Consider the following 47,795-nt stretch of genomic DNA (forward strand, 5'->3'; position numbering starts at 1 on the left):
CTCGTACTCGCCCGCGTAGTGCGTCACATCGGTCGACGTGCCGCCCATGTCGAAACCGATGATCGACTCGAAGCCCGCGAGCTTCGACACCTGCGCCGCACCCACGATGCCGCCCGCGGGACCGGAAAGGATCGCGTCCTTGCCCTGGAAGCGGTGCGCGTCGGTGAGGCCGCCGTTGCTCTGCATGAACTGCAGCGGCACCGCGCCCAGATCGCTTTCCACTTGCTGAACGTAGTGGCGCAGAATCGGCGACAGATACGCGTCCACGACGGTCGTGTCGCCGCGCGAGACCAGCTTCATCAGCGGACTGACCTCGTGGCTCACGGAGATCTGCGTGTAGCCGATGTCCTGCGCGATTGCCTTGAGCTTGCGTTCGTGTTCGGTGTAGCGGTAGCCGTGCATCAGCACGATTGCGCAGGAACGGATGCCGCTGTCATAGGCCTGCCGCAACGCCGCGCAAGCCTGGTCCGTATCCAGTTCGCGCACCACTTCACCGCGTGCGCCGATCCGCTCGTCGATCTCCACGACGCGCTGATAGAGCAGCGTCGGCAATTCGATGTTGCGCACGAACAGCTTCGGACGGCTCTGATACGCGATTCGCAACGCGTCGGCAAAACCCTTTGTGATCGCGAGCACCGTTGGCGCGCCCTTGCGTTCGAGCAGTGCATTGGTGGCGACCGTCGTGCCCATTCGCACGCTGTCGATCAGATGCGCCGGCACCGGCTCATCTGCCCCGACGCCCAGCAATTCGCGGATGCCCTGCACCGCGGAATCCCGGTATCGTTCCGGGTTTTCCGACAGCACTTTGTGCGTGACGATCTGCCCATCCGGCCGGCGCGCGACGATGTCGGTGAAGGTGCCCCCGCGGTCGATCCAGAATTGCCAGCGGCGATCGCGCGGTAGCTGAGAGTGGGCTTGATGTGTCATCAGAAGGTACCTCCGGTGAATAATGGGGTGCTCACGATTCGAGCTGCGCGCCGCGCGTCTCGGGCAGCGTCAGGGCCGCGAGAATCACGACGCCGTAGGCGGCCGCAGCGAACGTGCCGATCGCGACGCCGAGCGCCATTTTTTGCGCGACGAAGCCGATCAGAAACGGGAAGGTCGCGCCGACCGCGCGGCCGAAGTTGTAGCAAAAGCCTTGTCCCGAGCCGCGAATTCGCGTGGGAAACAGTTCGGTCATGAATGCGCCCATCCCGGCGAAGATGCCCGAGGCGAAAAAGCCGAGCGGGAAGCCGAGCACGAGCAGCAGCGCGTTGCTCATCTGCACGCGGGTATAGACGAGGGCGATCGCCATCGAGGCGATCGAGAACACGATGAAGTTCAGCTTGCGGCCGAAGCGGTCGCTGAGAAAAGCGCCGCACAGGTAGCCCGAATAAGAGCCGGCGATAATCACCGCGAGATAGCCGCCCGTGCCGACCACGCTCAGGTGCTGCTCGGTCTTGAGGTAGGTGGGCAGCCAGGTGGTGATCGCGTAGTAGCCGCCCTGCGTACCGGTGGCTAGGATCGCGGTGCGCACGGTGGTCAGCCAGACGCCAGGGCCGAAGATCTCGAAGAACGAGCTCGTGTGGCCGGCTTGCGCGTCACGCTGCTTCTGTTGCAGGTGGATTTCGGGTTCCTTCACGAAGCGGCGGATGAAGATGACGAACGGCGCGGGCAGGACACCGAGCGCGAACAACGCGCGCCATGCGAGCTCGCCTGGCAACAGCGAAAACACCAGCGTATAGAGTCCCGCCGACGCCGCCCAGCCGATCGCCCAGCCCGCCTGCACCATGCCGACTGCCTTGCCGCGATCGCGCGGCCGGATCACTTCGCCGATCAGCACGGCGCCGGCGGTCCATTCACCGCCGAAGCCGAAACCCATCAACCCGCGCGCGACCAGAAGCTGGCTGTAGTTCTGCGCGAACGCGCACAGCAGCGTGAAAAAGGCGAACCAGACGATGGTGATCTGCAGCGTCTTGACCCGGCCGATGCGGTCGGAAAGAATGCCGGCGACCCAGCCGCCGAGCGCCGAAGTCAGCAGCGTGACCGTGCCGATCAAGCCGGCTTCGCCCTTGCTGAGACTCCACGTCGCGATCAGCGTCGGAATGACGAAGCTGAGAAATTGCGTGTCCATGGCATCGAGCGCATAGCCGATCTTGCAGCTCCAGAACGCCCGTCGATCGCTCGCGTTGGTGTGCCGATACCAGCCGAACATGCCGCGGCTCGCGGTGGTGTCCGCCATTGCGTCCTCGGCGGGCGTGCTTACGTACTGCGCTTCCGTATTCATGCGTTTCTCGTGTGAGGCGGCCAAGCCGTGCGTCAGAACACCGCGAGCGATGCGTTGGGGATGTCGGTGACCAGCATGTGGCCGGGACGATGTGCGATCGCGAACGGCAGCCGTGCGCTTTCAATGGCGCTTTGAGGCGTCACGCCGCAGGCCCAGAAGACCGGCAGCTCGTGTGCATGGATCGCTACCGGATCACCGAAATCAGGGCTCGACAGCGCCTCGATGCCCAGTACCGTCGGATTGCCGATGTGCACCGGCGCGCCATGCACCGACGGAAACCGGCTCGTGATCTGCACCGCGCGAATCGCATGGGCGCCGCTCATCGGCCGCATGGAGACGACGAGCCGGCCACCGAATGGCCCCGCCGCCTGATTCGCGACGTTGGTCCGGTACATCGGCACGTTGACGCCTTCGTCCACGTGACGCAACGGAATGCGCTCACGCGCGAGCATCTGCTCGAACGAGAATGAGCAGCCGATCGCGAATACGACCAGATCGTCGCGCCATACTTCACGGATGTCGGCGGGCTGCTCACACAGAACGCCGTCGCGATAGACGTTGTAGCCGGGGACATCGGTGCGGATGTCGAGATCGCGGCCCAGCGTCGGCAGATCGAATTGCCCCGGTTCACCGACGCCGAGCAGCGGGCAGGCTTTCGGATTGCGCAGACAGAAGCGCATGAAGTCCTCTGCGTAGGCGCTCGGGAGAATGGCGAGATTGGCCTGCGCGAAGTCGCCGCAATAACCGGCCGTGGGCCCTGAAAATTCTCTGCGGCGAACTTGCTGGCGAAAGGTGTGTGGCATGACGGCAATTCCGTTGGTGAGTGCGATGTCATGCAGATTAGGACCAACAAAATAGCTGCGCCAGCGAGTAATTCGTGCCGCTGTTGTTCAGGTTTTCCTAACGATTTCGTGCGGGTTTTTACGTAGCGGGTCGTTGGCTACGCGTCGGGTTAAGCACTTGGGCGAAGCCTCGAAAGCCCCAGTGGCTAGGGCTTTCCAGCGAACAAAGCATGGCTGCGTCAATGCTTTCGGAACACGCGGCGGTGCTTCGAAATACCGACTACAAAAGCGGTCGATTTCGCGTAAAAAGGGTTTTTTGTTAAGGCATACTGCAAGCTGGAGACGACCGGAAACTTCGCCCATCTCAAGAGCTGCCCATGAACACGCGCTTTCTCGAGACCTTCGTGACACTTGCCCAACTCGAAAGCTTTCGAGCCACGGCGCGGGTGCTGCATGCGACCCCAGCGACGATTTCGCTGCGCATCCGCTCATTGGAGGACGAACTCAAGACGGAACTTGTCGACCGTTCGACAACCGGTTTCCGGCTCACGCCTTCGGGCCAGAATCTGCTCGGGCCGGCGAAAAACGTCGTCAATGCCACCCGAGCGTTGCGGGAAGCGGCGGGCCAGGAAGTGGTCGTGGGCGGCAAGCTGCGCCTGGGCGTCATCGAGACGGTCGTGCATAGCTGGCTCGCGCACTATGTCACCGAGTTGAACGCCAGTTTTCCACGGCTGGAAGTGGACCTGACCGTCGATTCGAGTTCGGTCCTGCAACGGCGTCTACTGAGCGGCGATCTCGATCTTGTCATACGGGTCGAGGGCATCGACAGCACGAAGGTCGTCTCCAGCGCGATCGCCAGTTATCCGGTTCGCTGGATCGCGAAACGGGGCTTGTTGTCGAGGCGTGCGGAAGGGCTTGCGCTACGTGTGCTGGAGCGTCCGGTTCTGACGTTCGGGCGCGGCACCGCGCCGCAAGTCGCGCTCGAAAGCATCATTCATGCGCTCGCGCAGCAGCTTGGCATGCCGGCTGGGCAAACGCGCATCACGTGTTCGCCTTCGGTGGCGGCGATCGTTCAGTTGGTGCGCGACGGATACGGCGTGGCCGCCATTCCCGGCCTGTTCGTCGCGGAGGCGCTGCAGAGCGGCGAATTTATCGAGTTGCCGCTCAAACCCGTGCCGCCGCCGATCATCGTGTCGATGTGCAAGCCCGTGAACGCGAGTCCGATGATTCATGCTGCCGCAAATGCCGCGCAGCTGGCGTGCTCGGCGTATTGCCAGACGCGGCGCAAAGATATGGTCGAGGCGCTTTAAGATGTCTTGAACACAGTTACCATTCGTGCGATCAGGATTTGTTGCGGCGACACGTTTTTATTAGTTCACCTTATCGTGTGCTTATGACGCGAAAGAAAGACCGCATTCAAACGGTTCGGCGCGAGCCCTTCGCGCTCGGCTCGCGGTGCGGGTCGATGGTTTCTTCCTTGCGTCGCGGCGCGGGTGTGAGAATCGAGGCGATTGCCTCGGCCGCGCGCTGTAGCGCGGACACATGTTTCATCGCAGACTCGATTGTCATGCGAGCAGACGGCGCATGAGGGACAAGGACGTTACTGGAACGACGATCGGCGTCAATACCGGCACACCGGTACCGGGGGTGAACGGTCTCAGTGCCGCACAGATGGCGACCCGATCGTCTTTCGCCGGTTACGATTTTTGGCCCCGACGGTGTCTGGGTGTTGCCGCCCGGCGCAACGCATCCCGCTTTACGCTGGCAATCTATGCCGTGAACGATCACAGCCGTTCACCATGGCGCCGCCGACCGTCAAGAATTGGAAGCATCCGCTCCCGGTTTTCCGCCGCGCAAACTCCTGCGCGCATCGGCAAGGCTCGCGCCTCAGTGGTGAACGGGCCGCACCGGTGATCCCATTGGCCGAATCACTGCGGCCTCTCGTGCCTGGATTCTTTCCGCGGACGAAGTCGTTTCACGCGGATTGGTTGCGCGGTCGTACCCGTTCATTTGTTCATGGATGACGAAGTCCGCGACTCTCATAGGGTCCATCGAGTTGCCGTCCACGTCGTACCACTCGCGAATCGAGCGATTTATTTGCGTTAGCGCGGCCACAGCAAGTAGTACGGCATCGGTCTCGGTGATCTTCCCTTCAAGATCATCTGCCAGGTAATCCGCGACACGTAGAGCCGCGTCGATTAGATTGCTGTCGTCAATCAAGTCAGTCAATACCGCATGAACCGCTGCGAGGCAGGCATCTTTGCGGGCAAGTGCGATATCCGTCATGAGGTGCTCCAGAGTCGAGGTGACCGGTTAGCGAACTTTGGCGGCCGCGTCGTAGAACAAAGCGAACGGTACTTAGGCCATCACTGCGACGACTACGGCAACGGCGATATCAGGCGCAAACATAATTTACTCCTGGTTCGCGACGCCTGGTGGGGCGCGTGCAACTACCTCTCGGTCGGCATGATCTGTCTGATAGACAATGCTCATCGAACACACTCGGTCGTCACGATTTGTCTTCGGCGGAATGACGGCGTGCGGAATGCAACGATACAAGTCGTGCGAGCACGATAGCCGGATAGAGTTGGCCAATCAGCCCCTCGAGATTTGCAAGCGATCTCGCTTGAGGCGCGACGGGCACAATGTCGCCATACCCTGCCGTGGTCAACGTCGTGAAACTGAAATAGATCCAGGTTGAGACGCTCTCTGAATTCCGGTCCAGCATTGCGGAATTGAACGCCCAGGGAACCAGGATATTGACGAGCTGATAGGCCTCCGCCCAAATAACGCCCACCAGTATGTAAAACGCGATCGCTCCATGGATCCGGTCGAATGTCACTTCTCCTGGAGCCAAAACACTCATAGCGATGGTCAGGCCGATGAGCCCCGCTGCAAGAAGAGTCGTTTCGTCGCGCATCGCCAGTGTGAGGTCGGCCGGAAATACCCAACTTGCCACTCGTACAGCGACAGCAACCAGGGCAACCAGAGCGATCAGCACGGAGGCCTTGGGTCGCTCGGTCGCCGTCACGACGCCGGTCAGAAGGATCAACGAAAGAAGCAGGTCTTGCGCGATCCGGCCCGTCGGGCTGTTCGGCTCGGTGAAAAATGGCGCGCCGAACACGGCGATCACAAGGAGCACCAGAAGCGCGGCCATGCTGACCCTGCGCAGCTGTGCGGCGCGGTCCGCGAGTCGTTGTATGCAGGACATCGCTTCTCCCGGCAAACGGCAGCAGGTTATACCATCCTTCTCGAGAATTTCAGGGAGATCTTCGGTGAACCAGAGGCTCGCCCCCCTGCAGCTTCATGTAGCGAATCCGGCATCTGCGCAGGATCGGCAGCGCACGCGCGGACGCATCAGGGTCGAGATAGCGACGCGGGCCTGCCAGCTTCTTGTCCCGCGAGGACCCGCAGAAGTCGCATGCGGCGTTGCAAAGGTTGGTTACCGATACGTCACAGACCGCAGGCAGAGGATTGCGCGGCTCGCTGCCAACACCGTGTACGTGCCGCAGATTGCGCCTGGCAGGCTGCCCTGGACTTGCCCAGCCTCAAACCTCAGTGGACGTCACCCGAGCCCCAGGTAGCGCCACGCTCGCAGGAATCGCGATTGAAACAGACAGCCCCACCGTGACGCTTTAAAGGCGACCGGACAGTAGACCACCATGCTCAGTCAGTTCTACCCGACATTACTGACGAACACGGCAAGGGCGCCGGTCCGGCGAACTCAGCACAGCGCATCTCACTCATCCGCTTCAGGCCTCGGGGAAGTGGATCAATACCAGTCTACGCACTGCCTGCCAAGGAAGTTATTGGACCTTGGTCCCATACGTCTCGCCCGCCTGGCTGGTCTATCCTTCCTTAGGAACGGCAATGCCGCACACTGCGGAGCGCCACTCTTTCAATCACAATTATCCGACGAATGCAATCCGACCGTCCTATTCCCGAAGCTGGACAGCCTGCCGTCGGGGCGACGCGATGGTTGCGTTGGCTGCCAGGCCTCGCGATGCTCAAGACGTATCGGGCTAGCTGGCTACCCAACGATCTGGCTGCCGGACTGGTGCTCACCACGATGCTGGTACCCGTCGGTATCGCCTATGCCGAGGCGTCAGGCGTTCCAGGCGTCTATGGCCTCTACGCGACCATCGTTCCGTTGCTGGCGTATGCCGTCTTTGGTCCCAGCCGGATTCTGGTGCTCGGTCCGGACTCCGCACTGGCCGCGCCAATTCTTGCCGTCGTCGTCGCTACCGCGGGCAGCGACCCCTCGCGCGCGATAGCGACAGCCAGCATGATGGCGATCGTCTCCGGGCTGTTCTGCATCGTGATGGGACTTCTGCGGCTCGGCTTCATCACGGAACTGCTTTCCAAGCCCATCCGGTACGGCTACATGAACGGCATTGCGCTGACCGTCCTGATCAGCCAGTTGCCGAAACTGTTTGCCATCTCGTTCGAGGATCGGGGACCGCTGCGCGATCTGCTGGCGCTGGGAACGGCCATCGGTGCGGGCAAAGCCAACTGGTACAGCTTCGCCGTGGGCGCGGGAAGCCTTGTGCTGATTTTATTGCTCAAGCGCTTCGAAAAAGTGCCGGGCATCCTGATCGCCGTCGTTCTGGCGACGCTCAGCGTCATCGCATTCGGGTTGGACAGCGTCGGCGTGAAGGTACTCGGCAAGATCCCGCAAGGCCTTCCATCGTTCGCATTACCCTGGGCCGGCGACGCCGATCTCGTCAAGATTCTGCTTGGCGGCTGCGCGGTTGCGCTGATCTCGTTTGCGGATACCAGCGTGTTGTCGCGAACCTTCGCTGCGCGTTTTAATATGCGCGTGGACCCAAACCAGGAGATGGTCGGTTTGGGAGCGGCCAATCTGGCCGCCGGTTTTTTTCAGGGTTTTCCGATCAGCAGCAGTTCTTCGCGCACACCCGTGGCCGAAGCAGCGGGCGCCAGAACGCAGGTGACGGGCGTGGTCGGCGCAGTGGCGGTGGCGCTGCTCCTGATCGCTGCACCGAATCTGATGCGGTATCTGCCCAATAGCGCACTGGCCGCCGTCGTCATTGCCGCCGCCCTCGGGCTGTTCGAATTTACGGATCTCAGGCGCATCTATCGAATTCAGCAATGGGAGTTCTGGCTCTCCGTTGTCTGCTTCGCCGGCGTCGCGGTTTTCGGTGCAATTCCCGGTATCTGCATTGCAATCGCGATCGCGGTGATCGAGTTTCTCTGGGATGGTTGGCGTCCCCATTACGCCATTCTCGGGCGTGTGGAAGATCTGCGCGGCTACCATGACATCAAGCGTCATCCGAATGCCACGCGGATTCCGGGGCTGCTGCTGTTTCGCTGGGACGCGCCATTGTTCTTTGCAAACGCCGAGCTTTTCCAGAAATGCCTGCTCGAAGCCGTCGTCGAGTCGACGACGCCCGTGCGCAGGATCGTAGTGGCCGCTGAGCCCGTAACCAGTATCGACGTGACCTCAGCGGACATGTTACGGGATTTGATTCGAATACTGGGCGAGCGCGATATCGCATTGCACTTCGCCGAAATGAAAGACCCGGTGCGCGACAAGCTCAGACGTTTCGAAATGATGGACATCCTCGGCGATGAGCGATTCCATCCTACCGTGGGCAGTGCAGTCGACGACTACCTCGAGCAGCCCTGAGCGCGATCGCAGGCAGACAGCGACCATGGACGGGAAGCGCCGGTATAGCTTGGCGAGTGCTTATCCGGTGTTCTCCGATTCATCGCCGCTTCGCCGAACTTCGAGGCCTTCAGAGGCTATGAGACCAAAGTCCAATTGAATATCTGAGGATCGGGTTCATAGTAGTGAAACGCCGTGCTTGGTCGATAACAAAAGCAGCCCGACTCTCTACTCGAAGATGCCGGAATATCAGGCAGTCAGTGGGTTCGAGTTTCGCGATGGTTCGTACATCACGGTGTCGCCGCCCAACCGCGACGCGACCTGGCGGGAGAACAACCTATGCTCGTACCGATCACCCAACGGACTGCGTCCAGAGAAATCCTCGATGTACTGATTCGCGCCGGACTCATTGCGGTCCTGGCGGTGTTCTGCTTTCGGATCTTCGCTCCGTTTCTCAACCTCATGGCCTGGTCGCTGATTCTTGCGATCACGCTCTATCCTCTCCAGGTCCGTCTGCGGCCGATGTTCGGCGGCAAGGATGGGCTGACCGCCACGCTGATCATCCTGGTGGCGTTCGCCGTGATTCTCGTGCCCACGTATATGTTGGGTATTGCGGTAGCCGATTCGATTGAAAATGCGATAGCTATTGCCAAAAGCGGCACGTTGCGGATTCCGCCTCCTGCGGAATCGGTGTCGAATTGGCCGCTGGTCGGCCAGCGCGTATTCGACTTCTGGCAACAGGCATCGACGGACCTGACTGGCCTTGCGCAAAGGTTCACTCCGCAGCTGAAGGAGGCGGGCCTCGCTCTGCTCGCAACGGTGACGGGCCTCGGCGCCGGCCTAGTAATATTTTTTGTCGCGCTGATCGTCGCGGGAATCCTGATGGCCCACGGTGAGACGGGCTACCACAGCGCGGTGCAAATCGCTTCGCGCATCTCGGGTCCGGAAAACGGAGCGCAGATCGCCGATCTGTGTACGGCTACCGTGCGCGCGGTGGCGCAGGGGGTGGTGGGCATCGCGTTCATCCAGATGCTGCTGATCGGCAGCGGCTTCGTCGTGATGGGGGTGCCCGGTGCCGGGCTGCTCGCGTTGGCCGTACTGCTGCTTGGCATCATGCAACTGCCGGCCACGCTGGTCACCGTTCCGGTGATCGTCTTCGTGATCGTCACACACGGCGTGAGCACCACAACGATCATCTTCTCGGTTTATATCTTCGTCGCGGGCCTCGCCGATAACGTACTCAAACCCCTGTTGCTGGGCCGCGGCGTTGCAGTGCCGATGCCCGTGGTGCTGGTCGGAGCGCTCGGCGGCATGGTGACGGGTGGCGTCATCGGGCTGTTCGTCGGGCCGGTGATGCTCGCTGTCGGTTATCAGCTGTTCTGGCGCTGGGTGAGAGACTTGCCGCACGCCGAGCAGACCCGGGAATAGCAGCAGGCCTGAAGTCAGAGGATGGCTACGTGTCATCGTTCACGCGTCCGTACCGACTCCCAGTGCTCTGCGGGGCACTCTGCCTGAGCGGATGCATGCGGGTCGGACCGGACTTTCAGCCGCAGCATGAAGCGTGGAGCGAGCACTGGAGCAGCACATCGATCACGCAGGTCACGCAGCAGGCCGCACAGCCCGATGTACGTCAATGGTGGCTGATATTTGACGACCACAACCTCGAACTCTTGATCTCGGAAGCCGACGCGAACAACGGCGACCTGAAAATCGCCGGACTGCGCGTGCTGGAGGCACGCGCCCAACTCGGCATCGCGGTCGCGGGACGCTATCCCCAGGTGCAACAGGCGAGCGCCGATGTGCTTTACTCGGCGCGCAAGCGCTCGGGCGGAGTCAATCCGCGCTCGGGGGGCTACTGGCAGTATGGCGCGGGCTTCAGCATCGGTTGGGAGCTGGATTTCTGGGGGCGTTTCAGTCGTGCGATCGAGTCGGCCGACGCCGTGTTCTTCGCCGCGCAAGCCAACCGCGACGCCGCGCTGGTTTTGTTGCACGCTCAGGTGGCGGATGCCTATTTCACGCTGCGGGTCGCGCAGGCGAGGCTGCGCATCGCTCGCGAGAATGCGCAGTTGCAAAAGCGCAGCTACGATATCGCTCAAAAGCTCTTCAAGGCCGGCGAGACCGACGAACTCGACTTCCAGCAGGCGAAAACGCAGTACCTGGGGACACTGAGCAGCATCCCCGATCTTGAAGGCCAGATCGTCCTTGCGCGGCACGCACTGTCGATCCTCATCGGACGCGCGCCGGGTCCGCTGCCGGAGATCGAGGTGCAGGCCGGCAAGGAAGGCGTAGTACCGCTAGTGGATCATGCCGTGCTGCAAGACGTGCCGGCCGATCTGCTGTTGCGGCGCCCCGACGTTCTCGCGGCCGAATATCAGATGGCTGCGCAGTCCGCTCTGATTGGCGTGGCGAAAGCGGATCTGTACCCGTCGGTATCGTTGCTCGGCTCGCTCGTGTGGACCGCCAGTTCGCTCGCGGGCGCACCGGCCACGCTGCTTTTCGCCGCGGGCCCGAGCGTGACGTGGAATGTGTTCGATTACGGCAGGATCACGAACAACGTACGTGTCCAGGACGCGCGGCTGCAACAGTTGATCGTCGCGTATCAGAACACGGTGCGCGAGGCGGCTCGGGAGGCCGATGACGCCGCCACGGCACTGATCGCCGCAGCGCAGCGCGACACCATCCTCGGTGACGCGCAAAGCGCGGCGCGGCGTTCTCTCACGCTCGCCAATGCGATCTACCGGGAAGGGTACTCGGACTTCCAGCGCGTGCTTGATGCGCAGCGTGCGCTGTTCGCGCAGGAGGACGCTTACGTGGTCAATCGCAGCAATGCAGTCGGCAGTGTGATTGCGCTTTACAAGGCACTCGGAGGAGGTTGGGACACGGCACAGCCGCTCGTCGACGCGGCGACGAGCGCGCAGATGCGGCAACGCACCGACTGGGGTGAGCTATTGAACCAAACGACGCCGTCTTCCGGTGCTGCTCGTCAAGCCGAAGGGGTGTCACGATGAGCGAGACCCAGGAGCCCCGTGCCGCCACCTCGCCAAAGCCGGCGGCGGCGTCTGCCGACCCTTCGGCAAAGGCGGTGAAATGGGTTGTCTGTCTGATCGTGCTGAGCCTCGTCTGGTATCTGCTAGCTGACCGCTTCACGCCGTACACGCATCAGGCGCGGATCCAGGCCTATGTCGTGCCTGTCGCGGCCGAGGTCTCGGGACGCGTGACCCGCGTGTACGTCCACAACAATCAGAATGTCGATGCGGGGGACCTGCTGTTCGAAGTCGACAGCGAGCCCTATCGCATTACCGCTGATCGGGCGCGCGCCGATCTCGAGTCGACGCGCCGTCAGGTCGGTGCAAGTACGGCCGGTATCGATTCGGCGCGTGCAGCGCTGCGGGCCGCCATCGCAAACGAGGTCAAGGCGCGGCAGGACAGCGACCGGCTCGAGCGGCTCTATCGCGAAGACGAGGGTACGGTCTCGCTGCGACGCCTCGAGGTCGCTCGCGCGACGCACGAGCAGGCCCAGAGCCAGGTTGAAGGAGCACGTGCCGAAGTCGAGCGCGCACGTGAGCAGCAGGGCGGCAGCGAGGCGGAGAACGCGCAGTTGCGCAGCGCCGCTGGCGCGCTGCAAAAGGCCGAGCTCGATCTCGCCAACGCGCGGATTCGGGCCCGTTCGAGTGGCGTCGTGACCGACCTACGCACCGAAGTCGGTCAGTTCGCCGCGGCGGGCAGCCCGGTCATGACGTTGATCGCGATCCGCGATGTGTGGATCAGCGCCGATATGACCGAGAACAATCTAGGCCATCTCAAACCGGGAACCCCTGTCGCAATCGCATTGGACGGGCTGCCTGGCGATGTATTCGACGGCCGGGTTCGCAGTGTCGGATTTGGCGTGAGCGTGGGGCAGAGCACGCCAGCCGGCGGCCTGCCCACGGTCCAGGATAGCCGCGATTGGCTGCGTCCCGCTCAACGTTTTCCAGTCATCGTCGAATTCGAGCAGAGCGAGCGCGCGCGTCTGCGCGATCTGCGCGTGGGAGGGCAGGCCGAAGTAATGGCATTTCCGACTCAGGGTAATCCGCTCAATCCGTTGGGACACACGTTCATCCGGCTGATGAGCTGGCTTTCCTATGTCTATTGAGAAACCGGCACAGTCCGCGAGCCAGCGCCTCGGTTATCGCGCGATACGCGTGGCCACCGGAACGGCGCTTGCACTTGTCATCAGCTTTGGACTCGATTTCCCTATCCCCGTCGTCGCGCCGGTATTCACGGTATTTCTGCTGGCGACTCAGAACTGTCCATTGTCTTTGAAGACCGGCCTGATGCTTTCTCTGGTCGTGGCGTCGACCACCGGCAGCGGCCTGCTCCTTGTTCCGTTGCTTCATCATTACGCGTTGGCCGGGGTGATGATCATCGCCTGCATGCTGTTTTTTGCGTTTCGTTATGGGCTGCGCGGCGGCAACAATCTTGTCGCGACTTTTCTGGTCGCGGGACTGACAATGATTTCCGCCGCGGGCACGGCTGACATGGAACTCGCCATGACGGTCGTCGGCGCACTGGCGAAGGGACTGCTGCTGTCGGTGCTGGTCTCGACTTTGGCTCACAGGTTGTTACCGGAACGCACGGGCGCGCGAGCACAGCCGGCCCCGCCGGTCATGACGGATGACAAGACGACTTTTATCGCGCTGCGTGCGGCGCTTGTTGTCATGCCGGCCTATCTGCTCGCGATGACCGACCCGGCAAGCTACATGCCGATCATCATGAAGTCCGTCAGTCTGGGCAGACAAACCTGCACGATCTCCGCCCGCACGGCCGCGCGCGACCTTATTGGCTCCACACTGGTCGGCGGCTTGCTCGCCATTGCGTTCTGGTTTGCGCTGAGGCTTTTCGTGCATCTGTGGATGTTCTTTCTGTGGATGCTGCTGTTCGGTCTGTTCGTGGGGCGCAAGCTCTACGGCCTCGAACCCACGCGTTGTTCGCCGGGCTTCTGGCTCAACAGTCTGGTGACGATGATCATTCTGCTGGGGCAGTCGGTACAAGACAGCGTGGCGGGCAAGGATGTCTACACCGCGTTTGCGGTGCGAATGGGGCTCTTTCTGGCTGTAACGGCCTACGCGTATTCGATGCTTCTGCTTTTTGACCAACGGCGTCGCGCCAAATGACGCGGTCCGGCATGCCGCCAGGCAGGTTCGGTGCTCTGAACTTGCGTTCCCCGCGTCCCAACCCGACGTCGTATGTCGCAGCGCGTCCCCCTTCAAGACGGAGTCAATCATGCTACATAACGTGCTGGCAGCCGCTCCGGCCATGGTCCTGTGCCTGCTGCTGCAAGCCGTGGTGGTAGCCGTCTGCCTGCGCCGGTACGCGCGCTTCCGGCGTAGCGTGAAGAGGCAGGACATGTTGTGGGTGGACGTCCTGCTATTGATAAGTGTGATGTTGCTGACCTTGCTCTGCAATTTCGCCCAGATGGCAATCTGGGCAGCGCTGTTCATGCTCCTGGGCGAGTTTTCTGATTTCACCACGGCTCTCTATCATTCCGCGGTCAACTTCATCACGCTGGGTTACGGCGACATCGTCATGTCCAAGCGCTGGCGCATGCTCGGTCCAATCGAAGCTGCCAACGGCATCCTGATGTTCGGTGTCTCGACCTCGGTCATGACGGCTGCCGTTATGGATGTGATCAAGTACCATAACGCCCGGTTGCAAGAGCAGTAGCCGTGAAATTGCTGCACAAGACTCGCTCAAGGCGATCCGGAGTGTGTGGCACGACGGTTCCGAGAGAAGGATGGGCGGCTTGGGGCGCGCGGCGTATGGGACCAAGGTCCAATATTCGTCGGTGCGCGTCGGGCATATTCTTGAACCGAGGCATTATGCTTTCCGGGCATGTCGCGTCGAGTCGTGCCCGGGGAGCGCGTGGCCGTGCGCTCCAACGCAATCCCGCCACGGGGCTGCTCTGGCCTCCTTGCACGGTGGCCGCAAAGAGAATCAGTCATGGAAGAGGCTTTCGAGGCGATCGCCCGTCCCCGTTGACGGCCTCGCGTGTCGAATGATCAGGTTCACAAAGACGGTGTATCTAGACGCGAAGGGGCACTCCATGCGTCAACCGAAAATTGTCATAGTCGGCGCAGGACTGGTTGGCGGGTCCGCGGCACTGTTTGCGGCCGTGACAATCCCGAGTGCGGAACTCGTCCTGATCGATGTTGCACGCGCGCGTGCCGAAGGACAGGCCATGGACCTCGCGCATGCCGCCGCGTTCTGGGGCGACAACCGCTTTCATGCCGGGGATTATGACGACGCGCGCGACGCGGACGTCGTCGTTATCACAGCGGGCGTCGGTGTGAAACCCGGGCAGACGCGCCTCGATCTCGCGCGTATCAATGCGGATATCACAACGGAGATCGTGGATCGCATCGCGCCATTGGCGCCCCTGGCAATCTACATTATTGCCAGCAACCCTTGCGACGTATTGGCGGGCGTCGTTCTCGATCGTCTTCGGTGTGCGAAGGAGCGGGTCATCAGCACAGGCACCTCTCTCGACACCGGCCGATTGCGCTCGCTTCTGTCCGACAGGCTGAGTGTCGTCCCAACGGCGATCCATGCTTACGTGCTGGGCGAACATGGCGAGTCGGCGCTGATTCACTGGTCCGGCGCCGCGGTCTGCGGCATGCCTCTCGAACTGTTCCTTTCAAGGAGTGGCAAAGAGCTTGGAGCGGCCAGCCGCGACCTGATCCTGCGCTCCGTGCACGAAGCGGCCAAGCTCATCAAGGAAGGCAAGGGCGCCACCCATTACGGGATCGCCAGTGCGATTGGCAGGATCTGCCAGGCCATCGTGCACAACACTGATCTGATTCTGACCGTCGGCATCGTGCATGCCGAAGTCGAAGGCGTGCCCCATGTATGTCTATCCCTGCCGATGGTGATCAATGTCAGTGGGGCGCATCTGCTCGCGTATCCCGAACTCAGTTCAGTGGAACGAGAAGCGCTGCGATGCAGCGCGCAAATCGTCAAGGAAGCGACCGACAGCTTGCTGCTCGCCCGGTAGGAGCATCAGGCGTGTTCCGGATAAACCGGACGACATCGGCAGGAGGAGATTGATCATGGCCAAGGTCTCGCCACCCGCAAGCCCCCGGACGTCCAGTCCGACGCCACCCGTCGGACACCTCGGTATTGCCTGGAAGTTTGCCGTTCCCGTGGGCATCGGCATCCTCCTGTGGTTTCTGCCCGTGCCGACGGGTCTGTCGTTGAAAGCGTGGCACATGTTCGCCGTATTCGTCGCCACCATTGCAGGCATCATGACTGCGCCGTTACCGATGGCGGCCGTGGCGATCATCGGTGCCACGGTGGGCGTCCTCGTCGGTGTCGTGTCCTTTGCCGACGTCACCAAATCGACAGGAACGGATCTGGTGTGGCTGGTGATGCTCGCCTTCTTCATTTCCCGCGGTGTGATCAAGACAGGGTTGGGTCGCCGCATCGCACTTCTGTTCATGCGGATGTTGGGCAAGCGGACAGTGGGACTGGGGTATGGCCTCGTTCTCACCGAACTCATCATCTCGCCCGCAATGCCAAGCATCACCGCCCGTGCGGGCGGCGTGATGCTGCCGATTACGCGGGCGATTGCGGAAGTACTCGGCAGTCACCCGGATCGTCCGGAAACGCGGGGCAAGGTAGGCGGTTACCTGATCCTCTGCGCGTTCCACGCGAACATCGTCGCTGCGGGCATGTTCGTTACGGCGATGGCGGGCAACCCGCTTACGGTCAAGCTGGCCGCAGCTCAGGGCGTCTCGATCAGCTGGCTGGACTGGGCAGTGGCGGCGTCCGTGCCGGGATTGCTGTGCCTCGCGATCATTCCGCTCGCCCTGTTGTGGATTGCGCCGCCGCAGGTTCGGAGCACGCCCGATGCGACCGCCCTTGCGCAAAGAGAGCTGCTCGCGATGGGCTCGATTTCTGCCAAAGAGATCATCATGGCCGTCATCTTCGTCGCGCTGCTCGTGCTGTGGATTTTTGGCGAGGATCTCGACATCGGAGCGACGCTGGCGGCGGCGCTCGGTGTTTCACTGCTGTTTATTACGGGCGTGCTCACGTGGCAGGACGCGCTGGATGAAAAATCCGCGTGGGACACCCTGATCTGGATTGGCCTGCTGATCATGCTCGCATCGAAACTCAACGAATACGGCATGGTGTCGTGGTTCGGCAAGGAGGTCGGCGTGCACCTCGCGGGCTTCCCAAGGCTGGCCGTCTATATGCTGGTGGCGGCCCTCTACTTCTACATCCACTATTTCTTCGCCAGCGCCACGGCGCATATCAGTGCGCTGTTCCCGCTGTCGATGGCGCTCATGGTCGCCGCCGGCATCCCGCCGTTCACCGCAGCCATCGCGCTCGGCATTCTGAGCAACCTCAACGGTTGCCTGACGCAGTACGGCATCGGCTCCGGCCCGGTCATGTTCGGTGCCGGCTACGTGCCGCAGGCCCTGTGGTGGAAGGCGGGCTTTCTGATGAGCATCATCTACATGGTCGTCTGGCTGGTGATCGGACCGCTGTGGTGGAAACTGCTTGGTCACATCTGATACGCGCGAAAGGACGGCTGCAAAAAGAAAATGATCGAGTACCTGAGTGCAGAGCAAAACAACCGACTGAACGCTACGGGTCGATTGCCTGGTCCTGACAGGGTTCATTCTGAAGCGATGGCGACAGCATGCTCACCGGACCGAAGGTGGTGGGCTCCCTATGTGCGTGGTGAGCTCTGTGACTGCCGGGGAAACGGCCGGAAGGAGAGACTATGAACGACTGGAAAGCACGATGGGCGAGCGCCTTGTTATCGCCACTTCTGCTGGCGGCAATTTCATCGTGTGCGGAACAGGGTGCGCAAGGGCCTACGCCGTCGGGCGCCGTTTCGTCGGGCCCCACACCAGTGGGTACGGCGTCTATGACCCCTGCGATGTCAGCTCCGGCGCCAACGCCGCCCGCGCCCTCAGGCACCGGTTCATCGGGCCCCGCCTCATTCAAGCCAGAGGAAATCGACGCGCTGGTCGCACCGATCGCGCTCTACCCGGACTCGGTGCTCGCTCAGGTATTGATGGCGTCGACGTATCCGCTGGAAATCGTGCACGCCGCGCGCTGGGTGAAAGCGAATCCGGGTGTAAAGGGTGATGCCGCGTTGAAGGCGGTTGAGAATCAGCCTTGGGACACCAGCGTGAAGTCGATGGTGGCATTCCCGCAAATCCTTGAACCGATGAGTGACAAGCTCGAATGGACACAGCGGCTCGGCGACGCCTTTCTGGCGCAGCAGAAAGATGTTTTCGCCGCCGTGCAGCGACTAAGGGCACGTGCGCACGATTCGGGCAACCTGGAATCGAACGAGCAGCAGAAGGTGATTGTCGAGCCCGCGCCGGCGGGCAGCCAGACGGCGAGCTCGACTATCGTGCGGATCGAACCGGCGAATCCCAACGTGATCTACGTGCCGGCCTACAACCCGACGGTCGTCTACGGCGCGTGGAGCTATCCGGCGTATCCGCCTTACTATTGGCCGCCGTACCCGGCTTACTACCCTGGCTACTACCCCGGTGCCGCGCTCGCGACGGGGGTCGCCTGGGGCATCGGTCTCGCGGCCGCAGGTGCGATCTTCAGTAACTGCAACTCGTGTTGGGGCGGAGGGGACGTCGACATCAACGTCGACAAGGCCGCGAACATCAATCGCAACTTCGATCGCAGCAAGGTGCAGGGGCAGGGCGGCCGATGGCAACATGATGCGAGTCATCGCCAGGGCGTCGCTTACCGCGACAATGCCACGCGCGATAAATTCGCCGGGCAGTCGCCGGGCGCCGGCACGCGTGACCAGTATCGCGGCCGTGGCACGGACACGGGTGGCCGCCTCGGCGCTAATGACCGGGCCGGTGCAGGTAATCGCCCAGCCACGGCGGACCGTTCTGCTGGTGCAAACGCGGGGTTGTCGGGTCGTGCGGGAGGTGAGGTGAACCGCGTCAGCAATGACAATCGGGGTGGGGGTTATAGCGGTGCACGCGCCAACGCGTTCGACGGCGTCGGCACGAGCGGCCACAACGCACAGCGCAATTTCGACAGAGGCAGATCGAGCGCGCAAGGGTCGGGCTTTAACCGGCCCGCCGGCGGTGGCGGCATGCGTGGCGGTGGCGGCGGATTTCGCGGCAGGCGTTAAGGAGGCAAATCATGAAGTCCCATTCAGGCGTCGCCCCGCAATGGCTCACGCTCAAGCTCAAGCTGAAGCTTGCAATCCTCGCAGCCATCGCCTTCCTGTCGGTCGTAACGACAACCGCAGTGTATGCGCAAAAGAACTTCAGCTCGCCAGAGGCAGCGATGAACGCCTTGGGCAATGCCGTGGTGAAAGATCGCGAAGACACGTTGCGCACACTCTTCGGCAATGATTTCCGCGAGCTGATTCCGCCCGTCGGCGCACAAGTGCGGGATATGTTTATCGCTGAGTGGGCGAAGTCTCACACCATCGGGCCGGTGGAAAAGGGACGCACTCACATCGTTGTCGGTGACAACGGCTGGACGTTTCCGGTCCCGCTGGTCAAGACCGGACAGGGATGGCACTTTGACACCCGCGCCGGTGCGCAAGAGATACGCTTGCGTCGAATCGGACGCAACGAACTCGCCGTTATACAGACAATGCTCGCGATCTATGATGCGCAGCGCGAGTATGCACAGATCAGCCACGATGGCGATGAGGGCGTGCTTGCCTATGCCTCCCGTATGGTGAGTTCGCCAGGCAAGCGCGACGGTTTGTACTGGCCGGCAGCGCCCGGTGAAACGCAAAGTCCGCTTGGCGAGGCGTTTGTCGATGCCAGTTCGAGTAATGCGAAAAACGCCGGATACTACGGTTACCACTACAAACTGCTGGAGTCACAAGGGCCGCACGCCAAGGGCGGGGCGTACAACTATGTTGTGCGCGGCAAGCTGTTCGGCGGCTTCGCGGTTATCGCCTGGCCGGTTAAATACGGAGACACCGGAATCAAGAGTTTCATGGTGAGCCATGACGGCCAGATCTATCAACGCGACCTCGGGCCTGACAGTGCGGCCAAGGCGCAGGGCACCAGGTCGTTTGACCCGGGTCCGGGCTGGAGCAAGGTGCCTGACGCAGATGTTCAATGACGCTCGGCGACCTCTTTGGTTGCTTCTTGCCCCGTCCTGGAGACCGGTTAGCTGGGCATCCTTCCACGATGCAGTCAATGACGGGCAGGTCATATGAGCCTATTGAACCGGCTATTTCACCGAGGCGGCGCACAGACCGGGCGGCAGCGAGGCGAGCGGATCGCCGAAGCCACCGAACGCGTTCTCGCGATCAATCCACGGTTACGGCTCGCAAAGCGCTATAGCGAGCGACTGCGCGGGGCCGTGACGATCGCGGTGGATTATGGCAACGCCCTGGTCGGGTCTCTACCCGCCCCGCACGAAGCGAACGGGAAGGCCTGGTCGTCCGACCCGTGCATCCGCGCGTTCTTTGCGACGCCTTCCGATATCTCGCGCGTATTGAGCCGCTCGACGGAATTGCGGGCCCACTTTGACCAGCATCCCGAATGCCAACAAGCGTATGCCGTTCTCGGCATGGCGTACGTGACGCGTCAGGTGCTCGGCGTGGCGCTCGATGGTGAGACGATGCGCAGCGACGTCGCGCAGACCACGCTGTCCTTCAGCGACCATCGCATCAGAATGTGTGGGCGCACGGAAGCGGAGCTTCGCGAGGAAATCGGCCGGCTGCTCATCGATCAACTTGCGCTCACGGGTTTGGAGATGCTTGCCAAAGATCGCCGTGAACTCGTGGAGCGGGGCCACGAACTGCTTGAGCAACGCCTTGAGCTGCTAAATCGCCAGGGAGGCGGCGTGAATGCGGTCGTCGGGCAGGAACCGTCTGACGATGCCAATGAGTTGGCCCGCGTGCAGGCGAGCATCAAAGAAAACGCCAGCCGTCTTACTGCGCTGCGGGTGCCGACGGACTTGCTCGAACTCGAACTCGATCGGGTCTGCGCCGTGCTGTCCGATCCGTCGTCGCATCTTTACCTGACGAGGAAACAGGTATCGATCGACCAGATGAACGTGGTACAGGACAGGGAGACATCCCGCAGTCATCGAATCGACTTCGACATCGCGTACATCGCAGGCAATCCGCCGCGAATGCGGGCGTTTGCGCTGATACGCTGCAGCCGCGACGACCTGTTGCCAGCCGGACTGAATTTCGACGCGGCGATGCGGGCGCTTTAACGTCACCAGCGCGATGTGCGGCTGAAGGTTCTGGCGAGCGTGCCCGGTGCTCACGCCGAAGCCGATCATGCGCTGGGCGACCGCATCAATCTATACGCCACGCTGGCGCTGTTCGAGCGGCTCGCGCAGCAGGACTATGCCCCCGACGAGGCGATCGAGCGACTGGTTGGCCGACAGCCGCCGCTGATCGACCATCGGGCAGTCGAAGCCGGCTTCGGCGCGACGGCACGATCGATTCGCTGATTACCCGCGCACTCACCGATGATCTGCAACGCCCGGATGGAGCGTGGGATGTTTCACGCCGTCCAAATCCTCCCTCGGTGAGGTAATCTTCAATCCTCTGGCAATTGATGCAGGGTGGGCCTGCTGTCTGTACCGCGCCGGAGACATTGGGGAAGTCGGTGGAAAAGAAAAACACGGTGCGTGATCGGTTGGGGGCCGGACTCAAGCGGTATGCGCTGTCGGCACCCCATGCAATTGTTCTGGGTGGGTCGCTGATCGCGCTGCTGCTGGTCGGTCTTTGCGTGACCGTGCTGTACCAGAGCCGGCAGGACGCGCTGGAGCGCGCCCGCGAGACTTCACGCAACCTCGCGCTGATTGCCGAACGAGACATCGAGCGTAACTTCGAACTCTACGCGCTATCGCTGCAGGCGGTTGTCGATGGGCTCAACCAGGCGGACGTGATGGCGCTGTCCCCGCACCTGCGCCGGGACATCCTGTTCGACCGCGCAGCCACCGCGAAGTATCTCGGTTCGATGCTGGTGCTCGACGCGGCAGGCAACATCGTCATCGACTCGGGCAGCGACATCGCGCGCAAGGGCAACTTTGCCGACCGCCGCTACTTCACGGTCCAACGCGACAATCCGAACGCCGAGCTCTTTATCAGCGACCCATACCAGTCCCGGCTGCGGGGTGGTTCGCCCAGCATTGCGCTGAGCCGCCGCCTCTCCCATCCGGACGGCTCGTTTGCCGGCATTGTGCTGATTGCCGTCAACCTCGAGTATTTCCATCACCTGTTTGCCGGCCTGTCGCTCGGGCCGCACGGGGCGGTGGCCCTGATCGGCAGGGATGGCATCATGATCATGCGCCAGCCGTACGACGTCCACACGATTGGACGCGATATCAGCCAGGCAAGCACGTTCCGACATTTCGTGTCCGCACCGGAAGGCAGCTATTCCGACACCGCGTCGATCGATGGTGTGCGGCGCCTGTACTTCTTTCGTAACTTCCCGGATCTACCGCTGATCATCATGGCGGCCGCAGCCGAGGCGGACATTTATGCGGCCTGGCGTGCGCGCGCGTTGACCATCGGCTCGCTCACGGCCGTGCTCGGTCTGGGATTCGTGGTGCTTTCAATGCTGCTGGGCGCTCAATTTCGTCGCCGGATGCGTGCTGAGTCGGAACTGCAGATGCTCGCGAGAACCGACGGGTTGACCGGACTCAATAACCGTCGCACCCTCGGCGAGATTCTTGAGCAAGAGTGGCGTCGGGCGCGTCGCACGCAGAGTATGTTTTCCCTGCTGTTCGTCGACATCGACCGGTTCAAGGCCTACAACGACACCTATGGGCACCAGGCGGGAGACGATGCACTGACCGCCGTCGCGCGGTGTATCAGCGGAAATATTCGGCGACCCGCCGACACTGCGGCCCGTTATGGCGGGGAGGAATTCGTGGTGGTGCTTCCCGACACACCGCCCGCTGGCGCCGCCGAGATCGCCGAAAAGATTCGTACGGCCATCAGCGATCTGGCGATCGAACACGCCGGCAGCGAGTATGGGCGCGTGACTGCGAGCATCGGCGCCGCAAGCTGGATGCCGGAGCAGGAAGGGGATGTCAGCACTGTAATCAAGGCCGCCGACGAGGCGCTGTACAACGCGAAGTCCGCGGGCCGGAACAAGGTCGCGCGGGCATAGGCATTGCTCCCCGGACTGAAGATCGCAGCCGGCTGAGTTCGGCCCAAAGCGGGTTGTTGCTGAACGTGAAGGGACTCTGGCATCGTCGGATTGCACGGCTTAACTCGCGCTCATCTGTTCGATCGCCTCGACGATTAGAGCAGGAACGCGTAATGCACCATGTGGCCTACCGGAGGCGCCACGACGAGCGCGCTATGCGCAATATCCCGATGCAATCGCACTAAATCCGATTCGGGGTCGACTATGTTGTGGTCCGCTCCCGTCAAGATCCTGACCGGCATCTTCAGGTCCGGGTAAAGGGCACGGAACTGCGCTGCGGCCGCTAAGCGCCGCGCTAGCAACGCTCAAACCTCGTCCGATACAAACGTATACCCCCGTACCCTATATGCGCTAAGATAGCCCCCTATACTATTTAGGGGCTAGTTGTGAGCCATACGATCCGCGAAAAACAGAAGCTGCTCAACCGGGTTCGCCGCATCAAGGGACAGGTCGAGGCCATCGAGCGTGCGCTCGAGGAAGAACGCGGCTGCATGGACGTGCTGCAGCTCATTACGAGCAGCCGCGGCGCGATGAACGGGTTACTCGCAGTGGTGCTCGAAGACCACATCCGCACGCATCTCGTCGACGCAGAGCCCCACGACGACGAGCACGGCAGCGGCACCGAGCAACTGATCGAAGTGGTGCACAGCTACTTCAAGTGAGAGAAACATGAGCCAATTCGAGGACGCCGCTTTCGGGGCGGGACACGACCACATCTTTCTGGGCGCAGCCCACGAAGACAACGAGCGCAGAACCTGGATGGTGATCGCGCTGTGCAGCGCAATGATGGTTGCTGAAATTGTCGGTGGGAGTCTTTTCGGCTCGCTCGCGCTCGTCGCCGACGGACTGCACATGTCGACACACGCCGGCGCGATGCTCATCGCCGCTTTGGCTTATACGTACGCGCGCAAGCATGCGGGCGATACCCGCTTCGTATTTGGCACCGGCAAGCTGGGCGACCTCGCGGGCTTTACCAGTGCCATCGTACTCGCGATGATTGCGCTGCTGATCGCGTACGAAGCTGTTTCGCGCTTTCTCTCGCCCGTGCCCATTCATTTTGGTCAGGCGATCCCCATTGCCGTGCTCGGACTGCTGGTCAATCTTGCGAGCGTCTGGCTGCTGAGCGGCGATCACCACGGCCACAGCCATGGACATAGCCACGGGCACGGTCATGGCCACGGTCATGAGGACGACCACAGTCACGATGAGGTGGCGCATCGGATCTTCGGTAGCGCTGGCGTATTCGCCTTATCAGTCTTCGAAGACGGTGTACCGCCTGTCTTCCGCATTACACCCGAAACGGATTCCTCGATACTAAACGCCGATGCGGTTTCGGTTACGACGATCCGCCCCGACGGCACACGCCAGACCTTCGCGTTTGCTGATCGCGGTGGCTATCTGGAGTCCAAGGACGACATTCCCGAGCCGCACACATTCAGGGCCGTTGCCCGCCTGCCCGACGGTGAACATCAGGTCGAGTTCGAGGAACACGAGCACGATCGCGACGCTGCACAGGCTGCAGCAAACCGTGACCACAACATCCGCTCGGCCTACATTCACGTCATTGCCGACGCGGCGGTTTCCGTGCTGGCGATCATCGGCCTGCTGCTCGCGCGTGCTTTCGGCTGGGTCTGGATGGACCCGCTTGCGGGTGTGATCGGCGCACTGGTGATTGCGAACTGGTCATGGGGCTTGATGCGCGATACGGGCGGCATTCTGGTCGACATGAATGTGGACAATCGTATGTCTGAAAACGTCCGTCATGTCATCGAAGACAACGGCGATACTGTGCTCGACCTCCATGTCTGGCGCCTCGGTCCGGGGCATATGAGCGCGATCGTTTCGGTGGCCACCGATGAAGCGCGGCGCAACCCGGGCTTCTACCGCGCAGCACTCAAGCGTTTCAAGGGACTGTCGCATGTGACGATCGAAGTGAACCCGATCCGCGCTGGGGCCTGAGCGATGGCAGTCAAACTGCCATGCATCGATGCGTGCCCATTCGATGGCAAGACCGGGCTTTGCATCGGCTGCTTTCGGACGCTTGACGAAATCCGCGGCTGGAAGAAGATGACGGCCTACCGGCGTCATCAGATACTCATTGAGTAGACCCGGCGACAGGCGAAAGCAGCAAGCGAAGTGCAGGTCAATGAGGTCAAAAGCTGAAGAAATAGACGCGTTGCCCCGGCCCTGCTGGGGATGTCCGGAGCACACCATATTGCGGGCGTTTGAGCGGGAGCTTGTCAGTGGCAGAAAGGGGTCGACTTGCGACCCACACGGTTCGCTTACGGGCCACTGGCTTCGCCGTTTCATCGTCGGACCTGGATCGGCCAGGAAGCGACACTTGCCCGTTACTTTGCTGACTTTTTCGATGTCGCCTTCGCATCCGCAAATCATCATTCGAAGCATTAATTCCCAGATCAGAAAAGCGGCAATCCGTTTATGCCAGTTATCGACAGATCAAATGGCCTGATTTTTCATCAGCAACTTCAATAGCACGGGCAGCAAGAGTAGAACAAGCGGCAACTGGACAATCAGCCCGGAGATGATCGCAATCGCCAGCGGCTGCTGCATGGCCGATCCTTGACCAAGCGCGAAGGCGAGCGGCAGCAGTGCAAGAATCGCCGCGATGGTCGTCATTGCGATGGGCCGCAGGCGATTTCGTCCGGCAGCGGTCAACGCGGCCGCAAACGGCAACTCCTCTTCGCGACTGAGTCCTTGCAATTCCGACACATAGAAAATCGCCACCTCGGTCACGATGCCGATAATCATCGTCATTCCCATCATGGCGGAGATATTCAGTTCGATGCCGGTGATCCATAGGCCGATGAACACCGCGCCCGCCGCTAACAAAGGCATGGCCATGACCGCCAGCGCTACGCGGAAGCGCTCGTATAGGAAGAGCAGCAGGCCGAAGACAAGGGCGATCGCCGCGCCGAACACAATCAGTAAGCCTTTGAACGCAATCTGCTGTTGCTGGTACAGGCCGCCCAGTTCGTAGTAGACGCCGCCCGGCAGCAGGCTCTTATCGCCCAGTGCCTTTTGCACGTCGGCGATGGTGGAACCGAGATCGCGTCCGTCGATGCGCGCCGTCACCGCAACCATGCGCTTGAGATTGTCGCGGCTGATCTCCGGCTGCCCGGTCACGGTGATCCGGTCTGCGACGCGATTCAGCGCGAACAGGTGTCCGTCCGGCGCGCGTATCTGTAACTGGCCCAGTTGCGTATCGGTCAAACTGGTTGCGCCCGTCACGCGCACCCGTACGCCGACCGTTTTGGGCCCGTTCTGGTATTGCGTCGCTACGCTACCTTCGACCATGTCGGAAACGGCCTGCGCAATCGACTGCGGGTCCATGCCCTCCGCCGCAGCGGCTTCGGGCCGTATGTGCAATTCGAGCGCATCGCCCGCCGGGTTGATGCCGTCATTCACGTCCACCACGCCCTGGATCTTGCCGATTCGTGCGGCGACCTTGCGGGCTGTCGTGTCGAGCGTGTTCTGGTCGTCGGAATAGATCTTGATCTGGACGGGTTGTGGAACTGCAGTCAGGTCGCCGATCAGATCTTCCATGAGTTGCGCGAGTTCGACCTTGACGCCCGGCACTTGCGTCTCGACCTTCGAGCGAATTTCTTCCATCACGGTGTCGATGGGCTCCCGCTTGCCGGATTTGAGTCGCACGAAGAAGTCGCCCTTATTCGGCTCGTTCAGATCGCCGCCGAGACCCGCGCCCGTGCGCCGCGAATACGTCGCAACATTCGGATTTGCCTGAATGATGCTTTCCACCTGCTTCATGAGACGGTCGGTCTCGCTGATCGAAGTGCCCGGCTGCGTGTGGTAGTCGAGCACGAAGCCGCCTTCGTCCATGCTCGGCATGAAGCCGCTGCCCACGCGCGTGAAGGCGAACGCAGCCACCGCGACGAGCGGCAAGACACCCAGCAGCACCAGGACGGGCCGCTCAGTGACGCGCTCGACGAGACTCGCGTAGCGCCGCTTCATCCACGAGGCAAAGCGTGTTTCGCGGTGTTCCTCGGCGTCTTTCGGCTTGAGCCAGCGGTCGCACAGAATCGGCACCGCGAGCCAGGTGACGAGAAAGGAAATGAAGAGGGCGCTTGCCATCGTGATCGACAGTGCCTTGAAGAAAGCACCGGTGACGCCCGAGAGGAACGCGAGCGGCACGAAGATGATCAACGTCGCGGCCGACGACCCGGCAAGCGGCCGGGTGAATTCGAGCGCCGCGGCCATCACGCGACCATGAAAGGCGCGGGCACCGCCCTCGCGCATGCGGCGCACGATATGTTCGATCATCACGATTGCGTCGTCGATCACGAGCCCGACTGCTGCGGCCATACCGCCGAGCGTCATGATGTTGAAGCCCATGCCGAACACCTGGAGCAGCAGGATGGTCGCTGCCATGACGACCGGCACCAGCGCGACGGCGATTGCGGTGATCTTCCAGTTGCGCAGGAAGAAGAACAGCGTCAACGCAGCGAGGACGACGCCGATCATGATCGCGTCGCGTACGCTGGTCGCCGAGGCGATCACGAGTTCGCTCTGATCGTACCAGTTGGACAGATGCACGCCTCGCGGCATCTGGTGCTGGAAGTCAGCAAGCTTCGCCCGGATCGCCTTGGCCATTGCCACGCTGTTTGCACCAGGCTGTTGATAGACGTTGACAAGCACCGCATCGTGGCCGTCAGCGGTCACGCGCATCCATTGAGGCACGACGCCACGTCGCACGGTCGCGATGTCGCCGAGCCGGATCTGCGTCGCGCCGTTGGCCGACACGACGACGTTACGCAGCTCGTCGAGTTGTGTGATCGTGGCATCGGCAATCACGAGATAGAGCTTGTAGTGGTCTTCAATGCGCCCGTTTGCCATGAGCACATTGCTTGCGCCGATCGCTTTCGAGACATCGGCAAGTGAGAGCTTGTATGCGGCGAGCCGGGCAGGATCGACTGCGACTTCGAGTTCGTCCTGCGCGCCGCCTGTTACATCCACGCGCGCCACGCCCGCCACGGACGAGAGCAGCGGGCGCATCTGGAACTGCGCGAGATCGTGCAACGCGGAGAGCGACTGGTCTTTGGACGTCAGGCTATAGGCCAGCACCGGGAACACGGTGGGGTCCATTCGGCGCACCTGCATCGAGGTACCTGGGGGCAATGTGGCAAGAATTTCGTTGATAGCCGACTGGGCCTGCAGCGTGGCTTGCGCCATGTCGGTGCCCCAGTTGAAGTTGAGCGAGATTTCCGCCGACCCCCGGCTGGTTTTCGACTCGACGTCGAGCACGTTCGGCACGCGGCGCAGCGCTTCTTCGACGGGCATCGTGACGAGTGTGGCCATCTGCTCGGCGGGGCGGTCGCCGGCATCGAGGGAGACGACCGCACGTGGGAATGCGACGTTCGGGAACAGCGAGATCGGCAAACTGAAGGCACTCATCGCGCCCGCAATCGCCAGCAGGGCGATGACGAAGAGCAGCGAGCGCCGGTGCTTCTGCATCCATTGACCAAAATTCATTGCGGCGCGCCTCCACCGGTCTGCACCACCATGCCGTCTTCCAGTTCATAGTTGCCGCTCGTCACGAGACGCTGGCCCGGGTCGAGTGGACCGTCCACGCCGTAACGGTCGGCGTTTTCAACCTGGATCGACACCGCGACGCGCCGAGCCTTGTTCTGTACACCGATCTGGAAGACGTACGTGCCTTTCTCGTCTTTCAGCACGGCGGAGCGCGGCACGATCCAGTGCGTGCCGTTTCGCGTGGCGATGTCGGCGCTCACGCGCGTGCCCGGAATGAACGCGCTCTGGTTGAGCGGCACGTTCGCGCCGACATCGACAAGCTGGCTCTGCGGGTCGATCGAGGCACCCACCAGCGCAACGCGGCCATTCACTGCGCTTCGGGCGAGCGAGGCCGAGAGCCCGTGCACCGTCACCACGTCACCGGAGTGAATCGCGGCCGCATCCGACGGTTCAACGCCGAGCATGACATTTGTGCGCATGTCCTTGCCGTTGCCGCCGGCGAGTTGCAGAAACGCTGCACCCGCCTGGACCTGGTCTCCTTGCGCGACCGAAATCTGAAGCACTACGCCGTCAAACGGCGCCGTCACGATCTTGTTTCCGCTTGCGACGCCGCTCTGATTTTGTGCGGCGAGTGCCTGCTGCGCATCCTCTAGCGACTTGTGGGCGGCCGCGAGTTGCGATTGCGTGGCGAGCCCCTTGTCGAACAATGACTGCGTGCGAGCAAGTTCGCCTTGTGCCAGCGCGACAGTGCTCTTTGCCTGACTCGCGACGAGCACCGCTGCCGGATCGGCTTGCACGACGAAAAGCGGCGTACCGCGCGTCACGCTCTGTCCTGGCTGCACGCGCATCTGCACGATGCGGGCGGTATAGGGCAGATTGATCGTGGTGACATTGGAGGCCGACGCCGCGACGATGCCGTACGCGTGCACAGGTTGGGCGATGGCCGCGCGCTGCGGACGCACGGTCTGGACCGACACTGTCGGTTTGTCGGCTGAAGCATCCGATGCGGGAGCATCGGCAGCGCTCGATGAGTGGCAGGCGGAGATCGCTAAGGCGCCGCCGGCCGCTGCGACCACCAGCAGCGCAACGTGCGCCCCGCGCGTCGGAAATGGACTATTTCGCATGGGTTTCAGTGAAGTTCTGAGCGGAGTGGAAAGCGTCGGGTATCGCGCTGCCAAGCAGTGCCTGCAGGCCGACGCGTTGCTCGGCAAGCGCCTCGCGCAACGTAGCGACGTCGATGCGTTTGGTGAGTGCCGCGCTCTGTGCATCGGTATAGGCGCCGAGCGTGAGGTTGTGCCCGGCGAACGCTTCGGCCGCGTGCCGCGCAGCGAGATCGGCATCGGGCAATGCCGCTTCGGTCTGCTTCAGCTGGCGCGAGAGGACGGCGTCGTCGGCGCGCAGTTGTGCGACATCGGCGTAGGCCGAGTTCAGGCGCGTCTGGTATTCGTCCCGCAGCCTCTGCCGCGTCGCTTTTTCGATCGCCACATTGCCCTGGTTGCGGTTGAAAATCGGCAAGCTCAGGTTGATCTGGAATCCGCTGGTGTAAATGTTCGACGTGTCGCGTGAACGCACGAATCCCACGGAGAGACTCGGGAACTGACTAAGAATCGCCGCGCGATATTTCTGTTCTTGCGCTTCGTAGCCCGCTTGCAACGCGATCAGATCGGGGCGGCGCTGCGCCAGGTCCGTCAGCGCGGTGTCGAGCGTTGCGTCGTCGAGCGGAGAAATTTCGCCGACGTCGGTGAGTTGCAGTTGAACATCGGGCGCAAGTCCGAGCAGCGCATTCAGATCGTGGTGCGTTTGTTGTGCGGCGCGCTCGGCGTCGCTGTACTGTTTGCGAGCGTCGCTATACGCCGTGAGCGCGGCGGTGAGTGTGTCATCGGTGAGGTTGCCGTCGCGATGCGCTTCGGCCATACGTTCATAACGTGTGCTCGACAGGTCGCGCTGTTGTTGCAGGAGCGGCAAGGTGTCCTGCTGGAAGCGTGTTTTGATAAACAGTTGCCGCGCTTGAGCGACGATCTGCCATTCCTGCCATAGCAGGCCGAGATCGGTCTTGGCCACCGTGGCATCGGCGGATTGTTTGTTCGCGCTGCGAAGCACGATCGCCATCACGTCGATGCTCAGGCCGTAGTTGAACGCGCGTGTCGCGCCCACCGCGCCCGGATAGTCGCTCGCCACACTCAACTGGGGGTCGGGCAGGAGGCCGGCCGAATAGGCTTGAGCGCGAGCAATGCCGAGATCGTCGCGTGCAAGCTTGAGGTCCGGATTGTTGGCCACCGCGAGCATGGCGACTTCGTCGATGTCGAGTCCGTCCGACGGATCGAAGCGATGCGCGGCCAGTTCAGGCAACGGCATGGTCGAAGGATCGATCTGGATGCGCGCAAGCGTGCGGGCGGAGGTCGACGTTGCCTGGAGTGCGAGCGGCTCGCGGTGGTACCACGTACAGCCGCTCATCAAAAGTGAGCAGATGGCGAACAGTGTGAGACGCCGTGAGCATGTGCGGCGGGTCGCCCCGTCCGGCAATCTTTCCGGCGGTGTCGCCGCAGACGACCGTGCTGCTGCCTTCGCCGCCCAAGCACTGGCCGCTGCCGTTCTGCGTACGCTCAAAATCGGCTCCCAAAACAGTATGTGCGGCAGCCGCAATTGGCTGCCTCAAAGAGCGCGCCATTCTCCATATTGCTGCTTAAGGAACCCTTAACTCGCCGTTTTGCGCTTTAGCCCGGGGCTTCCCGGCGCATTTTTTTGCCTGCTCTCTGCTCACCTGCGCGTTCGTCCGCGGCTTGATTGGCGGCTGATTTAATGACGCGGAACCGCCCCGACAGCATTGAGTCGAGTATTCGCGAGGGACGAGAAAGACGCATAAGCGTCCGCTAAGGTTGTGTGCGTAATCTGAGGCTGTGCGTCGCAACATGTCCTTACGTTGCAGTCCACGACGGACACGTAAAGACACCGGCGTACGCAATTCACCACAGACTTACCCGAAAGGAACCCATCATGAAAAACCTACTGTCGATCAGCCTCGTTGTAATCGGCGCCGCCGTGCCGGTTGCGAGTTTTGCGCAGCAGCCCACGAACGGCCCGCTGACCCGCGCGGACGTGCGCGCTCTAAGCGCTCAGGCGGCGCAAGACCATCGCATGCAGTCAAAGGTGCACTATCCGGCGATGGAGCAGTCGTCGGATCTGAGCGGGTCCGCCGATACCGGCTATGGTAAGCAGCCCGGGGGATCGTCGGAATCGCGAACGGTGCCCTCGCGGAATGCGGTCTCGTCCAGCGCGGCGAGCGGCCTTTTCGCTCATCATTAAGCGATGCGCCGCACTGTGGGATACGTTGCACCGCTCGCATCCGCGCTAAGCTTCGGCAATCGGCAGTGACGGATGAGTCAGGAGGTGCACCACCATGCGAATGTTGTTAGTGGAAGACGATGAGATGATCGGCGAGCCGATCATGGAGACCATGCGGCGCGCGGGCTATGCGATTGACTGGGCCCGCGATGGTCGTGAGGCCGAGCTCTCACTCGATCACGATGTCTATGATGTCGTGTTGCTCGATCTCGGGCTGCCGAAGGCGGACGGCGTCGATGTTCTCAACTGGTATCGTCGGCGTGGCGGAAGTGCCCCGGTGATTATCCTGACCGCGCGCGATGCAGTCCAAGACCGCATCGCGGGTCTCGATGCCGGCGCCGACGACTATCTCGTCAAGCCCTTCGATCTCGACGAACTGGCCGCGCGGGTGCGCGCGCTGCTGCGCCGTCGCACTGGGCAAACCAGCCCGCTGTACACACACGGTGACCTGACGCTCGACCCCGTCAGCCACGAGGTGACGTTGCGTGGCGAGCCACTGTCACTGCTTCCACGGGAATTCAGCCTGTTACAGGCACTTATCGAAGAGCCCAGGCGAGTCTTCACCCGTTCCGAACTCGAGCAGAAACTGTATGGCTGGGGCGAAGAGGTCGGCAGCAACACAATCGAAGTTCACGTGTCTTACCTGCGGCGCAAGCTGGGGGCGGAGCACATCGTGACCGTGCGCGGCGTCGGCTATCGGCTCAAGAGATGCGAATGACGTCGATCCGCCGCTGGCTGCTCGGGTGGTTGATCGCAGGGCTCGGTGCCGCGGTATTGACTGCCGGTTATGGCATCTTTCATACCGCGCGATCGGAGGCGAGCGAACTGTTCGACTACGAACTGCGCACGGTCGCCCTTTCTTTGCCGTCCAACCTTACCGACGGCAAGTCGTTAGAGCATCGCGGCCCCGACTTCGAGGGTCTCGCAGAAGACCGGCTTTTCATCGAAATCTGGGGCAACACCCAGACGCCGGATTACACCTCGCTGGGCGGTATCGATCTTCCCCGGTTTCCCGCTGGCATTCACACGATCGAACACCGGGAGGTTCACTGGCGCGTATTCGGCTCACAGCAGGGCGATCGTTTCGTGCAGGTTGCGCAACCCGTATCGGTACGCAACGATCTCGCCTTGCGTCTCGCGCTACGTACGTTGTGGCCATTGGGGGTATTCTTTCCGGCGATTATTCTGATCGTGCTCCTCGTCGTGGGCAGGGCTCTGTCACCGCTTGAACGAATCTCTCAAGCGCTCGCCGCGCGCTCATTGAATTCACTTGCTCCGTTGCGCCTGGACAGGCGCAATCCGGTCGAACTGGAGCCGCTCGTCAATGCGTTGAATGATCTGCTGAACCGGCTCGACATTGCATCACGTGCACAACGCACCTTCGTTGCAGATGCCGCTCATGAACTTCGTTCGCCGCTGGCCGCGCTGAAGCTTCAGATCCAGGCGGCCGAGCGCGATGGCTCGCTGACTAGTCCAGGCACGTTCGAGCGCATCAAGGGACGACTCGACAGGATGATCCACCTCGTGCATCAGCTACTGATTCTTGCACGCGAAGATGCTCCCCGCGCTGATCAGTTTGAAGTCGTCAGTTTGCGTGGACTCGCGGAGCGTGCCGTAGCGGACGCTTCGTTTCTTGCCGAAGCCAGGAAGATCGATCTGGGCCTGGTCCTCGCCGACCCTTCAATGACTGACGATCCGTATAACATCCACGCAGAAGCCGCCGGTATCGAAGTCCTGCTGAATAACGTGATTGACAACGCTATCCGGTACACGCCGGAACATGGGAAGGTCGACGTGGTACTTGCCCGAACCGGAGCCGAGGTCAGCGTAACAGTTGTCGATAGCGGGCCCGGAATTCCCGAGCCCGAACTGGACCGGGTTTGCGACCGCTTCTATCGCAGCGCGGGGACGAAGGAGCAAGGCAGCGGTCTGGGACTGGCAATTGCGTCGCGCATTGCCGATCGACATAACGCCACGCTTTGCCTGAAGAACAACAACCGCCGTCCGGGGCTTAGCGTGGCGTTGACAGGACTGCGCAGCGCCTGAAGAAGTTAATCGGCATCAACGGCGTATTATGGCGCCGCCCCGCGTGCGCACTGCTGTGCCATGTGTATGTTGAAGGCTCGCGCCGATGTCCGCAGCGGCTCAAAAAGCTGCCGTTGCTGCAGCCCTCGTCCGAGAGACCGCAATGCTTCCTCAGTCGTCCCATAGTGCTCCACTCTCCGATTCCGTATTGGAGCAGAGGTGTTGCAACGACCGGTTGAATCCGCCGTCGCGTTTCGCGCGTGATATGCGGGGGGACGGCCATAAACAATGGGCAGAGTGTGCCCTACAACACAGACGCCGGGGGCAATGGGAGTACTCTGCCTGTCTTGTCCTCAGGTAACGCCTACGCCTATCAAACACACTGGATTCATCCTATGTATGTCGCCAACTACGCGCTTATCGATGACATCCAGAACAGGGCTGGCGAGAACCATGCCGACATGGTGACAGCCACTATCAACAACTACACATCACAGTATGGTTTCTCGACGAATCAGACACAGGCGTTCCAGTTTCCCGATTCGTGGAGCACAGAATCCATTCAGATAAATTCCGATGTAGCTTCCGTCACATCGCCCGTTGTCAACAATAGCTGGGCGAGTCTGGCTCTCTCGCATTCGCCGAACGCATGGTTAAACGGCGATCCTGCCGTATATAGCGCGTTGGAAGACGCATTCCGGAGCGGCAAGACCATGGTCTTTGCCGCTGGAAATAACGGTGCGAGTAGCCCAAATAAAGTTTCCTTTGATGCATCAACGCCATTCGTGATCAGCGCGAGCGCGATGGATCTGGACCTTAACGGCCACGAGCAATTGGCGTGGTATAGCAGCGCCAATCCGGCCGTGACGAATTACGTCACCCTGGGCACGGTCGCGAATTACCCGCAAAATCCTGCCGCCATCGGCACGTCATTCGCCGCGCCGCGTATCACCGCACTGATATCCATGCTCGATGCCGAGTATGGAGGCAAGCTTACGCAGTCCGACATTCATACGATTCTTGATCAGGGCAGCATCGGCGAGAACCTGGCGCAAGAAAACCAGCCGAACATGCCGACGTATGTCTATCACGTCATTGACGACACGACGTTCGGCAACATCCTGCACATGCAGTACACACCTGGCGAATGTACGCTACGCATGGAAGTGTCGGGCCTGTATAACCTGCTTCTTGATCGCGTAGCTGACACGGGCGGATTGAATTTCTATACCAATCTCGCCGCAACGCAGGGACTCGGCGCTGTTGACGCCCAATTGAAGGCTAGCCCTGAATACCAAACGTTATCCAGTCACACCATCAATCAAGTCGGTCTCATGGAAGATGTGCAGGCCATGTTTCACGTCTTCCTTGGCCGAGAATCGGATGACGGCGGTTTGGCTTGGTGGGTGGATCACATCGCGCACGACAACACGCCGACCAATCAGCAAATCATGGTCACCGGCCAGCACATCAATATCAGCCAATACGAACAGGCGTTCGTAGCCGCAGCGGGTCAGCATCTCCCGTCGTGGTTCTAGGCAAAACTCGTTAGGCGGCCAGCAGCCGCGGGTTTCAAAAAGGACAGCCCGCGCTCTTCCAGCTTGCGGAACCCCCAGACGAGCGTGAAAGCGATCGTGGCGTATAGAACGGCGGCGTCTCGGCAAAATACGCACCGTAGATGAAACCAATCGTCAGCACACCCGCGACCGGCTTCTGTCAATGGATACATTGAACCTATTCGGCGATTGGTGCATCGCTGACACCGATCTGGCCTTGATGCTGAATCCCGTTTCCTCGGTGAACGGCGGCTAATGAGACGGGCGAGGTCGGTTGTGGGTCGGGAATCGCCCGATGAAGGGCATTGATGCGTTGAACGCAACGGGTTCTCATGGTGCAACGGGGACGGACAGGGTGCGCACATCTGTGCGTTACCAGGCGCTCGCTGTCCACCGTCGTGCAACCTGTGAGCGCTGCCTGAAGGAAACAGCACGATATCGCCGGCTTTCATGCGAAGCGGCGGTTCGCCGTTCCCTCCAGTGTCGCTTTCGACGACAGCCTCGCCGCGCAAGAGCACGTGATAGGGGAATTCCCAGTTCAGCGACAGCAGTCGGTCCAGCAGTTCCATATGAGACGTTCGAGCATGAAGTTGAGGATATATGGCATTAAAGAACTCGCCGCACATCCCTACACTGACTCCCATGCCATACGAGATGGCTAAGCAGTTTCCACCATCAACCCTGAAGGAAGGAGTCGATCATGTCCCGTCTGACCACCATTCGCCCTGAAGACGCAACCGGCGCGGCCGCGGAAGTGTTCGCGAAGATCAAGAAAGCCGTCGGCAAAGTACCGAATGCGTACGCGACCGTCGGCACGCACAGCCCCGAAGCGCTCGGCGCGGCGCTCGCATTCGACGCAGCGGTGGCTGCCAGCACGCTTGGCAAGGCGGACATCGAAGTCATCAAGCTGGTCGTCAGCGAACACGTGGGCTGTGACTACTGTGTCGCCGCGCATACGTTGATGGGCAAGCTCGCCGGCCTGTCGGGCGACGACATGAAGCAGGTGCGCGCTGGCGTTGCAACTGGCGACGCGAAGCGCGACGCGCTGGTGACATATGTGCGTACGCTGGTCGGCACGCGTGGCACGGTGCCGCAGGCGGCTGTCGATGCGCTGCAGGCGGCTGGTTACACGAACCGCCAGCTCATCGAAATCAACCTTGCGATCGCGTCGATTACCTTCACGAATCTGGTAAATCGCGTGAACGACACGACGCTCGACTTTCCGGCAGTCAAGTAACCCATAGTTCCAGAACCCGGTCCTCCACAGCAGAGATTGCCATGCGCACCATTCGTACAGAGGTCGCCGTCATCGGCGCAGGGAGGGCCGGGCTGTCGGCTTACCGCAGCGCGAAAGCCGAAGGCCGCAAGGCCGTAACGCCGTAATGATCGAAGGCGGTAAATCTTTGCGATTGCGGGTAACGGCGAGTCGCAGACAATGGACACCACGGTTGCGAGCACCAGGCTGTTGGGGCATCCCCGTCGACGTGGCCTCGGAGATACGCACCTCTGGACTTGGTGATTTTATCGTGGAAGGTCGTTCGCGACCGGCTGACAAGCTGTCTCGGGGCAGACGCTCGGGTATTGAAAAACGTATTGACCGATATGCTGTCATCGTAACGAGCGCTTATATAAAGGAAAAGCATCTGTGGGCTAGCGCATCGATGCGAGACGGCAATCGTGTGGAAGAGCTGCGTGCCTATTCACCGCCCCCTCGCAGCAAGGCGCGCCATCATCCGGTCGGCCATCGCGCGGTCGATGACTTCGAATGAGCGGCTCATGCGCTCATAGGCATACATGTCGCCAGTCGCGATGTCGAACCACCAGCCGCTCAACACCAGTGCGCCCGCAGCGACCTGGTACTGCACGATTGGGTAGGTCATCAGATGCTCGAGCTGCACAAGTACGTTGAGTTGCGACAATTGATCGTGCGGTTTCAGTCTGTCATTGAGCGGACCTTCGTTTTCGAGGCGAAACGCTGCGTTATTCGCGTGGTACAGCCATTTATCGAGGTTCGGTGCTTTCAGCTTGGCGTTGCGCGTAGACAGTGCTTTCATCGCACCGCACTCGGAATGCCCGCACACAACTATGTTCGCGACCTTCAACATCAGCACTGCGTACTCGATCGCGCTTGCCTCGGAAAGGTCACCGGTGGAGACCCCATCCGCAGTCGCCGGCGGTATCAGGTTGCCGACGTTGCGCATCGTAAACAGATCGCCCGGATGTGTCGAGGCAAGCAGATCTGGCACGACCCGGCTGTCCGAGCAGGTGATGAAGAGCGCATCGGGCGTTTGCGCGAGCGCCAGTCTGCTGAACTGCTTCGCGTATTGCGGCAGCATTTTCTCGCGGAATTCAACAATGCCCATGATGAGTTTGTCCACGGTTTACCTCCGAAAGGGCTAGTCGTTTGCTGTCGAGCCTGCCGAACCTCCGAGCCGTTGCGGGTCGGGGATGCGGGCCAACGCCAGGTCCTCGGAAATTGGGTGCGTCGAGGCGAGCGCGCGTGCAACGACCCCGCCCCACTCATGGACAGCCCGAGAAAAGCGGTTCTTGGACCAAGCGTGCGTTGCCTGATCACCCACCTTCCGGATTGCTACCGCAAACGAATTCAGCAGTCTGGGGAAGTCCGCTGCGCGTGGATGAGGTTACGGACAAGTGAGCCTTCCCTCAAACGATAAGACACCTGAACTTCCGGCGGGTCAATGAGACCTTGGTCCAACGTTGAGGGACGCCGAAGAAAAGCCTGCGTTCGACGCGCATCGCGAAAGCGTACATCTGGCGTGCGCGACTGCGGGTCGACTGGTGGCTGGTGCCGGGAGGGTTGTTCACGCCCGCCGCTGCGAGACGCGATGGCGCCGGTTCGTCGCTCGAGAGCGATTCGATGCTATTGGGGCAGGTTACGGTGATGCTGCCGGCACCTCCCGGTGCGGCAGTCCTGCGGCATCCAGCAGGGTGGGCGCCGCCGCCGGTTCGTCGCATGTCTTGCCTACACCCGACGCGATGCGTTGCCCATAACATCATGTCATGGGCACCACAACAATTCCGACGTTGTCGCCTTTAAATTGGCTCACTATATTTTCCTCAACGCGCATTACATCCACGATCTCTTTCGCTTAACTGTTTCGAGGACAAAGTCGTGATCAAGAAGCCAACGTTGCGTCCGCTTGCCGCTGTTCTGATTCTTGGTGTCGCGGGTCTGGTGCCTGCGTGTCTCACGCCTGTTTATGCTGCGGGGAAGATTACCTTTGTTTCTCAAGGCGGCGCGTATCAGGAAGCGCAGACCAAGGCGATCCTCGATCCTGCTGCGAAACTGCTGAACATCACCGTCAACCAGGACAGCATTCCCGATGCGTGGCCGCAGATCAAAGCCCAGGCCGCAACCGGCAAGCCGATCTGGGACGTGGTCGATACGCCGACATCCAACTGTCTGCGCGGCGGCAAGGAAGGCCTGCTGGAAAAGCTCGATTTCTCGAAGATACCCAATGCGGCGGCGATGCCCGAGAAATACCGCACGCCGTACTCGGTTGCCTATGAGTTCTACTCGACGGTGATCGGCTACAACAAGAAGGCGTTGAAGAAGGTGCCGCAGAGCTGGGCTGATTTCTGGAACGTGAAGGCATTTCCCGGCACGCGCGCATTGCGCAACGATCCGCAGACGGTGCTCGAAGCCGCGCTGCTCGCCGACGGCGTGCCACGCGACAAGCTCTATCCGCTCGACGTCGACCGTGCGTTCAAGAAGCTTCAGCAGATCAAGCCGGACATCACCGTGTGGTGGACCTCGGGCGGCCAGTCGGCGCAATTGCTGCACGACGGCGAAGTGGATATGACGATGATCTGGAACGGCCGCGCGAGCGCGGTGCGCAAGGACAATCCCGATATCGACTTCACGTTCAACGACGGCATTCTCCAGGACACGCAGCTCTGCGTGTTGAAAAACGCGCCGAACTTGCCCGAGGCGATCAAGTTCGTCAACGCGGCCGTCTCCCCCGAATTGCAGGCCAACTTGCCGCTCTATATCGACTACGGCCCGGGCAATCCGGCGGCCTTCAAGACGGGCAAGATCGACGACAAGCGCGCGCGCGAGCTGCCGAGCGCGCCGGAAAATGCGTCGAAGCAGGCGTTGCTGTCGGAAGAATGGTGGGCCTCCGACGCCGGCGTCCAGGCGAAGGCACGCTGGCTCAAGTTCATGCAGTAAGCTCACGCAGTAAGAAGCGCACACATCTTTTTTCGCACGCGGCGTCCTGCACGGACCGGCGCCGCGGCTCGCGGACAAATCTCATCTTTCCGGCCGTTGCGCGCGTTTCACCGCCCGCGCACTCATCGAACGTGATCGACTATCTGATTCTCGGCGGCGGCTCGGCCGGCTGCGTGCTCGCCGCGCGCCTGTCCGAAGACACCGGCACGACCGTCTGCCTCGTCGAGGCCGGCCGCAATATCTCGGGAACGGACATGCCCGCGGCGGTGCGCAGCCGCTATCCTGGCCGTGCGTATCTCGATCCCGCGAATCTCTGGGAACGCCTGAAGGCACGCATGAGCGCATCGGCCGCGGCGCGTCGATACGAGCAGGCGCGCCTGCTCGGCGGCGGCTCCGCGATCAATGCGCTGATGGCCAATCGCGGCGCGCCCGCCGATTACGACGAATGGCACGCGCTCGGCGCGCACGGCTGGAACTGGAGCGCGTGCCTGCCGTACTTTCGCAAGCTCGAAGCCGATTGCGACTTCGGCGGCGCGTTGCATGGCGCGAGTGGACCGGTGCGCATCCAGCGCACACAGTGGTCGCGCATCTCGCCGTTCGTGCGCGCGGTGCTCGCTACGCTCGACGCGCGCGGTCACCCGCGTCGGGACGACCAGAACGGCGCGTGGCAAGACGGTACGTATATCGGATCGATCGCGGTGAGCGAAGCAGGCGAGCGCATTCCGACCTCGGTGTGCTATCTCGACGACAGCGTGCGCACTCGCCCGAATCTCACGACCGCACGGACACGCTCGTCGAATGCGTGCTGTTCGACGGCGAGCGTGCGATTGGGGCGCGCGTCGCCGGCAAAGACGGGATGAGCGAAGTGCTGCGCGCGAAACGTGTGATGGTTTGCGCGGGCGCGATCCACAGTCCCGCGCTGCTGATGCGAAGCGGCATCGGCCCCGCCGCGGCGCTGGCCGAGCTTGGCATCGAGGTGCGCGCGGATCGGGCTGGGGTCGGCGGCAATCTGATGGAGCATCCGTCGATCGCCGTCTCCGCGTTTTTACCGCGCGCGGCCCGCACACCGTTTCCCGACGAGCATCACGAGCAGGCTATCGTGCGGTTTTCGTCGGGCCTGAGCGGCACCGTGCCGGGCGACATGCACGGCGCGATCCTGTCGCGCTCGGGCTGGCATTCGGTCGGCCAGCGTCTCGGCACGCTCTTCTTCTGGGTGAACAAGTCATACTCGCGCGGCCGTGTCGCGCTCACATCGGCCGATCCGCGCAGCGAACCGGCGGTGGATTTCAACATGCTGTCCGACGCCCGCGATCTCGAACGGCTGAAGCTCGCGCTGCGCTTCGGCGCGAATACGCTGGCCGATCCGCTGATGGCGGCGCATCGCGGCGCACTGCTGCATTCCAGCTATTCGCCGCGCGTGGCGAGCGTGGCCGTGCCGGGTGCGTGGAATGCGTTGCAGCGCGGCACGCTGAGCGCGCTGCTGGACATCGCGGGACCGTTGCGCGCCTGGCTCGTGCGGCGCGTGATCACGCAAGGCGAGACACTCGCCGAACTGCTCGCCGACGATCAGGCGTTGACGCGTTTCGTCACGCGCTCAGTGGGCGGCACCTGGCACCCGTCGGGAACCTGCCGCATGGGCGCCGCCGACGATCCGCTCGCCGTATGCGACGCGCGCGGCGCGGTGTACGGCGTCAGTGGGCTTTACGTGTGCGATGCGTCGCTGATGCCGTCGATACCGTGCGCGAACACCAATGTGCCGACCATCATGATCGCGGAACGGATTGCGGATATATTGCGCGGCCGCGCGTGAATGCAACGCCGGGCCGCCGAATTGAAGCGGGGCGGCCCGGCAGCCATCAAGCGATGAGCGGTCCGGAACAGCCGGCAGTCACGCTCAATCGCCAAACCCATGGGGGGGTGCGGCTTTTGCAAGCGATCTGATTGATCGGCCAGTTCCATGGCGTGATCAGCGCGACCCCGCCGACAGGTTCGTGATTGACGAGCGTCGTGCCTTTCCTGCGCTGCCATCGGAACGTTTCGCACGTGCGGCTCAGTTCTTCGAGATGTCGCCGCCCGATTCCCGCTTGCCACGCATGCGCCGTCGCCCGCGGCGCGCCGAGTTCGCGCGAGATGATGTCTCCCATGTCGTGGTGACGTTCAAGAAACACCTCCAGAATGCGGCGGATCAATGCAAGCCGCTCGCTGGGTGTGGTCTGCGAGAACGGCACGAATGCACGTTTCGCGGCGGCTACCGCGCGATCGGCATGGGCGGGCGTGCCCATCGCCACTTCGGCGAATGCTTCTTCGGTGCAGGGATCGACGACGGCACGGCGCGCGTGAGTCGAAGGCTCGACCCGCGCGCCGTCGATATAGAACTTCAGTGCATTGATCAAGCAGTAGTCGTCTCTATAGAGAGGTTAGGCGCGGGCCGCGTTGGAGCGACGGCTCACCACGACGATCGTCACGAGGCACAGCGTCAGCGCGGTGAGCATCGTGCTGATCGCGGCAATGGTCGGATCGATCTCGTCGCGCAGCGTCACGAACATGCGACGTGTGAGCGTCTGGTTCGAACCGCCCGACACGAACAGCGCGACCACCGTTTCGTCGAGCGCCTGAATGAACACGAATACCGCGCCTGAAATCACGCTTGCCTTGATCTGCGGCAGCGTCACCGTCATGAAGCTGCGCAAACGATTCATGCCGAGACTGCGCGCAACCATTTCCTGCGTGCGGTCGAAGGTGCGCAGATCGGCGCCGACCGAAATCAGCACATACGGCAGCCCGAGCATCGTGTCGGCGAGAATCAGGCCGCCGAGCGTATTCACGTAGCCCGCCTGGGAGTACACGAAAAACACACCCACCGCGACGATGATGATCGGCACCATCAATGGCAGCATCAGCAGCGTGCGTAGATAGCGCATGACCCAGTGCGTGCCGTTCTGGATCGCGTAAGCGGCGGCTACGCCGAGCGGCGTGGCGAACAGCGCGGCGCAGATCGAAGCGGTGAGCGTGACCCGCGCGGCGTCGATCCATGCGGGGTTGTCGAAGAACGAGTGATACCAGCGCAGCGAGTAGGCGGGCGGCGGGAAGGTCATGAAGCGCGTGTCGGAGAACGACAGCGGCACGACGATCAGCACCGGCACCATCAGGAACAGCAGAATCAGCACGACGGTCGCGCCGAGGACGATCCGTCCGAACGAGAGTTTGTTCATTTCGCGCCCAGGGTCTTTTCGAGTGGCACAAGGCGGCTCGCGGCATAGAAGATCGCGAACACGCAGATCAGCAGCACGACGCTCACGGCACTCGCCGCGCCCCAACTGTTGTAGATCTCGACGTTGCGGCTCACCACCATCGATACCATGATCGACTTGCCGCCGCCCATCAGTTCAGGTGTGATGTAGAAGCCAAGGCACAATACGAACACGAGTGTCACGCCAGCGAACACGCCGCTTAGCGACAGCGGCAGGAACACGCGCAGGAATACGTGCAGCGGCGAGCCGCCCAGGCTCGCGCCGGCTTGCGAGAGATTCGGCGGAATCTTCTGCATTGCAGAATAAAGCGGCAGCACCATGAACGGCAGCAGGATATGCACCATGGCGATGACCGTGCCGAACTGGTTGTAGGCGAGTTGCACCGGCCGCTCGACCAGGCCCGAGGCGATCAGCGCCTTGTTGACGAGACCGGTGCGCTGCAACAGCACGAGCCACGCGTAGGTGCGCACGAGTACGCTGGTCCAGAAGGGCAGAATCACCATGCCGAGGACGAGCGCGCTCGGCTTCGGCGGCAGCGCGGCGGCGAAGTAGGCCACCGGATAGCCGAGCAACAGCGTGATGACAGTGACGATGATGCTCAGCTTGAAGGTCAGCAAAAACGTTTCGAGGTACACGCCGGTGAACATACGCCGGTAGTTTTCCAGCGTGAAGCCGTCGTGATAGATGGACTGCCACGACAGCCACGCGAGCGGCACGATCAGCAGCACGGCGATCACGAGCAGCGCCGGCGTCATCAGGAGAAGCATCGTGCGGTCCTCGCGGCGCTGATAGCGCGCGGCGGGATCGGACCCGGTGGCGTGCATCAAGGTGGTTCCCTGAAGCATCCGTTTGGCGGTTGTCATCATGCACCTACGGCGTCGAGAAACTGATACCACGCCGCGACGAGTCTCACACCCGGCGCGCGCAGCGAATGAAAGGGCACGGGCCGCAAGCCGGGCGCGCCGAGCGGCGAGAGCTCGGGCGTTTCGCCGAGCGCGAGCGCGGCGGCATGCTGGCCGAGCAGGCTCGCCATCGCGACCCCCGCTCCGTTATACCCCAGACAAAAGGTCGTGGCGTCGTCGCTGCGGCCGACATGCGGCAGCGAATTGAACGTCATGCCCACATAACCGGACCAGCGATATTCCACGCGTACATCCGCGAGATCGGGAAAGAGCGCGACCATCGCGCGTTGCAGCGCGTCGAAGCCGGTCGTTTGTCCTTCCTTGCCGAACGCGTCGCGTCCGCCGAACAGCATGCGGCCGTCCACTTTGCGGAACCACTTCATCATGCGCCGCGTTTCGGTGTAGCTGCGGCGCTCGACCATCAGGCGTGCGTCGAGTTGGGCGGGAAGGCGCTCGGTGGCGATCATCGCGCTGCGAAACGGCACGAGTTCGCGCTGGTACGGTGCGGTCGCCGCCGTCAGATCCGAATACGCATTGGTCGCGACGATGACCTGCTTCGCGCGCACCGTGCCGCCTGGCGTGCGCAGCGTCAGGTGCGGCTCGCCGGGCGCGCGGTGCATTTGCAGTACCGGCGTGGATTCGTAGATCGGCACGCCACGCAGCGTGAGACCGCGCGCGAGGCCGCGCACGTATTCGAGCGGCAAAATCGTCCCGGCGTCCGCGCTCAGCACGCCGCCGACAAAGCCTTGCGAACCCGTCTCGTGCTCTATCTCGGCGCGCGATTGCACGGTCATCGACGAATCGCCGAGATGCGTGCGTACCCAGTCGGCTTCGGCGCGGATCGCGGCGAGCGCGACCTGCGTGTGGGCGCAGCGCAGACTGCCGGTCGGTTCGAAGCGGGCGCGCGCAAGCTCGAATTCATCGACCAGCGTCTCGACGACCCGCACCCCTTCATGCGCGAGCCGGTGCATGCGTTTCGCAGTATCGAGTCCGTGCAACTTGTCGATGGTGGGAAACGACAGCCTGAATTTCGAAGACACGACCCCGCCGTTGCGCCCGCTCGCGCCCCAGCCGATCAGGTTCGCGTCGAGTACGGCGCAAGCGACACCGCGTTTTTGCAACGCATAGGCGGCGGCGAGGCCCGAGTAGCCCGCGCCGATCACCGCGACTTCGACAGCGAGATCGCAAGCGAGCGGCGCGCCGGTACTGACCGCCGCATTCGCATCGGGCGAGGCGGCAAGGAGCGCCCGCCAGAGCGAGTCGGGTTGGGGCAGGGGGTGTGCGGTCGGCGCGAGCATCGGATCAGGCGGCGAGGCGCGCTTCGGCTTCGACGGCGTCCGCGAGCGCGGCGAGCGTCGCGAACTTGAAGGTCGGGGTGGTGAGCGCCTGCGGCACCGGCGTGGCGCCGAAGCCCTTCAGGTTCTGGCGGCGCTCGATCCAGCACGTCGCATAGCCGAGCTTGGTGGCAATGCCGATGTCGTGGTACTGACTCTGCGCGGTGTGCAAGATGTCGCTGAACTTGTAGCCGAACGCGGCTTGGCGGCCGCGGTTGTACGCGAAGAATTGCGGATCGGGTTTTGCGACGCCGGTTTCGTCGCAGCAGACACTGTCGTCGAACGGATCGCCGAGTGTATGTGCATAGGCCGAGAGTGCCACGCGGTCCGCGTTCGTCATCGCGACCAGACGGAAGTGCTTGCGCAGGCGCTTGAGCGCGGCGACCGAATCCGCGAACGCCGGCCATTCGAGCACGTCGCGCTGGAATGCGGCGGCCGATTGCGCATCGTCGGGCAGGCCGAGTTCCTTCGCCAGCGACAGGTAGACGTTCGCCATTTCATGGCTCGAACGGCCCGGGTAGGTCGCACGACCGCGCATGTATGGCTCGAAGATCTGGTCGTCGGTCAGGTCCTGCGCTGCCGGGCCGCCGAGGCGCCTCACGGAGGCGAGCACGCCGCGCTCGAAGTCGATGAGTGTGCCGACGACGTCGAACGTCAGAACCTTGAAATCTGTGAGCTTCATGAGAACATCCTTTTTGCAGTTTGCTGTGAAGCGGAAAAGGGATTACTCCAACGGTGCGTAGCTGAACAATGCGTGGGTTCAGGCGGGTACGACAATCGTGTCCTGCGGATCGAGAACGACGCTCATGGGCGCGCCCGGCTCCGGGATGCGCCGGCGCGCGTCGTGGCTGCCGGGCTGCCTGAGGCTGATGGCAGTGCCGTCGGCGAGCGTGGCGAACACGCGCAGGCTTTCGCCCTGATACAGCACCTCGGTGACGCGGCACGACAGACGATTCACCGCGTCGCGCCTGTCGCCGCCGTCGATCACGAGCTTCTCTGTCTGTACCGCGAGCAGTAGCTTGGCGCCGCGCGGCAGTGGATGCGCGGTGCGCAGCACTGTATCGCCGAGACGCACGGCGTCTTCGCCGGCGCGCGTCACGTCGAGCAGCGTCGCCTCGCCGATGAAGCTCGCCACGAACGCGTCGCACGGGCGGTCGTAGAGCCGCTCGGGCGTGTCGATCTGCACCAGCCGGCCGTTCCTCAACACGGCCACGCGGTCGCTCATGGTGAGCGCCTCGCGCTGATCGTGCGTGACATAGACGATCGTCGCGCCGAGCTTACGATGTAGCCGCCGTAGCTCGATCTGCATGGTTTCGCGCAACTGCTTGTCGAGCGCGGAGAGCGGCTCGTCCATCAGGATCAGTTGCGGCTCGAACACCATGGCGCGGGCGAGCGCCACGCGCTGGCGCTGTCCGCCCGACAACTGGCCGATACCGCGACTCTCGTAGCCCGAGAGTTCGACCATCGCGAGCGCGTCGGCTACCTTCCTGGCCCACGTCGCTTTCGGCTGACGCCGCGCGCGCAACGGAAATGCGACGTTGTCACCGACATTCATGTGCGGAAAGAGCGCGTAGTTCTGAAAGACGATCCCAATGTCACGCTTGTGCGGCGGCGCAAATGTAATGTCGCGCTCACCGACCCAGACCTCCCCTGAACTCGGCTGCACAAAGCCGCCGAGAATGCCGAGCAAGGTGGTCTTGCCCGAGCCCGACGGCCCGAGCAGCGACACGAATTCGCCCGGGGCGATGTCGAGCGACACGTCGTCGAGGGCCGTAACCGGCCCATAACGTTTCGCTGCCGATCGGATCGAAACACCTGTTTTCGCTCGTGCGTCCATTGTGTCTTGTCTCGCTGGGTAGGCCTGCGTTAGGGAAAATATAGGCCGCGTCCTCATTGGCGGCAATTCCCCAATTGTTGGATAAGGCATAACATCAAGTCATGCCTAAACTTCCCAAAAAACTGTTGAATGCGAGCCCGCGGTGAGCCGCATGCTTTCGTGGATGGAACCATCTCGGCGTGCGTCTTTTCGAGCGCTTGCGCGGCGGGATACAGCTGACCGAGAACGGTAGGACCCTTTACAAGATTTCCGAAGGCTTCAATGGCAGAGAGAGCGCGATACGCGAGATAGGGCGCGTGACCGGTGGCGAATTGGTTTTGCTGTCGGTGTCTCGCACTGAGCCGATTTGCCGCGCGTTGGTGACCACCCGCGGTGAATCTGTTGAGCGTATTCCGGGCATTCCAGCGCGCCTTCTACGTTGATGGACTCGACACGACCGATGGCAAGGTGCTGGCGGAAGTCGGTGCCGCTGCGCTGCGCTCCGCCGGGTTTGATACCGACGCAGAGGCGTTTTTCTCACGTTCGTCCTCGGACGAAGTCATTCAGGCGACCCGCGCTGATTTTGCACTGACGCGAAATTTAGGTGTCGCGGGCTTTCCGACTTTGTTGGTTGAGTGGGACGGTAAGATGGCGCGCATCGGCTCTGGTTTCATGCCGGCGGCACAACCCAAACAGACTCTTGCCCGTTTGGCCGACTGACGACAGAAGGCTGGCGGCTGCTAGCGATTTGCCCGAGGATAGGTGGAACCGCTGATACCGCGAGCGCGCCGGGAGGGCTCGCTGGGCCCTCTTCGTTGGACACTATCGCAGATAGCGAGCGCCGCATCTGAACCGCTTGGGTTTCCTGGACACATTGCAATGTTAGTGTCAGGCCTTTCTGAACCGCTTGGGTTTCCTGGACACATTGCAATGTTAGTGTCAGGCCTTTCATGAGCCTTCGGCCGTAGGCCGAAGGCTGTGCTGCCGGGCAAACTCGCCCGGCGTCAAGTCGTTGAGCGCC

Annotated in this window: 40 protein-coding genes and 4 pseudogenes (1 of these 44 running past the window's edge); 27 read left to right on the forward strand and 17 right to left on the reverse strand. The window is 62.0% G+C overall.

The annotated features are described in order from the left end of the window. The 3 genes in view from ABQJ48_RS13180 to ABQJ48_RS13190 are tightly spaced (at most 32 nt apart) and all read right to left on the reverse strand, a layout consistent with a single transcriptional unit that may run on beyond the window. A protein-coding gene (locus tag ABQJ48_RS13180) for a hydantoinase B/oxoprolinase family protein (RefSeq protein ID WP_367838445.1) crosses the window boundary here: on the reverse strand, positions 1-927 show its start. 2,724 nt of this gene lie to the left of the window's left edge; 927 of the gene's 3,651 nt are visible here — the first part of the coding sequence; the start codon lies at positions 925-927; its stop codon lies off the left edge, out of view. Positions 928-958: 31 nt separating this feature from the next. Then, positions 959-2,266 carry an MFS transporter gene (locus ABQJ48_RS13185; protein ID WP_367838446.1) on the reverse strand — a complete coding sequence of 436 codons (1,308 nt, stop codon included), beginning with the start codon at positions 2,264-2,266 and terminating at the stop codon, positions 959-961. Between the two features lie 32 nt (positions 2,267-2,298). Next, positions 2,299-3,069: a putative hydro-lyase gene (locus tag ABQJ48_RS13190; protein ID WP_367838447.1), complete on the reverse strand. Its 771-nt coding sequence runs from the start codon at positions 3,067-3,069 to the stop codon at positions 2,299-2,301. Between the two features lie 356 nt (positions 3,070-3,425). Here ABQJ48_RS13190 and ABQJ48_RS13195 point away from each other — a divergent pair, with 356 nt between their 5' ends. Then, the gene (locus tag ABQJ48_RS13195) at positions 3,426-4,358 is read left to right on the forward strand and encodes a LysR family transcriptional regulator (protein WP_367838448.1); all 933 of its coding nucleotides are present in this window, start codon (positions 3,426-3,428) and stop codon (positions 4,356-4,358) included. A gap of 106 nt (positions 4,359-4,464) precedes the next feature. On the opposite strand, the gene ABQJ48_RS13200 is transcribed toward ABQJ48_RS13195, so the two are convergent. The 3 genes from ABQJ48_RS13200 to ABQJ48_RS13210 form a co-directional block, all read right to left on the reverse strand. Then, a complete protein-coding gene (locus tag ABQJ48_RS13200) occupies positions 4,465-4,599 on the reverse strand; it encodes a hypothetical protein (RefSeq protein WP_367838449.1) in 135 nt (44 codons plus the stop codon). Positions 4,600-4,935: 336 nt separating this feature from the next. Beyond that, complete coding sequence (locus tag ABQJ48_RS13205; protein WP_367838450.1) at positions 4,936-5,334, reverse strand: hypothetical protein; 399 nt, start codon at positions 5,332-5,334, stop codon at positions 4,936-4,938. 223 nt (positions 5,335-5,557) lie between these two features. Then, the gene (locus ABQJ48_RS13210; protein ID WP_367838451.1) at positions 5,558-6,205 is read right to left on the reverse strand and encodes a potassium channel family protein; all 648 of its coding nucleotides are present in this window, start codon (positions 6,203-6,205) and stop codon (positions 5,558-5,560) included. A gap of 762 nt (positions 6,206-6,967) precedes the next feature. On the opposite strand from ABQJ48_RS13210, the gene ABQJ48_RS13215 reads away from it, so the two are divergent. From ABQJ48_RS13215 to ABQJ48_RS13290, 16 genes are all read left to right on the forward strand, one after another. Continuing rightward, entirely contained in the window at positions 6,968-8,695 is a 1,728-nt protein-coding gene (locus ABQJ48_RS13215; RefSeq protein WP_367838452.1) for a SulP family inorganic anion transporter, read from the forward strand. Positions 8,696-9,013: 318 nt separating this feature from the next. After that, positions 9,014-10,102 (forward strand): AI-2E family transporter, encoded by a 1,089-nt coding sequence (locus ABQJ48_RS13220; protein WP_367838453.1) that lies wholly within the window; start codon positions 9,014-9,016, stop codon positions 10,100-10,102. Between the two features lie 29 nt (positions 10,103-10,131). After that, positions 10,132-11,682, forward strand: a complete 1,551-nt coding sequence (locus ABQJ48_RS13225; RefSeq protein ID WP_367838454.1) for a TolC family protein — start codon at positions 10,132-10,134, stop codon at positions 11,680-11,682. Further along, the gene (locus ABQJ48_RS13230; RefSeq protein WP_367838455.1) at positions 11,679-12,806 is read left to right on the forward strand and encodes an HlyD family secretion protein; all 1,128 of its coding nucleotides are present in this window, start codon (positions 11,679-11,681) and stop codon (positions 12,804-12,806) included. The genes ABQJ48_RS13225 and ABQJ48_RS13230 overlap by 4 nt, the downstream gene beginning before the upstream one ends. Further along, positions 12,796-13,827 (forward strand): DUF2955 domain-containing protein, encoded by a 1,032-nt coding sequence (locus ABQJ48_RS13235; RefSeq protein WP_367838456.1) that lies wholly within the window; start codon positions 12,796-12,798, stop codon positions 13,825-13,827. The genes ABQJ48_RS13230 and ABQJ48_RS13235 overlap by 11 nt, the downstream gene beginning before the upstream one ends. Before the next feature lie 109 nt (positions 13,828-13,936). Beyond that, on the forward strand, positions 13,937-14,377 hold the full coding sequence (locus tag ABQJ48_RS13240; protein WP_367838457.1) for an ion channel: 441 nt from the start codon (positions 13,937-13,939) through the stop codon (positions 14,375-14,377). 70 nt (positions 14,378-14,447) lie between these two features. After that, a complete protein-coding gene (locus ABQJ48_RS13245) occupies positions 14,448-15,704 on the forward strand; it encodes a lactate/malate family dehydrogenase (RefSeq protein ID WP_367838458.1) in 1,257 nt (418 codons plus the stop codon). A gap of 55 nt (positions 15,705-15,759) precedes the next feature. Then, positions 15,760-17,226, forward strand: a complete 1,467-nt coding sequence (locus ABQJ48_RS13250; protein WP_367838459.1) for a DASS family sodium-coupled anion symporter — start codon at positions 15,760-15,762, stop codon at positions 17,224-17,226. Positions 17,227-17,438: 212 nt separating this feature from the next. Continuing rightward, entirely contained in the window at positions 17,439-18,833 is a 1,395-nt protein-coding gene (locus tag ABQJ48_RS13255; RefSeq protein ID WP_367838460.1) for a DUF3300 domain-containing protein, read from the forward strand. A gap of 11 nt (positions 18,834-18,844) precedes the next feature. Beyond that, positions 18,845-19,789: a DUF2950 domain-containing protein gene (locus ABQJ48_RS13260; protein ID WP_367838461.1), complete on the forward strand. Its 945-nt coding sequence runs from the start codon at positions 18,845-18,847 to the stop codon at positions 19,787-19,789. Between the two features lie 243 nt (positions 19,790-20,032). Beyond that, entirely contained in the window at positions 20,033-20,896 is an 864-nt protein-coding gene (locus tag ABQJ48_RS13265; protein WP_367838462.1) for a hypothetical protein, read from the forward strand. Between the two features lie 15 nt (positions 20,897-20,911). Next, positions 20,912-21,139 carry a hypothetical protein gene (locus tag ABQJ48_RS13270; RefSeq protein ID WP_367838463.1) on the forward strand — a complete coding sequence of 76 codons (228 nt, stop codon included), beginning with the start codon at positions 20,912-20,914 and terminating at the stop codon, positions 21,137-21,139. Positions 21,140-21,246: 107 nt separating this feature from the next. Then, a complete protein-coding gene (locus ABQJ48_RS13275) occupies positions 21,247-22,809 on the forward strand; it encodes a sensor domain-containing diguanylate cyclase (RefSeq protein WP_367838464.1) in 1,563 nt (520 codons plus the stop codon). 425 nt (positions 22,810-23,234) lie between these two features. After that, positions 23,235-23,510, forward strand: a complete 276-nt coding sequence (locus ABQJ48_RS13280; protein WP_017234408.1) for a metal/formaldehyde-sensitive transcriptional repressor — start codon at positions 23,235-23,237, stop codon at positions 23,508-23,510. A 7-nt stretch (positions 23,511-23,517) separates the two neighbouring features. Continuing rightward, positions 23,518-24,807: a CDF family Co(II)/Ni(II) efflux transporter DmeF gene (gene dmeF / locus ABQJ48_RS13285; RefSeq protein ID WP_367838465.1), complete on the forward strand. Its 1,290-nt coding sequence runs from the start codon at positions 23,518-23,520 to the stop codon at positions 24,805-24,807. Between the two features lie 3 nt (positions 24,808-24,810). Continuing rightward, positions 24,811-24,954 carry a DUF1289 domain-containing protein gene (locus ABQJ48_RS13290; protein WP_367838466.1) on the forward strand — a complete coding sequence of 48 codons (144 nt, stop codon included), beginning with the start codon at positions 24,811-24,813 and terminating at the stop codon, positions 24,952-24,954. 351 nt (positions 24,955-25,305) lie between these two features. Here the strand turns inward: ABQJ48_RS13290 and ABQJ48_RS13295 are convergent, their stop codons facing one another. From ABQJ48_RS13295 to ABQJ48_RS13305, 3 genes are read right to left on the reverse strand one after another with little or no spacing between them, the layout of a single operon-like run. Next, entirely contained in the window at positions 25,306-28,356 is a 3,051-nt protein-coding gene (locus ABQJ48_RS13295) for an efflux RND transporter permease subunit (RefSeq protein WP_367838467.1), read from the reverse strand. Then, positions 28,353-29,480: an efflux RND transporter periplasmic adaptor subunit gene (locus tag ABQJ48_RS13300; protein WP_367838468.1), complete on the reverse strand. Its 1,128-nt coding sequence runs from the start codon at positions 29,478-29,480 to the stop codon at positions 28,353-28,355. Before ABQJ48_RS13300 ends, ABQJ48_RS13295 begins: the two co-directional genes overlap by 4 nt. Next, positions 29,470-30,810: a TolC family protein gene (locus ABQJ48_RS13305; protein WP_367838469.1), complete on the reverse strand. Its 1,341-nt coding sequence runs from the start codon at positions 30,808-30,810 to the stop codon at positions 29,470-29,472. The genes ABQJ48_RS13300 and ABQJ48_RS13305 overlap by 11 nt, the downstream gene beginning before the upstream one ends. A 540-nt stretch (positions 30,811-31,350) precedes the next feature. Between ABQJ48_RS13305 and ABQJ48_RS13310 the strand changes: the two genes are divergently transcribed. The 5 genes from ABQJ48_RS13310 (at position 31,351) to ABQJ48_RS13330 (ending at position 35,535) form a co-directional block, all read left to right on the forward strand. Beyond that, the gene (locus tag ABQJ48_RS13310) at positions 31,351-31,659 is read left to right on the forward strand and encodes a DUF4148 domain-containing protein (RefSeq protein WP_367838470.1); all 309 of its coding nucleotides are present in this window, start codon (positions 31,351-31,353) and stop codon (positions 31,657-31,659) included. A 94-nt stretch (positions 31,660-31,753) separates the two neighbouring features. Next, positions 31,754-32,416: a response regulator gene (locus ABQJ48_RS13315; RefSeq protein WP_367838471.1), complete on the forward strand. Its 663-nt coding sequence runs from the start codon at positions 31,754-31,756 to the stop codon at positions 32,414-32,416. Further along, the gene (locus ABQJ48_RS13320) at positions 32,413-33,744 is read left to right on the forward strand and encodes an ATP-binding protein (protein ID WP_367838472.1); all 1,332 of its coding nucleotides are present in this window, start codon (positions 32,413-32,415) and stop codon (positions 33,742-33,744) included. The genes ABQJ48_RS13315 and ABQJ48_RS13320 overlap by 4 nt, the downstream gene beginning before the upstream one ends. Before the next feature lie 374 nt (positions 33,745-34,118). Further along, positions 34,119-35,261 (forward strand): S8 family serine peptidase, encoded by a 1,143-nt coding sequence (locus ABQJ48_RS13325; protein ID WP_367838473.1) that lies wholly within the window; start codon positions 34,119-34,121, stop codon positions 35,259-35,261. A gap of 175 nt (positions 35,262-35,436) precedes the next feature. After that, positions 35,437-35,535, forward strand: a complete 99-nt coding sequence (locus tag ABQJ48_RS13330; RefSeq protein ID WP_473094134.1) for a hypothetical protein — start codon at positions 35,437-35,439, stop codon at positions 35,533-35,535. A 109-nt stretch (positions 35,536-35,644) separates the two neighbouring features. On the opposite strand, the pseudogene ABQJ48_RS13335 reads toward ABQJ48_RS13330, so the two are convergent. Next, positions 35,645-35,905 (reverse strand): annotated as a pseudogene (locus ABQJ48_RS13335) (cupin domain-containing protein); the annotation flags it as partial. A gap of 74 nt (positions 35,906-35,979) precedes the next feature. On the opposite strand from ABQJ48_RS13335, the gene ABQJ48_RS13340 reads away from it, so the two are divergent. Continuing rightward, positions 35,980-36,516 (forward strand): carboxymuconolactone decarboxylase family protein, encoded by a 537-nt coding sequence (locus ABQJ48_RS13340; RefSeq protein ID WP_367838474.1) that lies wholly within the window; start codon positions 35,980-35,982, stop codon positions 36,514-36,516. A 463-nt stretch (positions 36,517-36,979) separates the two neighbouring features. Here ABQJ48_RS13340 and ABQJ48_RS13345 read toward each other — a convergent pair whose 3' ends face one another. Beyond that, positions 36,980-37,657 (reverse strand): carbonic anhydrase, encoded by a 678-nt coding sequence (locus tag ABQJ48_RS13345; RefSeq protein ID WP_367838475.1) that lies wholly within the window; start codon positions 37,655-37,657, stop codon positions 36,980-36,982. 755 nt (positions 37,658-38,412) lie between these two features. Here ABQJ48_RS13345 and ABQJ48_RS13350 point away from each other — a divergent pair. After that, positions 38,413-39,471 carry an ABC transporter substrate-binding protein gene (locus tag ABQJ48_RS13350; protein ID WP_367838476.1) on the forward strand — a complete coding sequence of 353 codons (1,059 nt, stop codon included), beginning with the start codon at positions 38,413-38,415 and terminating at the stop codon, positions 39,469-39,471. Positions 39,472-39,602: 131 nt separating this feature from the next. Then, positions 39,603-41,281 (forward strand): annotated as a pseudogene (locus tag ABQJ48_RS13355) (GMC family oxidoreductase). A gap of 64 nt (positions 41,282-41,345) precedes the next feature. Here ABQJ48_RS13355 and ABQJ48_RS13360 read toward each other — a convergent pair. The 6 genes and pseudogenes from ABQJ48_RS13360 to ABQJ48_RS13385 form a co-directional block, all read right to left on the reverse strand. Beyond that, positions 41,346-41,864 (reverse strand): annotated as a pseudogene (locus ABQJ48_RS13360) (aldehyde dehydrogenase family protein); the annotation flags it as partial. 24 nt (positions 41,865-41,888) lie between these two features. Beyond that, positions 41,889-42,683, reverse strand: a complete 795-nt coding sequence (locus ABQJ48_RS13365; protein ID WP_367838477.1) for an ABC transporter permease — start codon at positions 42,681-42,683, stop codon at positions 41,889-41,891. Continuing rightward, a complete protein-coding gene (locus ABQJ48_RS13370) occupies positions 42,680-43,588 on the reverse strand; it encodes an ABC transporter permease (protein WP_367838478.1) in 909 nt (302 codons plus the stop codon). Before ABQJ48_RS13370 ends, ABQJ48_RS13365 begins: the two co-directional genes overlap by 4 nt. Beyond that, on the reverse strand, positions 43,585-44,922 hold the full coding sequence (locus tag ABQJ48_RS13375) for an NAD(P)/FAD-dependent oxidoreductase (protein ID WP_367838479.1): 1,338 nt from the start codon (positions 44,920-44,922) through the stop codon (positions 43,585-43,587). The genes ABQJ48_RS13370 and ABQJ48_RS13375 overlap by 4 nt, the downstream gene beginning before the upstream one ends. 4 nt (positions 44,923-44,926) lie before the next feature. Then, positions 44,927-45,640 carry an HAD-IA family hydrolase gene (locus ABQJ48_RS13380; RefSeq protein ID WP_367838480.1) on the reverse strand — a complete coding sequence of 238 codons (714 nt, stop codon included), beginning with the start codon at positions 45,638-45,640 and terminating at the stop codon, positions 44,927-44,929. A gap of 78 nt (positions 45,641-45,718) precedes the next feature. After that, positions 45,719-46,795 (reverse strand): ABC transporter ATP-binding protein, encoded by a 1,077-nt coding sequence (locus tag ABQJ48_RS13385; protein WP_367838481.1) that lies wholly within the window; start codon positions 46,793-46,795, stop codon positions 45,719-45,721. A gap of 133 nt (positions 46,796-46,928) precedes the next feature. Here ABQJ48_RS13385 and ABQJ48_RS13390 point away from each other — a divergent pair. Together ABQJ48_RS13390 and ABQJ48_RS13395 are read left to right on the forward strand one after the other, a co-directional pair. Then, positions 46,929-47,127, forward strand: a pseudogene (locus ABQJ48_RS13390) (LysR family transcriptional regulator); the annotation flags it as partial. 40 nt (positions 47,128-47,167) lie between these two features. Then, on the forward strand, positions 47,168-47,494 hold the full coding sequence (locus ABQJ48_RS13395; protein WP_367838482.1) for a DsbA family protein: 327 nt from the start codon (positions 47,168-47,170) through the stop codon (positions 47,492-47,494). Positions 47,495-47,795: the final 301 nt, after the last annotated feature.

Source organism: Paraburkholderia suaedae (assembly GCF_040812055.1).
Taxonomy (GTDB): domain Bacteria; phylum Pseudomonadota; class Gammaproteobacteria; order Burkholderiales; family Burkholderiaceae; genus Paraburkholderia.

Bases quoted from the DNA above. Each gene is read 5' to 3' on its own strand.
- ABQJ48_RS13255 (WP_367838460.1), top strand. From the start codon at position 17,439: ATGAACGACTGGAAAGCACGATGGGCGAGCGCCTTGTTATCGCCACTT.
- ABQJ48_RS13375 (WP_367838479.1), bottom strand. From the start codon at position 44,922: ATGCTCGCGCCGACCGCACACCCCCTGCCCCAACCCGACTCGCTCTGG.
- ABQJ48_RS13290 (WP_367838466.1), top strand. From the start codon at position 24,811: ATGGCAGTCAAACTGCCATGCATCGATGCGTGCCCATTCGATGGCAAG.
- ABQJ48_RS13250 (WP_367838459.1), top strand. From the start codon at position 15,760: ATGGCCAAGGTCTCGCCACCCGCAAGCCCCCGGACGTCCAGTCCGACG.
- ABQJ48_RS13210 (WP_367838451.1), bottom strand. From the start codon at position 6,205: ATGGCCGCGCTTCTGGTGCTCCTTGTGATCGCCGTGTTCGGCGCGCCA.
- ABQJ48_RS13310 (WP_367838470.1), top strand. From the start codon at position 31,351: ATGAAAAACCTACTGTCGATCAGCCTCGTTGTAATCGGCGCCGCCGTG.
- ABQJ48_RS13370 (WP_367838478.1), bottom strand. From the start codon at position 43,588: ATGATGACAACCGCCAAACGGATGCTTCAGGGAACCACCTTGATGCAC.
- ABQJ48_RS13295 (WP_367838467.1), bottom strand. From the start codon at position 28,356: ATGAATTTTGGTCAATGGATGCAGAAGCACCGGCGCTCGCTGCTCTTC.
- ABQJ48_RS13190 (WP_367838447.1), bottom strand. From the start codon at position 3,069: ATGCCACACACCTTTCGCCAGCAAGTTCGCCGCAGAGAATTTTCAGGG.
- ABQJ48_RS13235 (WP_367838456.1), top strand. From the start codon at position 12,796: ATGTCTATTGAGAAACCGGCACAGTCCGCGAGCCAGCGCCTCGGTTAT.
- ABQJ48_RS13275 (WP_367838464.1), top strand. From the start codon at position 21,247: ATGCAGGGTGGGCCTGCTGTCTGTACCGCGCCGGAGACATTGGGGAAG.
- ABQJ48_RS13245 (WP_367838458.1), top strand. From the start codon at position 14,448: ATGGGCGGCTTGGGGCGCGCGGCGTATGGGACCAAGGTCCAATATTCG.
- ABQJ48_RS13320 (WP_367838472.1), top strand. From the start codon at position 32,413: ATGACGTCGATCCGCCGCTGGCTGCTCGGGTGGTTGATCGCAGGGCTC.
- ABQJ48_RS13230 (WP_367838455.1), top strand. From the start codon at position 11,679: ATGAGCGAGACCCAGGAGCCCCGTGCCGCCACCTCGCCAAAGCCGGCG.
- ABQJ48_RS13195 (WP_367838448.1), top strand. From the start codon at position 3,426: ATGAACACGCGCTTTCTCGAGACCTTCGTGACACTTGCCCAACTCGAA.
- ABQJ48_RS13260 (WP_367838461.1), top strand. From the start codon at position 18,845: ATGAAGTCCCATTCAGGCGTCGCCCCGCAATGGCTCACGCTCAAGCTC.
- ABQJ48_RS13340 (WP_367838474.1), top strand. From the start codon at position 35,980: ATGTCCCGTCTGACCACCATTCGCCCTGAAGACGCAACCGGCGCGGCC.
- ABQJ48_RS13325 (WP_367838473.1), top strand. From the start codon at position 34,119: ATGTATGTCGCCAACTACGCGCTTATCGATGACATCCAGAACAGGGCT.
- ABQJ48_RS13215 (WP_367838452.1), top strand. From the start codon at position 6,968: ATGCAATCCGACCGTCCTATTCCCGAAGCTGGACAGCCTGCCGTCGGG.
- ABQJ48_RS13365 (WP_367838477.1), bottom strand. From the start codon at position 42,683: ATGAACAAACTCTCGTTCGGACGGATCGTCCTCGGCGCGACCGTCGTG.
- ABQJ48_RS13315 (WP_367838471.1), top strand. From the start codon at position 31,754: ATGCGAATGTTGTTAGTGGAAGACGATGAGATGATCGGCGAGCCGATC.
- ABQJ48_RS13220 (WP_367838453.1), top strand. From the start codon at position 9,014: ATGCTCGTACCGATCACCCAACGGACTGCGTCCAGAGAAATCCTCGAT.
- dmeF (WP_367838465.1), top strand. From the start codon at position 23,518: ATGAGCCAATTCGAGGACGCCGCTTTCGGGGCGGGACACGACCACATC.
- ABQJ48_RS13385 (WP_367838481.1), bottom strand. From the start codon at position 46,795: ATGGACGCACGAGCGAAAACAGGTGTTTCGATCCGATCGGCAGCGAAA.
- ABQJ48_RS13380 (WP_367838480.1), bottom strand. From the start codon at position 45,640: ATGAAGCTCACAGATTTCAAGGTTCTGACGTTCGACGTCGTCGGCACA.
- ABQJ48_RS13305 (WP_367838469.1), bottom strand. From the start codon at position 30,810: ATGAGCGGCTGTACGTGGTACCACCGCGAGCCGCTCGCACTCCAGGCA.
- ABQJ48_RS13205 (WP_367838450.1), bottom strand. From the start codon at position 5,334: ATGACGGATATCGCACTTGCCCGCAAAGATGCCTGCCTCGCAGCGGTT.
- ABQJ48_RS13240 (WP_367838457.1), top strand. From the start codon at position 13,937: ATGCTACATAACGTGCTGGCAGCCGCTCCGGCCATGGTCCTGTGCCTG.
- ABQJ48_RS13185 (WP_367838446.1), bottom strand. From the start codon at position 2,266: ATGAATACGGAAGCGCAGTACGTAAGCACGCCCGCCGAGGACGCAATG.
- ABQJ48_RS13200 (WP_367838449.1), bottom strand. From the start codon at position 4,599: ATGAAACATGTGTCCGCGCTACAGCGCGCGGCCGAGGCAATCGCCTCG.
- ABQJ48_RS13300 (WP_367838468.1), bottom strand. From the start codon at position 29,480: ATGCGAAATAGTCCATTTCCGACGCGCGGGGCGCACGTTGCGCTGCTG.